Source organism: Celerinatantimonas diazotrophica, from assembly GCF_004339545.1.
GTDB classification, from domain to species: Bacteria; Pseudomonadota; Gammaproteobacteria; order Enterobacterales; family Celerinatantimonadaceae; genus Celerinatantimonas; species Celerinatantimonas diazotrophica.
The window spans coordinates 293,548-351,218 of sequence record NZ_SMGD01000014.1 but is presented as its reverse complement, the minus strand read 5'-3'; the positions used below and the strand labels follow the sequence as shown (position 1 = coordinate 351,218).

Sequence of the window (57,671 nt, the reverse complement as noted above, 5' to 3'; positions counted from 1 at the left end):
CCCATCATTGCAAATTGAACAAGCAGGTTGGCATTGCAATTAATATTGGCACCTAAATCTAGTAAAAGTGTTTTAGTACCTTTTTTATTGGGAAGTGCTGTGACTAATGCTGGTCGAACGACTCCGGGTAAAACTTTTAAGATCGAATGTGATAAAGCAACCAGTGCACCAGTGCTACCAGCACTTACACACGCATTAGCCTGATGATCCGCAACAAGCTGCAAGGCTTTAGCCATGGATGATGAGCGACGCGAACGTAAAATAGTTAGTGGCTTGTCGTCAGGTAATATGACTTCACTAGTACATACCAGATGAACTCGGGGATTTTCCTGCAGTTGATAATGCTCAATAAGCGGGGTAAGTATCACCGGATCACCAACTAGGTGAACAGCAATATTAGTATAGTTTTCAAGAATGCGTTTGACGGCAGGTATAACGACAGGGGGGCCAGAATCTCCCCCCATAGCATCTAACGCAATCGTTAGACGTTGCAATTGCGTTGCCTTACTTGTTAATAACTTTCCGGCCACGATAGAAGCCATCAGCAGTTACATGATGGCGACGGTGAGTTTCACCAGTTTCTTTGTCAACGCTCAGTGCAGCATTGTTAGTGATTGCATCATGAGAACGACGCATGCCACGCTTAGAACGGGTTTTACGGTTTTGTTGAACGGCCATTGACCCTTTCTCCTAATTTTCTTTTTTTAAACTTTGTAAAATAGCAAATGGATTCGGCTGCATATTCCCTTCTTGAGTCGGTATTTCACCAAACGTCCTAACCTGTTCCTGGACTTTACAGTCGGCCAAAGAATGCATTGCAATCAAAGGCAGAGCTAATAAAAATTCGTCCTCTAGAACTTGCCGGAGGTAAAATTCCCCGTTTTCATTTAACTCAAGCGGTTCATATGCTTGCGGTAACTCATCCATCAACTGATGATCATTTACTGGAGCATATTGAAATTCAACGTGTAGTGCCAAATTAAATGGCTCGCCACATCGTTGGCATTCAAGTACGACTTCAGTTGTTGCCTCACCTGTCATCACTGTTAGCCCTTGCGGGTCAATGTCAAAGTGAATCGAAGCTTCAGCATCTTTACTTACAGCTAAGGTTGCTTGTGCAAGTCTTGGCATTTGCCCTGCGGGTACTATGCCTTGATAATCCAGCCGGCGTTTCGCCGCTCGGAACGGTTCAACCTCAACCGGTAATTTAACCTTTTGCATAAGGCGCGCATCATATAGATTGAAAGCCTGATAGTCAAAGGATTTTAATCAAAACCAATCACTTTACAAGCCCTCGCTTGTTCGACGCACAGAGTTTACAATCAGTCCGTTAAAATAGCGAGATGATTTTATGCAACAATCTATAATTCTTGCCTCTAGCTCACCTTTTCGCCAAGAGCTGTTGGCAAAACTCAAAATTAAGTTTCATTCCCATTCTCCAGATATTGATGAGACTCGTCTCCAGGGCGAAACGGCCCGAGCATTAGTTGAGCGTTTAGCGATGCAAAAAGCTAAAGCACTAGCGGATATTTATCCCAACCATCTTATTATTGGGAGTGATCAAGTTTGCTGCATTGATGATCAAATATTGGGTAAGCCACTTTCTAAAGAGCGAGCCATTGAGCAACTTAAACTAGCCAGTAATAAAAAAGCCCGTTTTTTGACGGGGCTTGCAGTATTGAACTCCAGCACCAATCAGTGGCAAATAAGCGTCGAACACTTTGACGTGTTGTTTCGAGAACTATCTGAACACTTAATTCGTCGTTATGTCGAAGTAGAAGAGCCTATATACTGTGCAGGTAGTTTTAAAGCCGAAGGCAGTGGTATTGTTTTATTTAAGTCCCTTACGGGAGAGGATCCAAATACACTGATTGGTTTGCCGCTCATTCGGTTAGTTGAATTTCTCGAGTCGTTTGGGGTAGAGATGTTAAACATGTAGTGGCGATTATTTCCTCAGCCAATGACGTTGGATGAGGAAATAAGCTTTCATTTAATAGCAATCCACTTCCGATGCTAAATGATCGACAACTTTCTGCAGTGATACATCTAAAGGTGCCATCAGTTTTATTGTTTCACCTGATTTGGGATGAATAAATTCAATTTTCCAGGCATGCAGAAACAGTCTGCCTAATCCAAAGGCTTTAGCTGTACTCTGTTGCTCGTGGGTTGAATATTTTGTATCTCCCGCGATGCTGTATCCAGCATTTTGACAATGAACGCGAATTTGGTGGGTTCGGCCTGTCACTGGGGATGCTTGAATTAATGTCATGTCGCCGAGTTTTCGCTCAAGTTGAAACCGTGTTAAGGAAGGTTTTCCGTCAACCTCATTGACTTGAACAATTCGTTCTCCAGAGGATAAAGCATTTTTTGCCAGTGGTGCATTTACTTTTTTTAAGGCTCGGGGCCAACACCCATGAACAAGAGCTAGATAATGTTTATGAACAATTTTTTCCCGAAGTTGACGATGTAGTTCCCGTAAAGCACTGCGTTTTTTGGCAATCATCAACACTCCCGAAGTATCACGGTCTAGTCGATGGATAAGTTCTAAAAAACGCGCATCAGGACGTAACGCTCGGAGCCCTTCGATAACCCCAAAATTTAGTCCACTCCCCCCATGAACTGCAAATCCTGAAGGTTTATTCAAAATCAACAAACAATCATCTTCAAATAGAACACAATCATTTAAATGAGAAACTTTATTTAAGTTAGCATTTGCAATGGGTTTGTCTTGCTGAGTGGTGCGAACTGGTGGGATACGAACGTCATCATGACTGACTAATTTGTAATCGGGTTTGATTCTCTTTTTATTCACTCGTACTTCACCTTTACGCAAAATACGATAAATTAAACTTTTCGGCACGCCTTTAAGCTGCCGTTTTAAGAAATTGTCTATACGCTGTCCGGCTTCATCGTCACTGACGCGAACAACACGAACCTTATTGTTTTGATCATTCATGTAACAGATATTACCACAAAGATGAAATTGATTGCTGTAAAAATGTAGCTTTGCTATATTTAACACGTTAAACGCACTCGTTTTATTATTTTAAGTGCGTTACGCTCAGTTCACTGATGTGCGCCGTATTATACAAGTCATTACGGCCTTTCAGCGAGAACGTATAAAATAAATTAAAACAACCGAGCAGGCATCATTTACGTTGCCTTAAAACGCGAAGAGCGAGTAGATTTTACACCAGGTTGCATGTTTGCCACAGAGCTATCTGCAGCAAGGTAATTACGACGCGTCATGTTATGCGCCCTTTTATTGACGAAGCCGCAGCCGTGAGGTTCCATTTCCGTTATTTTTAAAAACACAGGGCCTTGCCGTTATAAGGCAGGTTGAATGCTCTGCTTGGGGAATACACCAAGGCAGAACGAATGAAAAGAATGTTAATTAATGCCATGCAACTTGAAGAGATGCGCGTGGCACTAGTAGATGGACAAAAATTGTATGATCTGGATATTGAAAGTCCAGGCCATGAACAGAAAAAGGCAAATATTTATAAAGGTAAAATTACTAGGATTGAACCTAGCCTTGAAGCCGCATTTGTAGACTACGGCGCCGAACGACATGGTTTCTTGCCAATCAAAGAGATTTCTCGCGAATATTTCCCCGAAGGATATGTCTATAAAGGCCGGCCATCAATTAAAGATGCCGTAAAAGAAGGCCAAGAAGTCATCGTGCAGATTGATAAAGAGGAACGTGGTAATAAAGGTGCCGCGTTAACAACATTTATCAGTCTCGCGGGAAGTTATTTGGTATTGATGCCCAATAATCCCAATGCAGGTGGTATTTCCAGACGGATTGAAGGTGATGATCGAACCCAACTTAAGGAAGCTTTAAACACAATTAAAGTTCCCAAAGGTATGGGACGAATTGTTCGAACAGCCGGAACTGGGAAATCAGCTGAAGAGTTAGAGTGGGATTTAAAAGTGCTTCTTAACCGTTGGGACGCGATTAAATCTGTCGCAGAAACCCACCCTGCTCCCGTTCTTATTCATCAGGAAAGTAATGTTATTGTGCGTGCGATTCGCGACTATTTACGTCGCGATGTCGGTGAGATCTTGATCGATAATAAAGCGATTTTTGAAGAGGCAAAAGAACATATCTCACTCGTACGCCCTGATTTTGTCAATCGGGTTAAGCGTTATGAAGGTGAAGTCCCCTTATTTAACCATTATCAAATTGAATCGCAGATTGAATCTGCATTTATGCGCGAAGTCCGCCTACCGTCAGGTGGGAGTATTGTTATTGATCCAACAGAAGCGCTCACTTCTATCGATATTAACTCGGCGCGCGCCACTAAAGGTGGTGATATTGAAGAAACAGCCTTACAAACGAATCTTGAAGCTGCCGACGAAATTGCACGTCAGCTACGTTTGAGAGATTTAGGCGGTTTGGTTGTGATTGACTTTATTGATATGACGCCAGTTAAAAACCAACGGGAAGTCGAAAATCGGTTCCGCGAAGCTGTGCGACAAGATCGCGCTCGTATTCAAATTGGGCGAATCTCTCGTTTTGGATTGCTCGAAATGTCACGCCAGCGAATCCGACCTTCGTTAGGTGAATCATCAACACATATTTGCCCTCGTTGTAATGGCCAAGGTACGATTCGGGATACCGAGTCATTGGCGCTCTCAATTTTACGTTTACTTGAAGAAGAAGCACTCAAAGAGAATACTAATGAGGTGCGTGCTGAGGTTCCAGTTTCAGTGGCAGCCTATTTATTGAATGAAAAACGAACTTCGTTAAATAAAATAGAAAAGCGCCATCAGGTTCGAATCATTATCATTCCGAATCAACATATGGCAACACCTCATTACGAGGTTACTCGAGTCCGTCCAGTTGAGCAGACCGATGAACCTAGTTATAGCCTCGTGACAACACAGCCAACGCCTGTTTATGAGCCACGCACACATGCTCGAGAACAGAGCCAGGAGCAGCCTGTTTTGAAAGGTTTTGCGCCTATTGAACCAGCCCCTGTAAATAAAGCAGAATCGCCTCAAACAAGCGCACCACAGTCATGGTTTTCTCGTTTGATGAAAAAGCTTTTGTCTCCTACTCCGCAAGTTGAAGAAACGAAAGCCCAAGACACTACACCTGAGCAACAGCCAGCGCCAGATAACAAGCCAAAAACTGAACAATCGTCTAATTCAGAACAGCTACGTAAAACTCGAGAAAGTCGCAATCGTCGGCAAAATCGTTCGAAACAAACGGGTGGCGCTAACAAACCGAAAAAGCAGGATGAAACTTCGCAAGCGCAAAGCACGACGAATACTAAAAAGTCAGCAACGACTAAAGATGAAAAATCGGCTCAGCCTCAGAAGAAACAACGTTCACCTGCGGCCAAAGCCAACGATAAAAAACCAGCGGAAACGCAATCTCAGCAGAATAAGCCACAAGCGAATAAAGCGGTAGAAGATGTTGTGAAACCCCGTCGTCAGCAGCGACGAATGCATCGAAAAATCCGAATGCAGGAGGTTGTGAAAGACGTTGAGCAATCGAAAGTTGTTACAACTACTGAGACTGTTGATACAACTATGGCCGCTGAAAACGTGAAACAACCAGCAGTTAATCCTGAGCCAAGTAAAGCGATTGAATCACCAGAAGTTGAAAAAGTATCCAAACAAGCACCCGCAGTAGAACAATCGGTAGAACTTGTGACAACATCAGAAGAACAACCTGTTGAGGTCTCAAAAGAGTCGACTAAAGCGGATGATGATGCTAAAGAAACAACGTCGAGTTCATCTAACGATGAGCTTCAGGCTAAACCTAAACGTCGGCGTCGTCGTAATACTCAGTCTCCTTATGTGGGAGAGCGTAAGCGTTTTAGCGATTTACCAAAAGCGGATATTGAAAATAATGAGGATGCAGAACCGGAGCCAATGCAAAATAGGCCTGACACCGGTGAAGATAAAGTAACAACGACAGAAAATGCTAAAACAACATCCTCTGAGGTTGAAGCTGCTACAACTTCTTCTGCGCAAAACGCAAACTCAGTTGCAAAATCGGAAACAGTAGACGCTCAAGAGGCTTCGGCTGAAAAAGAATCTGCACAACCGTTAGAACAAGATAATATTGAAGAGGTAAAAGTTACATCTAATGAGTCCGTGCAGAAAAAAGATGACAGTGCTCCTGTAGCTCTGGGATTGATTGGAACAGCGAAAGGCTATGCTTTTGCACCAATGACCAAACCAGAGCCTGCGCAAGTTGTCCAAGTGACCATCGAGACTCAGCCATATGAACGGCCCCATTTTGTGCACAGTGGTCGGCAAGCAGGCATTGATGGCGCATCTAAATGGGTAAATGCACCAATGCAGAAGACGATGTGATCCTATCTGGTGCAAATTTAACCAGCATCTGATTGTAACAGGCCTATCCTAGTGATAGGCCTTTTTTAATCACGATTGATATAGATTTATTGTTTTTTAGTTTATTTTTTTATAAAAAAACTAAACAATAAGTTTCTATATAAAAAATTCGTATTTCAGATGTTTCGTATAGAAATTCTTTTAAATTTTTTTATCTATAAAAATCATATAGTTAGTTTTTTAGCATGCAAGTGCATCCCTCCTTTTAAATATTTTCATTATTTCCATTAAATACCTTAGGCATGATTAGTGCATCTATTTTATGCTCAGTCAACGTGTAAAAGACTTTGACAAAGTTAGGTGGTCAATCAAAAACTAAAATAGATAGGGGTGAAAAATTGAGTCTGGTTATTGAGTGACAGAATAAATATTAAAATTTTTCTTTTATGTTTTATTGGGTTATTCGGTTATTAGTCTAATCTTAAAGTAACTACATAACGAATTCGTTTGTGAAGTCTATCTGATTTTCGGATGGAAGCGATGTTAGGGAGAATGCTATGAGCATATTCAATCATTATCAACAGCGTTATGAAGAGGCTCGCCATGAGGAGCTATCTTTAGAACAATATTTACAGTTATGTAAGGATGACCCTTCAGTCTATGCTTCTGCAGCAGAACGTTTGTTAATGGCTATAGGTGAACCTGAATATATCGATACGGCAAAAGACCCTCGTCTGAGTCGGCTTTTTTCTAACCGGGTTATTGCCAGATATCCCGCTTTTGAAGAATTTTATGGGATGGAAGATAGTATTGAGCAGATTGTTTCCTATCTCAAACATGCCTCTCAAGGACTGGAAGAACAAAAACAAATTCTATATTTGCTTGGTCCTGTGGGCGGTGGTAAATCATCACTAGCCGAAAAACTAAAAAGCTTGATGCAAAAATTGCCAATTTATGTACTGAAAGGCTCACCTGTTAACGACCACCCTTTTGCTTTATTTGATGCTGAAGAAGATGGTGAGATCTTGCAAAAAGAATATGGCATTACCCGACGTTATTTGCGGCCGATTATGTCACCTTGGGCGGCAAAACGATTGCATGAATTTGGCGGGGATATCACTCAATTTAAAGTAGAAAAAATCTACCCGTCTATATTGGATCAGGTTGCGATCGCTAAAACTGAACCCGGTGATGAGAATAACCAAGATATTTCTTCGCTTGTTGGTAAGGTGGATATTCGTCAGCTTGAGCATTATGCCCAAAACGATGCTGATGCTTATAGCTATTCAGGAGCTTTATGCCGCGCAAACCAAGGGTTAATGGAATTTGTGGAAATGTTCAAAGCCCCCATAAAAGTGCTGCATCCGCTTTTAACTGCAACCCAGGAAGGAAACTATAATGGGACAGAAGGTTTGTCTGCATTGCCTTTTTCCGGGATTATATTGGCTCACTCGAATGAGTCTGAATGGCAGGCATTTCGTAATAACAAAAATAACGAAGCCTTCCTCGATCGTGTGTATATTGTCAAAGTACCATACTGCCTGAGAGTTTCAGAAGAGGTAAAAATTTATCAGAAACTTCTGGATAACAGCGAACTTAACCATGCTAACTGTGCACCGAGCACATTGAAATTGTTGGCTGAATTTTCAGTTTTATCTCGATTAAGAAATCCTGAAAACTCATCACTCTTTTCAAAAATGCGGGTTTATGACGGTGAGAGTTTAAAAGATACGGATCCAAAAGCAAAATCCTATCAAGAATATCGGGACTTTGCGGGTGTAGATGAAGGGATGAATGGCCTATCCACTCGATTTGCCTTTAAGATCCTATCGCGTGTCTTTAACTTCGATCCAACCGAAGTTGCAGCTAATCCAGTTCATTTGTTTTATGTACTTGAAAAACAGATTGAACGTGAACAGTTCCCACAGGAAGTTTCCGATCAATACATGGAATATCTTAAAGGCTATTTAGTTCCGACCTATATTGATTTTATTGGCAAAGAAATTCAGACCGCATATCTGGAATCCTATTCGGAATATGGCCAGAATATCTTTGACCGTTATGTAACTTATGCTGATTTCTGGATCCAAGATCAGGAATTTCGTGACCCAGATACCGGTCAGTTATTTGACCGAGGGGCGTTAAACGATGAGCTGGAGAAAATTGAAAAGCCAGCAGGAATTAGTAATCCAAAAGATTTCCGAAATGAAATTGTAAACTTTGTTTTACGCGCCAGAGCAAATCATGAAGGTAAGAATCCGAGTTGGACTAGTTATGAGAAACTTCGCACTGTCATTGAGAAAAAAATGTTCTCAAACACCGAAGACCTTCTCCCTGTCATTTCGTTTAATACGAAAACTTCGGCTGAAGACCAACGTAAACATGACGACTTTGTCGACCGTATGATGGAAAAAGGTTATACCCGCAAACAGGTTAGACTTCTTTCTGAGTGGTATTTGCGTGTTCGTAAGTCGTCTTAGCCATCGGAGGTTCTTGTATGGCTCATTTTATTGACCGACGTTTAAACGGTAAAAACAAAAGTGCTGTGAATCGACAGCGCTTTATGCGCCGTTATAAACAGCAGATCAAAAAAGCTGTAACTGATGCCGTCAATCAGCGCAGTATTCAAGACCTTGATTCTGGAGAAAGCATCTCTATTCCTTCACGAGATATAACTGAACCATTTTTTCATCAAGGTGAAGGGGGGGATCGCACTCGTGTATTGCCTGGTAATGATCAATTTTCACCCGGAGATCGGATAGAACGCCCCCAAGGTGGGGGCGGCAGTGGTTCTGGTAAAGGTGATGCGAGTAACAGTGGGGAAGGAACTGATAACTTTCAGTTTGAAATATCAAAAGATGAGTATCTAGATATTCTATTCGATGATCTGGAGTTACCTAATCTGCAAGAAAATAGTACTGACCGAATGATTGATTTTAAAACGATTCGAGCCGGCTTTACCAATGATGGTGTTCCTTCAAACATTAACATAGTTCGGTCGTTGCAAAACTCTCTATTGCGTCGTACTGCAATGTCTGCAAGTAAAAAACGGCTTTTACATGAACTTGAACAGCAAATTGCAAAATTAAATGAATCGCCTCAAGAGAATGAAGCTGAAATTTTAATTTTAGAAAAAGAAGCTGATGAACTCAGAGAACGCATTCGCAAAGTGCCATTTATTGATACGTTTGATTTAAAATTCAATGCGTATGTTAAACAGCCAGTGCCGAATTCACAGGCCGTGATGTTTTGCTTGATGGATGTATCAGGTTCAATGGATCAGGCCACTAAAGATATGGCTAAGCGCTTTTATCTTTTACTGTATTTATTCCTAACACGGAATTATGAACGAATCGATATAGTGTTCATTCGCCACCATACACAGGCCAAAGAAGTCGATGAACAAGAGTTCTTTTATTCACAGGAAACTGGAGGGACAATCGTATCAAGTGCACTGAAATTAATGAAACAAATCATCGCTGAGCGTTACCCTGAAGATCAATGGAACATTTATGCAGCGCAGGCATCGGATGGTGATAATTGGGCTGATGACTCCCCCGTATGCCGAACATTGCTTGATCGAGATATCTTACCAGTTATCCGCAATTTCTTTTATATAGAGATTACGGCCAGAGCACATCAGACACTATGGCGGGAGTACGAATCACTCGCCCAACAACATACAAATTTTGACTTGCAGCATATTCGTAAACCCGAAGATATCTTCCCGGTATTCAGAGAGTTTTTCCGAAAAGAAGTTGCATGAGGAGGAGAGCATGGTCAAAAATAAACGTCTAGATGACGGGCCAGACTGGACTTTCCCGCTCATCGAGCAGTATCACGAAGTGATTGCTGCAACAGCTGAAAAGTTCAAATTAGAAACTTACCCGAATCAGATTGAAATTATTACTGCTGAACAAATGATGGATGCCTATTCCAGTGTCGGTATGCCAATTGGGTACAATCACTGGTCGTTTGGTAAAAAATTTATTCAGACAGAACAAAATTATAAGCGAGGCCAAATGGGGCTCGCCTATGAAATTGTGATTAATTCAAATCCATGTATTGCTTATTTAATGGAAGAAAACACGATGGTTATGCAAGCGTTGGTTATGGCGCATGCTAGCTATGGGCACAACTCTTTCTTTAAAAACAACTATTTATTTAAGGCTTGGACCGATCCCGGGTCAATTATTGACTATCTATTATTTGCCAAAAACTATATTGCAGAATGTGAAAAGCGCTATGGCATCGAAGCGGTGGAAGATATCCTTGACTCTTGTCATGCCTTAATGAATCACGGCGTCGATCGTTATAAACGCCCCTCTCCTATTTCTCTTGCAGAGGAAAAAGCTAGACAGAAATCTAGGCAGGAATATCTACAAGCTCAGGTGAATGAGTTATGGCGAACAATTCCAAAAAATGAAAGTGAACAACAATTCAAACCGAAAAATTTTCCAGAGGAACCACAAGAAAATATTTTGTATTTTCTTGAAAAAAAAGCACCACTTTTGGAAACCTGGCAAAGAGAACTCATTCGGATTGTGCGTAAAATTAGTCAGTATTTTTATCCACAACGTCAGACACAGGTCATGAATGAAGGTTGGGCAACCTTCTGGCATTACACAATTTTGAATGATATGTATAGTCAGGGGTATGTGACAGATCGTTTTATTCTAGAATTTTTACACAATCATACGAATGTTGTCGCACAACCGGCGTATAACAGCCCCTATTTTAATGGGATAAATCCATACGCTTTAGGTTTTGCAATGATGTGCGACATTCGACGAATTTGTGAAAATCCGACGGAAGAAGACAAGTATTGGTTTCCAGATATTGCCGGTGGTGATTGGCTTGAAACGCTGCATTTTGCGATGCAAAATTTTAAAGATGAAAGCTTTATAAGTCAGTTTTTATCTCCCAATCTTATTCGGGATTTTAAATTGTTTAACCTCACAGATCTCCATAACATGCCATATTTGGAGATCAGCTCAATCCATAATGAAGCGGGCTATCTAGCGGTTCGTCAGGCGTTGTCTAACCAATATAACTTATCGACGATCGATCCAAATATTCAAGTATATAATGTCGATGTTCGAGGGGACCGTTCCATGACATTGCGATATACCCCACATAATCATATCCCATTAGCCAAAAATTTGGATGAAGTTTTAAAACATTTACATCGGCTTTGGGGGTTTACTGTTCGGTTAGAACAGGTGACAGAGTCTGGAAATGTCGAACTTTTAGCCACTTGCCCATCTAAAACAGTTGATTAACAACATGAGCTACTGTATGGCAGTACAGTAGCTTTTTGGCCTCTCATCGCTGTTTGTACTGAAAGGCCATTTTTATATAGAAAACTACGTGTAAAATGCCTCATTTGACACATTAAAATTTTTTATAATTAAGCAACGTATTACACCTATTTACGTAACAAGCATAAACATCATAAAAATAGATTGTTTACTAAAAAACGCTCAAAGGTTAATTTGAGTCAAGGCTACCAACTTATTCGAGTTCTTCTTAAATCAATGAGTTTTTTTAATGCAATATTTTAATTTAGAATAATTCTTAAATGCATTTTGTTATGTGTTTTGGACAGGTATTCTATTTACTATAAAATGGATCACTCTTTTAACAGGATATTAGCGCAATTATGACCAATGACTCGTTACTAACGGCTTTTACTTCTAACTTTCTTGGGAAGTCCCCCAAATGGTACAAATTTGCCATAATCGCCTTTTTAGTTGTCAACCCAATAATCTTTTCGCTCGATCCGTTTGTCGCTGGATGGGTTTTAGTCGTTGAATTTATTTTTACGCTTTCGATGGCATTAAAATGCTATCCATTGCAACCTGGTGGTTTATTGGCAATCGAGGCGGTTGCCATTGGCATGACATCACCAGAAACAGTCAAACATGAACTTTTAGCTAACTTTGAAGTTATCCTCTTGTTGATCTTCATGGTTGCAGGCATTTTCTTCATGAAGCAGTTATTGCTTTATGTCTTCACCAAAATGCTCACCAAAATTCGCAGCAAAGTGATTTTATCCTTAGCGTTTTGTATCGCGGCAGCTTTTTTATCAGCTTTTCTAGATGCATTGACTGTGATCGCTGTTGTTATCAGTGTCGCAGTTGGATTTTATGCTATTTATCATAAAGTTGCCTCCGGTAAAGACTTTAATATTGAACATGATCATACTCAAGATGAGCAGCTGAAAGATGAATTGACACGCCAAGATTTGGATGGTTTTCGAGCATTTTTGCGTAGTTTATTAATGCATGCTGGGGTTGGTACCGCTCTTGGTGGTGTATGCACGATGGTAGGAGAACCACAGAATCTTATTATTGCCGATCAGGCCGGATGGCATTTCAGTGAGTTTTTCTTGCGCATGGCCCCCGTTTCTGTACCTGTATTTGTGCTAGGCCTTGTCACATGTGTTGTGTTGGAAAAAACGAGCTGGTTTGGTTACGGTGGAAAACTTCCTGACCGTGTTCGTACCATTATGCAGCGTTTTGATGCATATGAGGATAGTCGCCGTACCCGCCGTGATAATGTCAAACTTATTGTTCAAGGTGTTATTGCTATATGGCTTATTACTGGCTTAGCACTTCACTTAGCCGCTGTGGGATTAATTGGTCTGTCTGTCATTATTCTAGCAACGACTTTTGCTGGCATTACCGAGGAACATCAGTTAGGTGAAGCCTTTACTGAAGCATTACCATTTACTGCTTTATTGGCTGTGTTTTTCTCAGTAGTGGCCGTGATTATCGATCTTCATTTATTTAAACCTGTTATTCATTGGGTTTTACAGCAGGAAGGACATGCTCAGCTCATTGCCTTTTATCTTGCTAATGGTGTGTTATCTATGGTCTCGGATAATGTGTTTGTTGGCACGGTATACATCAACGAAGTTCGCTCAGCCCTGATGGATGGCCAAATCACCCGTGATCAGTTTGATATGCTAGCGGTAGCAATTAATACTGGGACGAACCTCCCGTCAGTTGCAACCCCTAATGGGCAAGCCGCATTTTTATTTTTGCTGACTTCATCACTAGCCCCACTACTGAGATTATCCTATGGACGGATGGTAATCATGGCGCTTCCGTACACAATTGTATTAGTTGTCGTCGGCTTGCTTTGTGTTAATTATCTTCTAATGCCTGCCACAGATCTATTTTACCAGCATGGATGGTTAATTCATCACAGTGCTAAAGTTGCAGCGGCTGCAATTGGTCATTAAATTTGGTACAAGAAGGGGCTATTTGCCCTTTCTTAGTCGACTTAATAAGGAATTGATGTGGCAAAAATTTTTCGAATTTGGTCAATGCAGCGCAGACCATGGCTTATTCTTGCTCTGAGTGCGATCGTTTTTGAGCTAGTAGCGTTATATTTTCAATATGGCAAAAACTTACAACCCTGTGTGATGTGTATCTATGAACGCACCGCAATGCTTGGTATTGTTCTTAGTGCCTTATTGGCCTTTATTGCACCGCGATGGTTGTTGTTGCGCTTCATCGCCACTGTAGGATTTATTGCTTCTAGTAGCTGGGGATTATTGCTTGCTTGGCAGCATATGCAACTGCAATTGCACCCTTCGCCTTTTACCACTTGTAGCCCATATCCCCATTTTCCTAACTGGCTCAAACTTAATGACTGGTTTCCATGGATGTTCCAACCTCATGGCGACTGCTCTTTGGTCGTGTGGAAACTGATGAATTGGAGTATGCCGCAATGGTTGATGGTTGCCTTTGGTGTTTATTTGATCATGGCGTTGTTGATTTTGGCTGGACAATTTCGACGTTAATCCATTGCCGCTTATTTTAAATAAATGACTTCGGCTATAATAGTTTCTTATATTAACCTCTCTTTTGCTTTGTTAGATAGGAGAGGTTCTTAGAAAATTCTCGGCTTAACAAGTTGCTCGGCGAACACCAGCGCAGCAGTCAGATTTTTAATATTTTAGTTATCGCCTGTTCAAGATCACTGATAGCTGTTGTCCTCGTGAGCGTTAATCTTCGCACTCATCTAATGGCCAATAGGCAATAAAGTCCTGAAATTCACCGCTAACTGCTGTTTCACTAATCGTTTTACCTCGGATGGATGCGCCAATGCTATGCATGAAAGTCTTATCTCCATTGTGGCGAAGTGGGTGCCAAAACGGTAGTGCCCTGCCTTCATCTAAACGACGATAAGCACAACTTGGTGGTAACCACTGAAAAGACTCCCGGTCATTGAGTGTGATTTTGACACAATCACTGACCTTGGTGAATCGATTGGCATAATCACTACACTGGCAACTTTGCTGATCTAATAGCTGACAATTAATATCGGTAAAATAAAGCTCATCAGTATCGTCATCAATAACTTTGGCTAAGCAGCATTTCCCGCAACCATCACAAAGAGCTTCCCATTCACTATCATTCATTTGTTCAAGTGTTTTATGTTGCCAAAATGTTGGATCGCTAATCACCAAATATACCTTTCAAATCGTGTCATAATTGTCTTTCACAAACATAGTGAAAATCGCGTTTATCTTCGCAAAGTAGCGGCCGTTTTATCGCTTATATGAGATAAAAAAGACTGAAATTAATTTGAGTCAATGCCCTACTGTCACAGAATATCCATATCATCCCAGTTGTCTGATATGGATAAAATTACTGTCATGATATCAAAAAAGCATTGGTCAGGTCAGCGTAAATCAATTGGTGGGTAAGCGATACGATCGGCCAAGGTTCCAACGGTAATCGCAAAATAGTTAGACCGATTCCATTTAAGCAGTGTCTCATAGTTATGATATACCAAATAAATACGCCCATTACGGTCGTCTGGAACGACTAATCGAGCCTTGATCTGCCGAACGGGCAAGTCTTTTCCGCTATAGCGCCGAACGCCTAATTTTTCCCAGACAGAGAGTAATTTTGCTGATTTGATGTTGGGCTTTTCTAAATCGAAATTTTTAGGTAAATGAACTTGTCGTCCCCAGGTCATATCATCTCTCCAACCGATTTTGTGGAGATAATTGGCTGCTGAAGCTAACGCATCGGGCACACTATGGGTCAGATCAATTTTACCGTCGTCATTGCCATCGACCGCATAAGCCAGATATGTTCCTGGCATAAACTGAACCTGCCCCATTGCGCCGGCCCATGAGCCTTTAAGTTGACTACGCGTCATTCCATCTCTTTTCATGATGGCTAGTGTTGCTATAATCTGACGTTCAAAAAAAGCCCGTCGACGCCCTTCGTAGGCAAGCGATACTAATGCTGACATCACATCATAATGCCCCGTAAACTTTCCAAAATTAGATTCGATTCCCCACAATGCAACAATAAATCGAGGCTGGACATGATACTGAGCTGAAATTTTAGTCAAAAGAGGATAATACTGTTTATATAATTTGCGCGCTTTGGCTACTTTCCATTTAGGTAAAGCTTTAGGGATATAAGTATCCAGAGTTAAACGAAATTCTGGTTGGTTTTTATCGCTATAAATCACCTTTTTGCGTAATTTAATCTGTGCAAAAGCCTTATTTACTAATGACTGAGAATAGCCCTGTTCAAGCGCCTGATGTTTAAGAGAAAGCACATAATCATCAAAGGTTTGTGCTTGAGCATTCAAAGCATAGCCACACAATAAAATCAGACACCCAATAGCTACTTTAATTCGGATCATGTATCCCCTTAGAAGCTTTAAATGCTTCAAGTTCATTCGTCACAGGAGGAGGTAGTTGCAGATAAAATCCATCCTTTCGGATTGCCTCACGAACTTTATCAATATCCGCTATTGCTAGTTTTATCTGTTTTGCCAAATTAATAGTCATCAACAATTCAGGCTTTCCAAACATCGCTAATAACTGCTCAGGAACGTTTTCAAACTTATCCCTTTTGGCTATATAAAGGTATGTTTGTTCTTTTTTTAAGCTTTTATAAATATAGCACAGCATGTTTTGACTCTTTTTATTGTTTCATTACACATAAATGGGCAAACTATAGCAAAATAGATTGTATACACAACAATGTGCCACTAAAGAGACTAAAGTAATAGGAATAGTTAATCACATGGCCGAACCAGAAGTTGAAATAAAAGGAACTACGTTTACGATATCTGTCATTCATTTGATTGATAATGACTTGGAACATATCAAGCAGGTGCTTGAGAAGAAGATGGCACAAGCTCCCAAGTTTTTTGCAACAGCACCCGTCATTGTCAATGTGAGTTTAGTGGATGAACCGATCGATTTTTCAGCACTACGAACAGCGATAAATGCCACAGGCTTTGTTATGATTGGTGTAACAGGGACGCGAGATAGTGAACAAAAACAGCTTTGTCACTCAGCCAGTATTCCAGTTTTAATCGCTGGGCGTGATGTCGAGCCTAAACCGATTGAAACTTCGCAGGAAGCGAATATTGGCCAGCCACCTAAAGTGGTTCGAGGACAGGTTCGTTCAGGGCAACAGGTTTATGCAAAAAATTGTGATCTAGTCGTTTTAGGTAGTGTCAGTAATGGCGCAGAGATCATTGCTGACGGAAGTATCCATGTTTATGGTGCGTTACGAGGCAGAGCAATTGCTGGAGCGAATGGACAGACTGACTGTATTATCTGTTGTCAGAATCTTCAGGCAGAACTGGTCTCGGTGGCTGGACATTATCAGTTATCTGAAAACCTGCAGCCCATGTGGCAGCAAGCATGTTGTATTGAACTACGGGAGAGGCAATTAACATTCGTCCCTCTAAACTAAGTGTTGAAGGAATTATATGACCAAAGTTATCGTTGTGACTTCAGGTAAAGGTGGCGTAGGTAAGACTACATCTAGCGCTGCTATCGGTACAGGTCTAGCTGTTAAAGGCCATAAAACCATTATTATTGATTTTGATATCGGCTTGCGTAACCTCGATCTTATCATGGGGTGTGAGCGTCGCGTCGTCTATGATTTTGTGAATGTTATTAACGGCGAAGCAACCCTTAACCAAGCGATGATCAAAGACAAACGCCTTGAAGAACTTTATGTTCTGCCCGCTTCGCAAACTCGAGATAAAGATGCACTCACTAAAGAAGGTGTCGAGAAAGTAATTAATGAACTGGGTGAAAAAGGCTTTGAATATATTATTTGCGACTCTCCTGCAGGAATTGAGGCTGGTGCGATATTAGCGTTATATTTTGCAGATGAAGCAATCGTCACCACAAACCCAGAAGTTTCATCGGTGCGTGACTCAGACCGCATATTAGGCATGTTAGCAAGTAAGTCTCGCCGAGCAGAGCAAGGATTAGAGCCAGTTAAAGAACATTTACTGCTCACCCGATATTGCCCTGCGCGTGTTCATCGAGGCGATATGCTCAGTGTTGAAGATGTATGTGAAATTCTAGCTGTACCATTGTTAGGTGTGATACCCGAATCACAGTCGGTCTTGAAAGCATCTAACTCGGGCGAGCCTGTTATTTTTGATACAGAAAGTGATGCAGGTCAGGCCTATCAGGATGCAGTTGAACGTTTATTAGGAAATTCGCTTGAACTTCGCTTTGTAAATGAGCAGAAGAAAGGATTTTTCAGCCGGATTTTCGGAGGTTAGTAACACATGGCTCTAATTGATTACTTTCGTAGCAGCAATAAAAAGGGCTCTGCGAAGTTAGCCAAAGAACGTCTACAGATTATTGTGGCTCACGAACGCAGTGAACGTTCAGGGCCTGATTATTTACCTGCACTGAAGCAGGATATTCTTCAGGTAATTCAGCGTTATGTTCAAATCGATCCCGATCAGATCCAAGTGTCACTGGACAATAAAGAAGCTGATTTATCGGTGCTTGAGCTTAACATTACCTTACCTGAAGATAATAAAAGCAAAGGTAAATAGATTTATTGACTGGATATTCACGATATGAGCCCGCAGTTGCGGGCATAGCAGAATAAGAAGGTTTATAAAGTAGGTAAATATGGCTTGAGAACCTCTTCTCGCCAACCGTTAATCAGCGCTGGTTTATGGCTGTTTTGTCGTTCTTGTTCAGACAACTTCCAATGCCAGGTAAAAAACTCATGGATCAATCGCTTCGGAGCTAAAACATCAGCTGGAATACCAGTCTGGTGTTCTGCTTGTGTAGCTACTTCCCGAAATTTGCTAAGGGTTGGCTTATATTCGGGATAATCGATCATTCGTTTAATCTTCTCAGGCCATTGTTGTTCCGGTATTTGTTGAGCTTGTTTAACAATATGCAGCAAGTTCTGGGCATGGATACGAAAAGCCTGTGGAGATATGCCGGTATTTTTTAAGTCATTTTTAGTCTGTGGTTGATGCTTGGCAATTGCCCAAAGCGTGTCAGCATGAACAACCTTATTGACGGGCATATCTCTTTCGATAGCGGTGCGCAGTCGCCATGCAGCTAATTGCTGTAATATAGCGAGCTCTTGACGGTTTAACTTCCAAGCATTCTTCACATCAAGATAAGCATTTTGTTCTTTTGGTTTTAAACAACGAATCGCAGCAATACGAGCACTTTCACTAAGTACATAGTCATATAAACCTTTGGCTTTAAGCTCTTCACACTGTTGCTCATATGCCGCTTTAAGATAAATAACATCTTTAGCTGCATAATCTAACTGGCGTTCGCTCAAAGGACGCGCGAGCCAATCGGTTCGTGATTCCCCTTTATCAAGTAATACTCCCGTCGTCTGTTGGATTAGCCCTTGGTAACCTAAGCTAATACCGTGTCCCAAAAAAGAAGCCGCAATCTGAGTATCGAAAACAGATAAACCAAACTGACGAACATGCGGGTTGATAATTTCTAAATCTTCACCAAACGCATGTAAAACCCAATGATGTCGTTCTAAACGCTGCCAAAATTCACATTTATCTAGATCATTTAAAACCGGATCAACTAATAAACACTGATGCCCATCGAATATTTGGATGAGCCCTAATTTAGCATAATAGGTTCGGGTCCGAACGAATTCAGTATCCAACATTAAAGTAGTCGTAGGTTGATCTAGAAACTCACAAAGAGCCGTGAGTTGAGAAGGTGTTTGAATAATCTGATAAATCATAATTAACAATAAACAACGAACAGGTCGTCGACATCACTTAGGGAAATAGCTTTTTAGTCTAACAAAATTGCCAGACAAAGACTTGTCTGGCTTAACTTAATTGCTTATTTAAGCATCAATATCGTTTAATTTTCTATGGGAACCAAGGATCACAATAAAAAGGATAAAAACGCGGAGGCAACGGCTCTGGATTAGGTTGTACTTTGGGCCAAAGATAAAATGTCTTTGCATTGATAGTCGGAACTTTTTGTTGAAACTTATCAATAACAACTGTAGTCGGTGTAGTGATCAACCCTTTAATTGAGATGGTCCGTCCTGGGGCATAGATCATTGGGTCTAAAAACTGTTTAACATGAGCGACAAAACGACCCGGACTATTATCACCAACAACTTTACCTTGGTAATCCAACTGTTGCATCACGACCTGGATCTGAGTGCCTTTATCATTATTATTCACTTTGGCTATACTCCCCTGCCAAAGTGCCCACTGCCCCTGATGGCCCCCTTTAAGTGCTTGCAGATATGAAGTATTCGTTTGGTTATCAGATAGCTGAACAGACTTTGGAAGGCTACTGCACCCAATAAGAAATAAACAGCTAAGCAAAGAAGCTAAACCAACTATTTTACGCATAAATATCAACACCAAAGATTAAATTAATATGATTGCGCTTCGCCAACATATGGATTTCTTGGTATGCACGTAAAGCACCCTGAGTATGAGCGGATGGTAAATCATAGCTAATCGTATCAAAGATAGAATCATCATCAATGACCTGCAATTTGTCATGACCTGATTCAGAGCGTTTCTTGGCTCGTTTCTTATCTTTTCGAGCCCCCTTATTGGGGCTCTTTATGGGATAAGGCGCTTGATTAATACCACCAACTCTCACAATTTATTCTCTCCCGGGAAGTTTTTTCCAGGTTACTTTATCCCGTAAATAAACGGGCTGAGCACTAGCTGCAGTTGTGGTCTGACCGTTGGCATAAAACTGCTTAGCTAGTTTAAGCATATCGTAAGCTCGCGGAAGTGCAATATCTGTTTGGCTCACTAACGGATATTTTTCGCACAAAATATCACCATAGGTTTCCCAGCCAGTTCCGACCGCAACGCCTGGCATAGCCGCCATGCTTTCAACAGCTTCTGGCGAGATAACCTGTTCAGTGTGTGTCATGACGGCTTGCCCATGATGATTGGCAAAAATCGCATGATAAATTTCCCCCATTCGAGCATCAATGGCTGCAACGACCGTATTAGCCCCCGCGCTATCAATCGCTTGTTGAGCCATCGCTGCAAGCGTTGAAACCCCTATCATTGGTAAATTTGCACCAAAAGCTAGCCCTTGAGCTGCTGCAACCCCAATGCGCACTCCTGTAAAACTACCTGGGCCTTGGCCAAATGCAATTGCATCTAACTGACTGAGCTTCACCTCGGCTTGCATTAAAACTTGCTCGACCATGGGAAGAATTTTCTGCGTATGTTCTCGGGGACATCTCTCAAAATGAGAATAGATTTTCCCCTGCCAACTCAGTGCAACAGAACATGCTTCTGTTGCTGTATCTATGGCTAATAAATTAACGTTTAACTTTTGATTCATGAATTTATATCACTTATTGCGGTGTCTTCCGCATGATTCATCTGACTAACAAATTGTGTTACTTGCTCTAAATCGCGACAACGGCGCATCGGCGGCAAGCTTTGCAAAAAGAGTTGACCGTAATGACGGTTCACCATGCGATTGTCGCAGATGACAATAACACCTTTATCCCGAGTATCTCGAATAAGTCGGCCAACCCCCTGCTTTAACGTAATAGCAGCCTGCGGTAGATAGACCTGCTGAAATGGATCGCCTCCGCGGAGACGACAATCTTCGCTTTTGGCTCGCATTAACGGGTCATCAGGAGAAGCAAAAGGAATCTTATCAATGACGATAAATGATAATGCTTGGCCTCGAACATCAACCCCTTCCCAAAAAGATCCCGTGGCAACCAAAATAGCGTTACCGGCTTGAATAAATTGATTTAATAAAACACCTTTAGCGGCTTCGCCTTGGGTAAGCACTGGAAGCGTTGTTTGCTCATGCAAAAGCTTAGATAAGCGTTGGATCATTGCATGGCTGGTACATAAAAAGAAGCAACGTCCGCCATTTTTCTCAATAATAGGCAGCAATTTCTGCACAATGACCTTTTCAACCCCTTGGGAACCGGGCTCTGGAAAATAACGAGGCACACACAAGAGGGCTTGATTAGAAAAATCGAATGGACTTTCGAGCATGAGCTGCTCAGCGCCATCCATACCTAACTGGCTAACAAAATGATCAAACCCTTGGTTAACTGCCAACGTTGCACTGGTAAAAATCCATGAAGCATCGCGCTCATCGAGCTCTTTACGAAATCGTTCGGCGATATTAAGCGGTGTAATGTTAAGTGAAAAATGCAACCTTGAAGTATCATACCAATAGCTAAAGCCGGTAACCTGCGTCTGCTGCATTTTCTCTAACAGCACTTGCAGCTGAGTGACTCGCTCAAAAAGATGATCACCGAGCTCACTGCGCGATAAAGCCAATTTTAAAAGTTCATAGACAAACTGTAAATCATCACTCAAGCGCTTGAGCTGCTGAGTAAATTTAGGTTTCTTTAACAATGGCCGCCAATCACCGCGTTCTTTTTCACCTTCAAAAGCTAGCCGTGTATCTTGCGCACTCACTCGCAATTTAGAGCCCGCTTTAGCGAGCTGGGCCATGTCTTTCAACTCTGTTCGATATAGCAGCTCGATATCTTTACATAGATCGCTAACCACCCGACTCGAAAATGTCTGGCCAAAATATTGAGTAGCAATATCTGGTAGTTGGTGAGCTTCATCAAAAATATAAGCATCGGCTTCAGGCAATAACTCTCCAAAGCCGGTTTCCTTCACCGCCATATCAGCAAAGAAAAGGTGATGATTGATCACAATGATCTGTGCTTGCATGGCTCGATTCCGAGCCTTAACTAACGCGCACTCACTGTAACTTGGGCAGTCTCTGCCAAGGCAATTATCATTTGTACTGGTGATCAACGGTAATAATTCTGATTTTTCAGCTAATGGCCCTAGTTCAGAAATGTCACCATCAGCACTCGTTATCGACCATTGGCGGACTCGCGCTAAGTCTGCTAACAATTGCTTATCCATATCACGTGATTGCTGCATAAAATGACTAAGCCGTTCAATGCACAAATAATTGTTGCGGCCTTTTAGTAAAGCGACAGAGTGAGAATACCCGAGAGCCTTGACCATAGTCGGCAGATCTTTATGGAAGAGTTGATCTTGAAGCGCTTTCGAACCGGTACTGATAACAATTTGCTGGGCACTATGTAATGCAGGAACCAAGTAAGCGAAAGTCTTACCGGTTCCTGTTCCAGCTTCAACTAACAAGATTTTTTTACGCTTGAGGACGTCTGATACAGCTGCGGCCATTTTCTGTTGTGCTTTGCGCGGTGAAAACCCAACAATGCTTTTTGCCAGCAATCCCTCAGGCGCAAAATAATCTTCTTTCAAGTTCCCAAGCCTAATTTGTTGTAAAGGCTTATTATGACAAAAACAAACCCTGCTCGCATCTATACAAACAGATCAATTTCATGATCAGTTAGCTGCTGTATCTTGGTATTTTCTTTTTGCTCTTTCTCGTTTGCTTCTGCCTTGTCTTGCGTATTTTTATGATTCGTATTTTTATCGCCTTTAGTGCCCTGACGATTGCCATCCGAATCTTTAACCTGTCTTAAAGGCGGCCCTGTCGGGCGCTGAATGACAGGCGGAATGAGATCATTTGACGGCATATCAATTCCCCTAATCGGTAATGACATTACCTATATCGGCTAAAAAATGATCTCTCTTAATTTATTTCATTGGAATTGCAAAAAATAGTTGCTTTTTTGGCTTGGGTTGTTAATGTAATTACACATTAATCAATTTACCAGAAAGACTAAAATGTTAAACATCACTGTTAAACATCATCACCATCATCACCATCCCGAATAAGTCTTTCAGGAAAATTGGTGCTGGAAGACTCATAGAGGCTTCCAGCGGTTGACAGAAATTTTTAAACCCTTGGAAGTCCATCTTCCAAGGGTTTTTTAATTTTATATGTCAAGGGATCAACCAAATGTCAGAACAACAACGTTTACGTATCGCAATTCAAAAATCTGGTCGACTGAGTAAAGACTCGCAGCTCATGTTTAAAAACTGTGGGATGAAAGTTAACTTACGTGAACAGCGCCTTATTGCCCACTGTGAGAATATGCCAATTGATATCTTACGAGTACGTGATGATGACATTCCGGGCTTAATTATGGATGGCGTCGTCGATGTAGGGATTGTCGGTGAAAACGTTCTTGAAGAAGAAACACTGCTCCGGCAGAGTCAGCAAGAGAATACTGAATTTAAAATGCTTACTCGTCTTGATTTTGGGGGATGCCGATTATCGCTAGCCGTGCCGGAGGATTTTGAGTTTAAAGGCCCTCGTTCATTAGCTAATTTGCGAATCGCAACAACTTATCCAGGGTTACTTAAGCGGTACATGGACACTCAAGGAATAGATTACACCAATATCATGTTGACTGGCTCAGTTGAAGTGGCTCCAAGAGCCGGATTGGCCGACGCTATTTGTGATCTGGTATCGACAGGCGCAACCCTTGAAGCCAATGGTTTAAAAGAAGTCGAAGTCATCTACCGCTCCAAAGCAACTCTCATTCAATCATCAAATCCACTCTCCGCTTCAAATCAAGCCCTTCTTGATAAACTGCTACTTAGAATTCAAGGCATCATTCAAGCCAAAGAAAGCAAATACATTATGCTGCATGCCCCTAAAGCCAAACTAGAAGAGGTAATTGAATTAATGCCTGGTAGTGAACGCCCAACTTTACTGCCATTAGCGGGTCGAGATGATCTAGTTGCAGTGCACATGGTTAGTACCGAAAACTTGTTCTGGGAAACCATGGAAGCCCTTAAAGCGCTAGGTGCAAGTTCAATTCTTGTGATGCCAATTGAAAAAATGATGGAGTAGTGACATGCAAACGCTGATTTGGAATCAACTCAACCTAACACAGCAGCAAGATGCACTACAGCGTCCGGCAGTCAGTAGTGCCCAAAAAATTAGTCAAATCGTTAAAGAAATTATTACTCAAGTTAGAACTGAAGATGATGATGCGCTCAGAGAATTAACAAAGAAATTTGATAAAGTCGCTGTAGAGCAACTACGAGTTAGTCAGCAACAGATTCGCAGTGCAGGGAATAATTTAAGTGGTGAATTTAAGCAAGCAATAAAACTAGCCAGTAGTAATATTGCTAAGTTCCATCAGGCCCAAAAGCCAACACCGACGATGATTGAGACTCAGCCCGGCATTCGTTGTGAGCTGCGCTATAGTGCGGTAGAAAAAGTCGGGCTATACGTTCCCGGTGGCAGCGCCCCACTCCCTTCAACAGTCATGATGTTGGCTATTCCAGCTAAAATTGCTGGATGTTCAAAAATCATTCTCTGTTCTCCCGCTCCGATTAGTGATGCCATTCTGTATACCGCTGATATGTGCGGTGTTGATGAGATCTATTCAATTGGTGGTGCCCAGGCTATTGCAGCAATGGCTTATGGAACGCAGTCGGTACCTAAGGTTGATAAAATTTTTGGTCCTGGTAACGCGTTTGTAACCGAAGCCAAACGGCAAGTTGCAGAAGATTATCAAGGGGCGGCAATGGATTTACCTGCTGGTCCATCAGAAGTGTTAGTGGTGGCCGATGCGCAGGCAAATCCAGCCTTTGTTGCTGCAGACTTGCTCTCGCAGGCCGAACATGGTCCTGACTCACAAGTACTTCTCGTAAGCGATAGCAACGAGCTTACTAACCAAGTCAATGATGAGATTAATCGTCAAACCACGCTTCTTGAACGCCGTGAAATTGCCGAACAAGCATTAGCTAATAGCCGTGCTATTATTGTCGAATCTCTTGAACAAGCCATGGAGGTTTCAAACCGCTATGGCCCAGAACATTTAATTATTCAAACTGAGCAACCACGACAGTTGCTGCCTTGGGTTAAAAATGCGGGAAGCGTATTTTTAGGTGCTTGGACGCCTGAATCAGTCGGGGATTATGCCAGTGGCACTAACCATACGCTGCCTACCTACGGTTATACTCGAACCTATTCAAGTTTAGGTACTGCTGATTTTATGAAGCGTTACACCGTTCAGGAGCTTAGCGAGCAAAGCTTACGCAACTTAGCCCCCACCGTCATTGAAATTGCTAATGCAGAGGGGTTAAGTGCACATCGCCGTGCAGTGACGCTTCGAATAGGACAGGAGAAATAGCAATGCCAACACAACAACTTGCCCGCGCTTGTGTCCAAGTGTTAACACCTTATCAGTCTGCTCGAAGAATTGGCGGCCATGGTAATATCTGGTTAAACGCTAACGAAAGTCCAGACAGTGACGATTACTCACTGGCACACTTGCGCCTGAATCGCTACCCTGAATTTCAGCCGCCAGAGCTCATAAGTGCTTATGCTGAATATGCTGGTGTCGAAGAAGAGCAGGTTTTAGCCACTCGTGGGGCTGATGAAGCTATTGATCTGTTAATCCGAACCTACTGTGAGCCAGGACAAGATCAGATTGTTATCAACCCTCCAACTTACGGTATGTATGCAATCAGCGCTCAAACATTTGGGGTTGATGTGATCAAACAACCTTTAGATGATGATTTTAACCCCGATTATCAGGCGCTCAATCAAGTCAACGCTAAAATTATATTTATCTGCTCTCCCAATAATCCAACTGGCAATTTAGTCTCCATAGCTGCGCTTCGCACCTTAGCTCAAGCGCAGCAAAACAAAGCGATTATCGCTATTGATGAAGCTTATATTGAATTTAGTCCTCAAGCCTCTGCCAGTGCACTGATTAATGAATTTGATAATATTGTCATTTTTAGAACGCTCTCTAAAGCATTTGCGTTAGCGGGGGGCCGCTGTGGTTTTATTCTCGCCCCTAATGAAATCATTCGAATGTTGGCAAAAGTGATAGCTCCCTATCCTGTTCCGTCTCTTGTTGCATCAGTCGCAACAAAAGTACTCACGCAAGAGATGTCGGCTATGCAACAGCGAGTGACTGAATCGAATCGTCTGCGCACTGAATTTATCAAACAGATCGACTCATTAAAGATTGCTGACACTATTTTTTCGGCAACAGGTAACTTTATATTGGTTCAGTTTAAAGCAGATTTGTTTGATTGCATTGCTCAACGCGGCATTGTGCTTAGAAACTTTGCAGATAAACCGCGGCTGGAACGCGCTATTCGCATTACTATCGGCAGCCCGCAGGAAATGGAACAAACTATAGCGGCAATCAAAGAGTTGTCGCAAACACGGATCGGAGAAGCATGCCAATGAGTGTCAAAAAAATTCTTTTTATTGACCGAGACGGAACACTGATTGAAGAGCCACAAAGTGATAAACAAGTGGACTCTCTGGAAAAGCTCACATTCGAGCCATTTGTTGTCCCCGCGCTATTAAAGTTAATTGATGCAGGGTTTCAGCTAGTCATGGTCAGTAATCAAGATGGCTTAGGAACCCCAAGCTTTCCAACTGAAGATTTTCAAAAGCCGCATGATAAAATGATGGATCTGTTTAATTCTCAAGGAGTTCAGTTCCATGAGGTGCTTATTTGTCCTCATCTACCCCATGAGAATTGCAGTTGCCGTAAACCGAATTTAGGGCTGGTTCAGCCATATTTGACCCAAGGTAAAGTCGATTTCACAAAAAGTGTTGTCATTGGTGACCGGCCGACTGATATGCAACTAGCTGAAAATATGGGGATTCGTGGCATATTGTATGATCGTAATCGCAATAACTGGCAAGCGATTGTGGAACAACTTACATTGACAGGCAGAAAAGCGAAAGTACAGCGAAATACCAACGAAACACAAATTGATGTTGCGGTTGATTTGGACTCCCGAAGTAAAAGCACAATTAGTACTGGGATTGGCTTTTTTGATCATATGCTCGATCAAATCGCAACGCATGGTGGATTTCATCTCGACTGTCAGGTCAAAGGTGACTTATATATTGATGACCACCATACAATCGAAGATACCGCGCTGGCAATGGGTCAAGCTCTTGAACAAGCGTTGGGTGATAAACGCGGCATTAATCGGTTCGGTTTTACCTTACCCATGGACGAAGTCTTAGCTCAATGTGCCATCGATCTTTCCGGGCGGGCATTTTTAAAATTTGATGCTTCTTTCAATGAATCTAAAGTCGGCCAAATGAGTACAGAAATGGTGCCACATTTTTTCCGTTCGCTTGCCGATTCGCTGCATTGTACTTTGCATCTGAGTGCCAGCGAAGGGAATACCCACCATGTTGTCGAATCGTTATTTAAGTGTTTTGGCCGAGCGTTAGGACAAGCCATTACTCAAACCAGCGATGTTCTGCCGAGTAGCAAAGGAGTGTTGTAATGAACATTATCGTTGATACCGGGTGTGCGAATCTTTCATCCGTGCGCTTTGCGGTTGAACGCTTGGGCTATGATGTCGCCATCAGTGCCGAGCCTGATCTGATTTTAAATGCTGATAAAGTATTTCTCCCTGGTGTTGGCACCGTTGCGGCAGCGATGCAGCAATTGCATGAGAAACAGTTGGTAGAAGTTGTACAATCAGTAACAGCTCCCCTGCTAGGGATTTGCTTAGGGATGCAGATTTTAGTTGAGTCTTCTTTTGAAGGAGGAGCGAGTGTTGCCGAAACTGCTCAGGATTGCTTAGGGCTGATTCCTGGAACAATAACTAAGCTGGAACCTAAGCAAAACTTGCCGCTCCCACACATGGGATGGAACCAAGTCAAGCCGAATAATCATCCCCTCTTTGCCAATATCGACCCTCAGAGTTTTTTCTATTTTGTGCACAGCTATGCACTTGGTGTTAGTGATGTCACGATTGCTGAATGTGATTACGGGGCTTCCTTTTCAGCAGCGATCGGTAAAGATAATTTTATGGGGGTGCAGTTTCACCCAGAGCGCAGCGGTAAAGCTGGCGCACAACTATTAAAAAACTTTCTGGAGATGTAGATGATTATTCCAGCTCTCGATTTAATTAATGGGCAAGTTGTTCGTCTCTATCAGGGCGACTATCAACAGCAAACCACCTACAGCGATGATCCGTTGAGTCAGTTTTTAAGTTATCAAAATCAAGGCGCACAAGTTTTGCATTTGGTCGATCTGGATGGTGCCAAAGATACCACAACTCGCCAACTGAGTGTGATCCGCCGTCTTATCAGCAAAACTCAGGTTAAAATTCAGGTGGGAGGTGGCATTCGGGATGAAGATGCTCTTAGTGATCTTCTCGAATCTGGTGCAGCCCGAGTGGTCATTGGCTCTATGGCTGTTAAACAGCCCGAGGTGGTCTCTCAATGGATAGAACGCTATGGCAGCGAGCAAATTGTCTTAGCGCTCGATGTGAATGTGAATGCAGCGGGAGAGAAGCGAGTAGCAGTTTCAGGCTGGCAAGATGACAGCGGTATGCAAATTGAAGCACTGCTTGATCATTATTTAACATACGGGCTTAAACATGTTTTATGTACCGATATCTCGCGGGATGGAACGCTGCAAGGCTCAAACACCACAATGTACAAAGAACTTTGCCAGCGTTATCCAACCATACAATTTCAGTCCTCTGGCGGCATTGGTTCGCTTAAAGACATTGCAGAGCTACGCTCAACTGGCGTGGCTGGGGTGATCGTTGGCAAAGCATTACTAGAGGGCAAATTTACCGTTGAGGAGGCGATCAAATGCTGGCGAAACGAATAATTCCTTGTCTGGACGTTCGCGATGGTCAAGTTGTCAAAGGTGTACAGTTCAGAAACCACGAAATTATTGGCGACATTGTGCCACTGGCGAAACGCTATGCGCAAGAAGGTGCCGATGAGTTAGTTTTTTATGATATTACCGCTAGTAGTGATCGCCGAGTTGTTGATAAAAGTTGGGTGAGTCGAGTCGCTGAAGTTATTGATATTCCATTTTGTGTGGCTGGCGGACTTAAAACAGAAGAGGATGTCGCGCGAACGCTAATGCATGGCGCAGATAAAGTCTCCATTAATTCTCCTGCTATAGCAGACCCAAGCCTTATTACCCGGCTCGCTGATCGTTTTGGTGTACAGTGCGTGGTAGTTGGAATTGATAGTTATTTTGATGATGAAAGTGGGCAGTATCAAGTTAAACAGTTTACTGGATCTGAAAAATCGACGGTGACAACACACTGGAATACCCTCGACTGGGTCAAAGAAGTACAGGCTCGAGGAGCCGGTGAAATCGTTTTAAACATGATGAATCAAGACGGTGTCCGTCAAGGCTATGACCTTAAACAGCTGAAGATGATCCGTCAGGTCTGTAAAGTGCCTCTGATTGCTTCAGGCGGTGCGGGTGAAATGGTTCATTTTGCTCAGGCGTTTAAAGAGGCCGATGTCGATGGCGCGCTAGCGGCAAGTGTATTTCACAAACAAATTATCCATATTGGTGAGCTAAAAGCTTACCTTAATCGTCAACACGTGGTTATCCGATTATGAAAAAAGAGTTGTTAGAACAAATTAATTGGCAAAAAGTCGATGGCTTAATTCCTGCGATTATTCAAGATGAACATAGTGCTCAGGTCTTAATGCTGGGGTATATGAACCCTGAGGCCTTAATGAAAACGTTAAGCGAAGGAAAAGTTACCTTTTTTTCTCGTAGCAAAAAACGTCTTTGGACCAAAGGGGAAACTTCAGGGCATTTCTTAAATCTTAAATCGATACAACTCGATTGCGATAACGATACTCTATTAGTGGTTGTTGAACCAATTGGACCCACTTGTCATACCGGAACAACCAGTTGCTTCGGGAATGAAAGTGTCACTGATTTGGGCTTTATTGCAGAATTAGAAGCAGTGATCGCGAGCCGTCACAACAGCTCGCCGGAAGAGAGCTACACAGCCCGCCTATTTGCTGCTGGGACCAAACGCATGGCACAAAAAGTAGGAGAAGAAGGTGTTGAAACAGCCTTGGCTGCAACCGTTAAAGATCGTTATGAATTAACGAATGAAAGCGCCGACTTGTTATTTCATCTACTAGTATTACTTGAAGATGCCAATTTACCGCTTTCAGAAGTGATCAGTTGTTTAAAAGCACGCCATAAATAACCTCTTCCCCCATGAATAATCGTAATGAGCTTCATGGGGGACCTCCGTGACGGTGGTACCTTTGCTTGCTCCAAGGTAATATACCAATTCTGTTATATTATTAGAGACCTCATGCAGTTATTCCGACATCTGAACTGGTTTTTTCGCCGCTACTGGTATACCTACTCACTCGCTCTTGTAATGCTATTTAGTGTAGGTTTAATTAATATGGCCATTCCTTGGATGATTGGTCGAGCAATTGATCAGCTGTTAGCGACTCATCAACTATCAAATACAATTCATTATCTGTATTTACTGGCTCTTGCTGGAGTGATTGTTTATTGGCTGCGTTTTGCTTGGCGACGGCTGCTGTTTGGCACGTCGTATAAACTCGGTAATATCTTGCGTGAGCGCTTTTATCAACGACTCACCAAGCAGGGACAAGCTTTTTATAGTGAACATTCCACCGGGGATTTGATGGCTCGCGCAACGAATGATATTGATGCCATTGAAACTGCTGCCGGGGAAGGAATTTTATCCGGATTTGATGGCATGTTGACCTTTGTTTTGGTCATGATCATGATGTTTGTCTTTATTGACTGGCGATTAGCGATGCTAGCCCTATTGCCCTTCCCCTTTATGGGCGCTAGTTTTTATCGGTTATCGAATTTGATCCATCATCAATTCAAGGACACTCTCGATAAGTTTTCGAAACTAAATGAACAAACCCAACAATCAATGGTTGGGATCCGCATGATCAAATCGATGGGCCGAGAAGCAATCGAAAAAAACGACTTTGATCAAATTGCTGAAAACGCTGCGTTGAGTAACTACAAAGTTGAGCAATCTGATGCTAAATTTGACCCTATTATCAAACTGTGTCTGGGAGCCGCATTACTCATTACCCTACTCGCTGGGGGATGGCAAATTCATGAAGGAAAACTCACCATAGGTCAATTAACCAGCTTTACTCTATATCTTGCGGAACTAATTTGGCCTATGTTTGCCTTTGGCTGGCTAATGAACATTCTTCAACGTGGTAATGCAGCCATGGGACGTTTACATGAACTACTTTCGATCCCTGATACTATTCGCGATAGTGGCAGTGAATGTCCGGATAATTATCATATTGAACTAGTTGATCTGAGATTCAGTTATCCAGACGATGAACAACTTTCGTTAAATCATATCAACCTTGATATCTACGAAAATAAAGTCCTTGCAATTGCAGGTCCTACCGGCTCTGGAAAATCTACACTACTCAAATTACTCATGCGTTATTGGGAAGCCCCAAAAGGGCAATTGCTTATCGCGGGACAACCCATTACTCGCTATCAATTAAGTGCGCTTCGTAGTTTATTTGCGTATGTGCCACAGGATTCATTTTTGTTCAGCACTACAATTGCCGAGAATATTCGTATGGGACGACCCAATGCCAGTGATGAGCAGATTTATGAAGCAGCTCGCGTTGCTGCCATTCATGATGATATTTTAGGTTTTGAGAAGGGCTATCTGACTCAAGTGGGTGAGCGAGGTGTCACGCTTTCAGGAGGACAACGTCAACGGTTGGCGATCGCCAGAGCATTGATTAGTGATGCTCCTGTGTTAATGCTGGATGATGCCCTTTCAGCGGTTGATGTTCACACTGAGAAAAAGATTATTCAGCATCTACGAAAACGAGAAAATCAAACCGTAATTATCGTGAGTCACCGTCTCTCAGCCTTAGAGCATGCTGATGAAGTTATTGTTCTTCATCACGGTCAAATCAGCGAGCGAGGTTCACATTTATCATTGCTAAATCAAGATGGTTGGTATGCACAGATGGCGACTTATCAGCAGATGGAACAAGCTATAGGGAGTTCTCAACATGACTGAGTTAAACAGTAACGAATCAGTCGACTCATCTGGTTCGTTTCGACTGTTAATGAGTTATGTATTTGCCGATCGTCCCTTATTTATTAAGGCACTATTACTGGTAGTGATTGCAACTGGATTGGATGTTTTAGGGCCTATATTAGGTAAAGTATTTATTGATCGCTTTATCATGCCCGACGACTATCCGCTATGGCCAATTGTCGGAATCATCAGTGCCTTTATTATCACCACTGTATTAGGAACATTTTTACAATATCAGCAGACATTGAAATTCATCAATATTGCACTCAAGGCAGTGCTTGATATTCGCAAACGTGTTTTTTCTCATGTTTTAAAACTGCCGATGGCGTTTTTTGACAAGGCTCGGACAGGCCAATTAGTCAGTCGAATCACCAATGATACCGAATCCATTAAAGATATCTATGTTCAGTTTTTGGCCAATGTACTGTCAAATGTTATATTGCTCATCGGCATTTTAACGGCGATGGCAATTCTCAATATTCAGTTGATGTTAATTGCCCTTCTCCTGTTGCCAATCGTTGGTGGATTGATTTTTATCTACCAACATTTTAGCGGTAAAATTGTCGCCAAAAGCCGCCAATTACGCTCAGATATTAATGCCACTATCAGTGAGTCAATTGCCGGCATGTCGGTCATTCAGGCAACCAATCAACAGCAGCCCAAATTGGCTCAGTTTAACGAAATAAATCAAGGATATTATCAGACCCGTTTACAGACCATTAAAATTGCATCATTCCTGTTACGACCCGCTATTAATCTACTCAGTATTATAATATTAGTTGGTGTGGTTTGGGTTTTTGGTCGACAGGTGGTCGAAGGTGTGGCCCAAATTGGTGTGTTGTACGCCTATCTTAATTACCTAGGGCGTTTTACCGAGCCGCTCGCAGAAATAACCCAACGTTTTAGTCTTTATCAACAGGCCATGGTTGCGGGTGACCGTGTTTATAAACTGCTTCAAGAACCGGCTTTAGTGCAATTCCCTAACCATGGGGCCGCCATTGAACATGGAAAATTAACCGTTCGTGACTTATCGTTTGGCTATCACCAAGACCAGTATGTACTCAAAAAGATCAATATTAACATCCAAAGTGGCGATTTTTATGCCATCGTTGGCCATACCGGAAGTGGTAAAAGTACTCTATTAAGTCTTCTACTTAATTTTTATCAGCCGCAACACGGTAAAATCTTTATTGATGATCATCTTCTTCCAAGTTTTGACCACGATACTTTGCGCAATGGCATTGGCTTTATTGCTCAAGAACCATTTATTCTTTCTTCTACCATATACGAAAATATCGATATGGGGCGCTCATTAGGACAACAAGCTGTTGAACAAGCAGCCCGTGAAGCTCACTTAGATGAGGTTATTCAGCAAATGCCCGATGGTTATCAGACTCAGCTAGGAGAAGGTGGGCTGCGCTTGTCAACCGGACAACGTCAGCAATTGATCATCGCAAGGGCCCTCGCCGGTTCGCCCAAAATATTATTGCTGGATGAGGCCACTGCCAATGTTGACTCAGAAACGGAACAAGTTGTTCAAAAAGCTCTAAATCGACTTAGAGGTAAGGTCACAATGATTGTCGTTGCGCATCGGTTATCAACGATTAGTCACGCCGATAACATTTTAGTCTTAGACAAAGGCGAACTCGTTGAACAAGGTAATCACCGTGAGTTGATGAGACTTAAAAGCGGGGTTTATCGCTCAATGTACGAACTACAACGGCAAGAGCGAAAGCTAGCTCAATTGCAGGCGTAACTGCGCGAAAAAATAGTATATTAACTCATGACCAGTTCACCTTAACACGTTTGAGCATTCACATTGATGCAAAAACGAATTGCAATAATAAACATGCAAAAGTAGTTAGCTACCTGACTCGCTTTATTTATCGTTCCCATTAAAAAACCACCTCATATGAGGTGGTTTTTCAGCCTAGCAACAAAATGTCTTAATTAGAAGCGATAACCAACACCAACACCTAATAGCCATGGATTGATATGACCTGATGCAGTGACATGGGTGCTACCAACAGTAGTATGGACATCAGTACGCAAGAATATTTTCTTAACATCAACGTTAAATGACCAATTACCAGCAATCGCATAGTCAAAACCAGCTTGCAGTGCATAGCCAAATTTATCTTTATAATCGATTGATGAGTTTGCACTACCCGTGTCTTCAGCATAGAAATGAGTATAGTTAATACCGGCACCAACATAAGGACTAAAGCGCTGTTTTGGCATAAAGTGATATTGCAAAGTTAACGTTGGTGGTAATAAGCGCACTGAACCTAAATCAGTGTTACCAGTCCATTTGAGGTCATGTTTAGAAGTACCCGCGATCAATTCAGCTGCGATGTGATCGGTAAAGAAGTACGAAAAGTCAAGTTCAGGAATAACGTCATTATTAAGATCAGCACTCCCTGGGATAGAACCAGTAATATTTTCTTCCGGAACCACATCTACAACACGGGCACGGATTAAAATATCCCCTGCCGATTTCGGTTTGAAAGTAGCAGCATTAGCAGTTGAAACAGCAAGAAGTGACGCAGAAATCACAGTCAGAGCCATCCATGAAGGACACACATTGAATTTCATAAAGATATCTCCAGAATCTATTTATTATGTAGGTGTAAAAATGCCTTTTTAACGCATTATTTATATTGATCAATATCAAGTTGATCTTGGTTATTTTTCATAACCCCTCAACTTGTTTAAAGAATATGCAACGAGTCACATTTATAACTAACATTTAATTCAAAAAGTGTTAAATAAATGTGTGAATTTACTTTAGATGTATTTGAGATGGATTATAAAAAACAGTGATTCAGTGAAACCGGAGGTGAAAATAATAATTTTGTTATCATAGAAAAAAGACCAAAGTAAATTACTAGTGCAACTATATTAAATAATTGTTAATAATTTAACTTGGTCTTATCATATATTTTAACAAATAGCTAAGCAGTGATCAGTTCAATCGGCTGTTTCTTTAAGAATTCTATATCATCAACAGGAGCATCTTGACTCGTTACCAACATATCGAATGCCCCTATTGATCCACCTAATGTCGATGGAAATATCAACCCAAATTTACTCGCATCTGTTAATACTATATTGCGTCGTTGCTTGGCTAAAATCGCATCAACGACATCGGCTCGCATCATATCACGACTGGTGAACCCGGTATCCTGATGGAAGCCATCGATACCAATAAATGCTGTACTAAAATGAACTTTTTCGATGCAATAACGAGTCAGCGGTCCAACTAAGCTTTCGCCCTGATGCTGGTATACACCACCCAGTAAAATGATATTTGAATTGGTACTACGTAATAGATGGGCAATATAAGCGCTGGATGTGATCAGAGTGACATCCTCGCGTTCGGCCAATTCACGAGCCAATAACGCATTTGCGCTGCCTCCTTCAATCATCACTGTTTCGCCAGATTCAACTAAAGCAGCGGCTCTTTGAGCCAGTTTTTGCTTGGTCCCAAAGCGTACTTCCATCTGTTGAGCAATATCATCGTTATCAATGGCAACTGCCGCGCCATGGATGCGCTTGACATATCCAAGTTGTTCGAGATAGTTGAGATCTTGTCGGATAGTGACCTCAGAAACACCGGTGTGCTCAGAAAGCTCTGAGACCGTAATTCTGTATCGTTGATTCACAATTTGAATGATTTCACTGCGTCTGGCGTTCATTTTGGTCTCATCGCTAATGGATTTTTCGATTTTCTTGCGCATGTAAGATAATCGAAATAGATTCTATCCCTAACGAAGGACAATAATCAACCACTATCTATGATTCTTTTAGTCTAATTCACATTGAGTTTTGGGAACAAAGCTATCAAAGAGAGCTGTAACTAATATTGTTTGATGTGTATAAAAACCATTTAATAAAAGTGGTTTTATTAAATTAATATTATTAATTCAGCTAATAAAAACTATAATGATAGCATTAAATATAGATCACGATATCGCTAAAACAATTAAAGATTAATTATTATTTTAAACCACCCAATCACTGTACTGATAGTTATTCAGAATAGGTAAATACACCAATGCATTATATCTTTTTTGATTATTTATTAGCTTCTGTTCACATAGGTGGTAATTTAAATTACTAGCTATTATCCGCCCATTAATTGCCTAATAAAATAATATTAGGAAACTATTATCAATAGTTAATCCATAAGACTGTTGATAAATCTATTCCTTCTCTCTATTTATAGGCGGGAAAAACAAGATCTTCAGAAGGGCCCATAACATGGGCTTTATCAATACATAGAGTTATATCACTAATGAGTCGAAAAGCCTTTACCATCCCATCGATAATTCTCTTCAATTTGTAGTGATGTAACATTTGCAGCGGGCGATGCATGGTTTAGGAACTGAATAAATTGACTAACTTGTTCTTCCGCGCCTTTTGCAACGACTTCAACGCGGCCGTCATTAAGATTTCGGGCAAATCCTACGAGTCCTAAACGCTTCGCTTCAAGCATGGTGTAAAAACGATATCCAACACCCTGAACCCGACCAGAGACTAAAATACGCTTACAAACCACCATCCCTTATCCCCAAGTTCTCAATAAATTTTTACCATTGCCTAATCGACTACCTAGTTCAACGGGCTGAACATAATATCGATTCAATTCCCCTTGCTCATCTTGGCTATTAATTTCGTTAAAACCAAAACGTTGCCATAGTTGACGTAATTTATTGTGATAACAATTGCACAATAGAATAAGCTGGTTATAGCCTTCAGAGACACTTTGCTGATAAGCCCAATCAAGCATTTTTTCTGAATAACCTTGACCAGCGACTTCCCTAATCACTGCTAATTTATGGACAAACAAACTGGCACGGCGTTCAGATTCGCTAATCTGAGACCAATGACAACGATTATTAAAAATCATAGCTGCGACAGGTCGTTTATCCACATACCCTAAAAATAATTCGTCGATCCGATAGCGTGCTAAAATAGTATGAGGAACAATCTGCTGGCGATCCCAAAAAGCTTCGCCATCATTTTCAAACCAGCGAGTAGCATCCATTAAAATTTCGCAAAATTTATAAAGATCAATCGCTCGTACAGCACGAACTTCAAATGATTGCACAACGTTATCCATATCTTTTTATTACCTTATTGGTTTATACAAACATCAACCAATATTTATACCTACATTTTTAGAGGCTTTAGCATATCAAACTTTCAGCTGATGCAAAAACTCTTGGCGTGTTGCAAGATTGGATTTGAATTCACCGCCGAGGGCTGTTGTCGTCGTATCGCTGGAGTGATCAGCCACACCACGAGATTTCACGCAATAATGCACCGCATTAATTCGAACCGCAACATCCTGAGTTTGTAAAATGGTTTGAAGGGCGACTAAAATCTGTCGAGTCAGTCGTTCCTGTACTTGGGGACGTTGCGCAAAAAAACGAACAACTCGATTAATCTTAGACAGACCAATCACCTTTGTGCGTGGGATATAAGCGACATGAGCAAATCCGTCAATCGCAGCAAAATGATGCTCACAAGTGCTGATCATACCAATGTCTTTGACTGTCACCATTTCATCGACATCCATTTTGTTGTCGATCAAGGTAATTTTAGGGAAATTTCGATAATCTAGTCCTTGGAATATTTCCTTAACATACATTTTCGCAATGCGATGGGGCGTTTCGGTTAAGCTATCATCGGTTAAATCCATTCCCAATACTTTTAATATCTCTTGGAAATGGTTCTCTATATGGGTAATTTTTTCACTCTGCTGCAGAGTGGTTTCTATGCTCGGTGTTTCAATACCGGCAGCAACTAATGCTGTTTGAACCTTTAAAGCATCGTTGGAAAATTCGCTCATGTAAAACGTTCCTTAATATGGAAATATTATGGTCAATGTCCCTAACCGTTTAATCATACCAAGTCCAATTACTGATATGATGACGTCTTCTCATTCATTCTATAATTACGAGGATCATATGGACCCGTGTTCTAACCCTGAACTATTGCTCTTAGAAGAAGCACGCTCTTTTTTAATTAATAAGCTTCCTATTATAGCTACTTCGGCGCCATGTTCCTATCATTCTGCTCATGGTCACTATTTAGCCAAACGTGCACAAGCATCCACAGCAATTCCAAGTTTTCCCAATTCAGCCATGGATGGTTACGCCTTTGCTTATGAAGACTTAGCAAAATATCAAAACTTAGCTATTACACAAAAAATATTAGCGGGTGACACCCACCAGTATAAAATCAATGCAGGTGAATGTGCCCGTATTATGACGGGTGCTCCCATGCCACAAGGGGCCGATACAGTTGTGATGCAAGAGCATACACAAACCCAAGGCACTAAACTAACAGTGACTAAAAGGCCTAAACAACACGCCAATGTGAGACTCGCAGGCGATAGTATTGCTAAGGATGCAATCGTTGCTGAGCAAGGCGAGCGACTCAATGCCGCCCACATTGGTTTACTCGCGAGTATTGGTACTCAGCAGGTCGAGTGCTATCAACCGATTACTGTTGGAATTTTTTCAACTGGAGACGAGCTTAAAGCGCCAGGTGAAATACTTGAGTTTGGTCAGATTTACGACTCAAATCGTGCCATGTTAATTGCGATGCTGGCGCACCTACCTGTTAAAGTCATCGATTTTGGCGCAATTGATGACTCATTGGAAAATATTAGCAATGTTTTATTAAAAGCCAACAGCCAATGTGATGTGATTCTCTCCAGTGCCGGCGTCTCAGTGGGAACCGCTGATTTTACGAAAGATGCACTCGAAAAACTAGGTAAAATCGAATTTTGGAAAGTAGCGATGAAACCTGGCAAGCCAGTTGCCTTTGGCCAGTTGAGCGACAGCTATTTCTTTGGATTACCGGGCAACCCTGTTTCTGCGGCAGTAACCTTTTTGCAATTGGTTAAGCCAGCGCTTGAGAAGTTGGGAGGGGGAAACGTGCAAATCCAACCTCAGTGGCAAGCAAAGGCGAGTGCTAAATTCAAGAAAAAACCGGGCCGGACTGACTTTCAACGAGCCATTGCAAATATTAACGCTCAAGGGCAATGGGAAGTGAAACCCGTGGGTAGCCAAAGCAGCGCTTCATTACTCAGCTTTACTCAAGCGAACTGCTTTGCAGTGATAGAGCTCGAACGTGGTGATGTTGAACCAGGAGAAAATATCACGATTGAAATGTTCCCTGCTCTTCTCGTAATGTGATTTAAGATTAACAGCCTGGCATTGACTCAGGCTGTTAATTTAAGATATTGACAACCTAGACATCCCATTTATTAGCTGCTTGAACATCACTTTGTCGTTGTTCCAACCAATAACTTTTGCCTTGCCGGTTTTCTTTTTTCCAAAATGGTGCGGCAGTTTTCAATTTATCCATGATAAATTCAGCCCCAGCAAATGCATCATTTCGATGAGCGGCACTAACTCCAACAAACACTATCTGTTCGTTGACTTCAAGTTGCCCTACTCGGTGCACAACATTCACATCACTTAGATGCCAACGTTCTTGTGCTTGACTGACAATCTGTTCAATAACTTTCTCTGTCATATCGGGATAGTGCTCTAAAAATAATCCGGAGACTGACTCATCTTGATTCATATCCCGTACACAACCGACGAAAAAAACAATAGCACCCGCTTCTGGATTATTTGCTAGCCGGGTATATTGCTGACCCACATTGAAATCTTCCTGCTGGATTTTAATCATGACTAGCCTCCAGTTACAGGTGGGAAAAAGGCTACTTCATCACCACTTTTTAGTACTTGCTCAAATGTGACTTGTTGGTGATTTACGGCACAGAGCACCTCAGTTTCAGTAAGTGTTTGCCAGCGAAAATCATCCGTAATCAGCGCATCGAGCAACGCCCGAATAGTCATCGGTTCAGATAATTCCCACTGTAGTAATGGCTGGCCAATCTGTTCGCGCAACCGCGCAAACAATCTAATGGTAATCATTGGGCCTCCTGATTAAGGTAATGACCACTTTGCCCACCTTGTTTCTCTAGCAGACAAACACCTTCAATACGCATATCTCGCTGCAATGCTTTACACATGTCATAAATAGTTAGTGCAGCAACACTAGCAGCAGTGAGCGCTTCCATTTCAACACCTGTTTTACCGGTTAATTTAGCCATAGTTTCAATTCGAACTCGATGCTGTTCAATTTCAGCAGTCAGCTCTACACTGACTTTGGTTAACATCAAAGGATGACATAATGGGATCAGGGTACTAGTTTGTTTTGCGGCTTGAATCCCAGCGATTCGAGCAGTCGCAAAAACATCCCCTTTATGATGATGACCTTGAATAATCGCATTCAAAGTTTGCTCATTCATCACGACAAATGCTTGAGCCTTAGCAATACGGACAGTTGACTGTTTGTCTGAAACATCAACCATATTAGCTTTGCCCTGTTGATCGATATGACTAAAACTATTCATCAAACCTCCAGATTCATAACAAAATTACAAGGTTTATGGCGGCTATCCAGCTGTTCGGCGAGAAGCTTATTCCAACCTGTACGACATGCGCCTGTCGAACCTGGTAAACAGAAAACAACGGTATGATTAGCCATACCACCGAGTGCTCGACTTTGAATAGTTGAAGTCCCAATTTCTTCCATAGAGATAGCTCGGAAAGCTTCACCAAAACCTTCGACTTGTTTATCTAATAAAACCGCTATCGCTTCTGGCGTATTATCTCTGTCACTAAAACCTGTTCCCCCTGTGGTAATAACCACGTGGATCTCTTTATTGGCAATCCATTGGCTGACAATCGAGCGAATCTGATACTTGTCATCGATAACAATTTTGCGATCTGCTAATTTATGCCCTGCCTGAGTTAAAGATTCAGCAAGAAATTGTCCTGAGGTGTCATTTTCTTCACTGCGTGTATCAGAAACAGTTAACACTGCGATGTTTAATGATTTAAATTCTTTAGCGCTATGACTCATGCCGCGTCTCTCCGTCTAAATAGGCAATAGCTTGTTGCCATTGCTCAGGGGTATTTGTATTCGTTAATTCTTGTTGGTTCGAACAGGTTACTGCTTGTGCGCTTAACCCCAAAAGCCAAGGTTTTAAAGCAAAATTACCACTTTGTTCACATGTTTGGGTGTATTGTAAAGTTCGTGAATTAATTGGCAGCCAAATTGGAAAACGGGATTTGTCGCTAAACCAGCACCTTTCAGGCTCAGTAATTAGAGCCAAGAAATCAGACAGCCCATTTTTAGTTAAAAGGGGCATATCAACTGCGATGATGAACAAGGTATCCGTTTGCGATTGCAATGCCCGCATCGCTGAACCTATTCCAGCTAAAGGTCCTTTAGCATCACTGTCATCTTTAATACAATTAAACTGTGGATAATCACCGCTGACCCAAACTGGCATTTTGAATGATTTAAGTAACTGAACTTGCCGACTAAGAAGTGGTTGATGAGCTATGTTTAGTGTGGCTTTATCTTGGCCCATCCGCCGCGATTGACCGCCACTTAAAATAAGGCTAATAAAGGGGTATCGATTCACATCAACCCCCAACAGATGCTAGATGAATCGTCTGCCCTGGATTTCGATCATGTAGATGATGCCCTGCAAGTTTGTCATCGAGCGCTCTATGAATGGCATCTTTTAAGGCTTTGGAGTCATTGTCGCCTAGGTGCGGACGTAAATCGTAACCATGCTCTCCAAACAAGCAAAGATGTAACTTACCTGTGGCTGAGATCCTAAGTCGATTACAACTATCACAAAAGTTTCGCTCGTAGGGGAGGATTAATCCTACCCGACCTTGATAATCAGGATGAGAAAAAACTTGAGCAGGACCAGCCGCATTTTCACGAGTTTGTGCTCGCCACCCTTTTCGTATTAAAAATTGCTTAAGCCTTTCGCCACTGATATGTTCTTGTTCAAAAAATTGGCGTTGTTCCAACGTTTCCATCAGCTCGATATAACGTAGCTCAACTGGCCACTGTTTAAGCCGCTCTAAATTGTGCTCAAATTGATGAAAATTATAACTATTCATTAAAACAGTATTCAGTTTAACTTGTAATCCGCAGTCAATGGCACTTTCGATCCCCTCAATGACTTTAGAATAACGGTTAGTCCCTGTAATTTGATTAAATAGCCGCTCATCGAAGCTATCAATACTGATATTCACTCGGGATAATCCGGCATCCTTCCAACACTTGGCATTATTGCTAAGGCGATAGCCATTGGTTGTCATCGCTACCGTGTGGATTTGCGAAGGTGCAGAACAACATTCAATAATTTGTTCAATATCACGTCGTAATGTGGGTTCTCCACCAGTAATTCGAATCTTACTCGTTCCGGATTGGGCGAAGGTTGTGACAAGCTTATCAATTTCATCTAGAGATAAAAATTGCTGCATTTGAGATGGCCGCTGATAACCATCGGGCAAACAATACTGACACTTAAAATTACATACATCGGTAACCGACAAGCGTAAATAGCTAAATCGGCGATTGAAGTTATCTATAAACATGAAACCTTTCCAAATATGGGAGGCATAGTCATTTCTTTCTATACCCTGTCTGCAAGCTACTTATAAGCAGAGGTACTTTGTCCATATCACCATGGAGACAGGCGCAAAGTACTCGGTTCGACAGCCATTATATTCAACATGTGCTATTTTTTCATTATTGGATCGTTTTAAAAATCACTTAACGACTCATTGTTTGATACAAAGCAAGCAAAATGGAATCAAATTTATTGCCTGTAGGATGGACTAATAGATTGAAAACACAGCAACTGCTTCCAATATTCCCGTTTCCGGCGCAACTCATGCCTGATGGCAAGCTCGCCTTGCGGATTTTTGAACCGCGTTATTTAAGGATGGTAAAGGAGTGTGCTCAAAATCGATCTGCATTCGGTATTGTAATGATGGACTGCTGTGAAGTTTACTCCAGAACAATGGCGGTTCAGCCAATTGGTACGAGTGCTAAAATTATCGATTTTGACCAGCTTGAGCATAATGTCCTAGAAATCACGGTGTATGGAGGTCCATGTTTTAAAATCAATGAGATAAAGGTCGAACGCGACGGATTAAATATTGCGAATATAGAATATATCCCGTTATGGCCAGCTCAGGCCCTGACCAAGCGAGAGCATTATATTGCACAACAATTATGTACTATTTACGAACAGTATCCAAAGCTGGGAGATCTTTATACCAGCAGAAAACTAAATAATTTGACTTGGCTTTGTCAGCGCTGGCTGGAAATCTTGCCTCTGAGAGTTGGGCAAAAACAGGAACTGATGGCAACTGACACCTGTGAGCGAACTCATCAATTACTAACTAAATTACTTCAGTTGTAGCGCAGATAGATAAAAAACCCGACCATGAGAATTAGGTCGGGTTGCCAAATAGCAAGTATACAGGAGTCAATGTCAAGGTAATGATGACATACATTATAAGGTTTAGCACAACTCCCCCTCTTTTGTGTATTCTTCTTTCAGCATTTTTATGGATTCTGTTTAACGCTCATTCATACAGAATCCGGTTAAAGAGCACTACCCCAAATTGTAAGAAAATTTTATAGCATGAGTCATAATTTCCCACAGCAATTTAGCATTTATAAAACAACGGTTTAATTTTTATGGTATGGTATATTTTCATTCAAATTGCTATTAAATGAGTTTTTATCATTCTGATTTATATGGATATAAAATAAATAATTGGGAGAGAAACAATCATGTTTGTCTTTAATCACGATATTGAATTTGAGGATTTAGGTGGCGGTGTGAAACGCAAAGTTCTCGCACACAATGGTAAAATGATGGGAGTAGAAGTCCACTTTAATAAAGATTCAATTGGAGCAATGCACCATCACCCTCATGAACAACTCACTTATGTACTAAGTGGCCAATTCCGTTTCACAATTGATGGCGAAACCCATGATGTCAGTGCAGGTGATACATTATATAAAGCACCCAATGTAGAACATGGTTGTATCTGCTTAGAAGAAGGTGTGCTTTTGGATACTTTCACGCCAATACGTGATGATTTTTTAAAGTAGTCATCATAAGTAATTAAGCCAATCATGTGGCTTAATTACTTCGTAAGTTAATTTTAAAGCACAGCAACAATCGCTTTACATAGTTGGTCAATATTTTTAAGTGTCATACATGCGACACAAATACGCCCAGAACCAACGATATATACAGCATGATCTTTTTTAAGCTTTTCAATCTGAGTTTTATTTAACCCAGAGAAAGAGAACATGCCATTCTGATGACTAATGAAGTCAAAATTCTCTGTTGCCCCATATTCTTCCAACTTAGCAACAAATAAATCACGCATCTGTTGTATACGGGCACGCATTTCACTAACTTCTTCTCTCCATTTTGCCGCCAGTTGAGGATCTTCTAAAATAGTTGCAACTACGGCAGCACCATGTGCTGGCGGATTCGAATAGTTAGCCCGAATACCTGTTTTCATTTGGCTAAATGATGCCTGAGCATTCGTTGCTGTTGAAGCAACAATGGTGGCTGCGCCTACCCGTTCATTATAAAGACCAAAATTCTTAGAAAATGAACTGGCAATCAATAACTCATCATGGGTATCAGCAAACAGTCGCAATCCCGCTGCATCTTCATCTATACCTTTCCCAAAGCCTTGGTAGGCAAAATCGAAAAACGGTAACCAACCTTTTGCGAGAGATATCTGATTAATTTTTTGCCACTGTGCAAAAGTTGGGTCAATTCCAGTTGGATTGTGACAACAACCGTGCAGCAACACCATATCATCACTTGGAATAGTTTCGAGCGCTTCACACATGCCCGCAAAATCCATTGAATGGGTTAATGGGTCATAATAACGGTACGTTTTAACTTCTAGCCCTGCTGCTCGAAAAACACTAGCATGGTTTGCCCAGGTTGGATCGCTAATCCAAACAGTACGAACTCCAACATGTTTAAATGCAAATTCGGCTAAAACTCGCAAACCTCCTGTCCCTCCCGGAGTCTGTGCAGTCACTGCCCGCTGATTTGCGATAATGTTATGCTCTGGCTTAAATAGCAGTTTTTGAACTTCTAATGCATAATCCGCTCGCCCATCAATTCCCAGATAGGCTTTACTGGTTTCGGTATCGACAAGCCTCTGTTCAGCTATTTTAACGGTCTCAAGAATAGGCGTTTGACCTTTTTCATCTTTATAAATCCCTGCGCCTAAGTTAATTTTATGATCTCGAGGGTCTTGTTTAAATGCCTCGGTAAGACCAAAAATAGGATCGGCTGGGGCCGCATTCACTCGCTCGAACATAAAATAACTCCCTCTAAATTTTCAGTCTAAAATCACCTATCAGACTACCTCAATTCAATCATTGAGTCTCTATAAGCCAAGTGTTTTTTTGATAAATCTTCCACATTGAAACTAAAGAGATAAAGCCGACAAATAGATCTATGTTTTTATTAGGCCATGGTATGATAATCGATCACGCCATAAGTGATTAAACAGATTGTTTTTTAAACAATAATGAGGATTGATTATGCATGTGGGCTGGGCTTTTGTATTAAAAAAATGGCTAGCTAGCTTGTTAATGCCACTTAACGTAAGCATTATTTTGCTGTTATTGGCTTTTTATTTATGCTTAAAAAAACGTGCTTATTTAGCATGTCTGCCATTGGTTGGCGCTTTAACGATTATGATTTTAACCAGCAATTATAGCTGGGTTTTCAATCGGCTCTATTCTTTGGAACGCCAATACCCACAACCCACAAAGATAGCGAATCGTTTTGATTTTATTATTGTATTAGGCGGTGGCCATGTTTCCGATCCCTCTCTCTCTCCTATCGAGCAACTAAGTGAAGCTTCCCTTTTGAGAATCCTTAAAGGAATTAAACTGGCGAAAGCGAACCCTGGCGCACGCTTAATTGTTTCCGGTTATGGGGGAAGCGATCCAAAAACCAATGCTGAATTAATGAAATTGGTAGCAACGCAAGCCGATATTTTACCGGCTAGTATTATTACCATTCCTAAAGCCCAAGACACCGCTCAAGAAGCTCGACTTATTTCAATTTATATTGGCCAACGTCCGTGTGCACTGGTCACCAGTGCTATTCATATGAAACGAGCTATGAAATATTTTCAACAATTTAGTAACCATATTACACCCGTCCCCACTGACTATTTAGGGAAGCAACTCCAGGCCCCGCTATCGAGTTATCAATACCTACCAGACCCAATTGTCATGAGCCGCTTTGATGCTTATTGGCACGAGAAACTAGGAATCGCGTGGGAAGAGCTCCAGCAAAAATTACCTCAATGGTCCCAATAAAGGGAATTATTTCTATTCGACAAACTGAATATCTCGAGTCAGGAACTCTAGCCGTGAATTCATGACTTAGAACAAATTATCTCGGGCTAACGATAGCTACAGTTACATTTCTTATGTAATTAAATTTCAATTTGAGCTAGGATCGAGCCACTATTTGTAAAAATTGTAATTCGTCTAAAGGAGATGAGAATGAGAACACCACTGGTAATGGGAAACTGGAAACTAAATGGTGATAAAGCTTCTGTTGAAGCGTTGGTGAAAGGTTTAATCAAACCAGCAAATGATGCAACCGGTGTTGAAGTTGCTGTTTGTGCCCCAACTGTTTTCTTAGGAATGGTTGAACAATTGGCTGCAGGTAGCAAATTGGCATATGGTTCTCAAGATGCTGATGTCAACACTCAGGGAGCATTCACTGGTGAAAACTCTCCGGTTATGCTCAAAGAATTTGGATGTAAATACAGCCTAGTTGGTCATAGTGAACGCCGCGAATACCATAATGAAACAGACGAAGTTGTTGCTAGCAAATTCAAAGCAATTCAAGAGAATGGTTTGCTTCCTGTACTTTGTATCGGTGAAAGTTTAGAGCAAAATGAAGCCGGTGAAACTCAGGCAGTTGTTGAGCGCCAGCTAAAAGCAGTTATTGATTTATGCGGTATTGAAGCATTTAACAATGCTGTGATTGCTTATGAACCTATCTGGGCAATCGGTACTGGTAAATCAGCTACAGCAGAACAAGCTCAAGCTGTTCACGCGGGGATTCGTCAGTGGCTTGCCGCACAAAATGCAAATGTTGCTGAAAAAGTACAAATTCTCTATGGTGGTAGTGTTAAAGCTGCAACCGCTAAAGAGCTGTTCGGTCAATCAGATATCGACGGTGGTTTGGTTGGTGGGGCTTCATTAAAAGTTGATGAATTCTCAGGCATTATTGCTGCCGCAAAATAATTATTTTTAAATATTCCCGACTATGTCGGGAATATTCCCCCTATAGATTTCTCAAATCGACTCATAAAACTTTTTAAAATCGGTCACTTATAAACCAATTGTGCTACATTAAAACGCTATCATATATTGACTCATAAAAAGAGAAAGGCATGCCTGACCCACATCTTTTAGCTCTTGCAATTGGCGTTGTCGTTTTGGGAGCTATTGTTCAGAGTCTTATTGGTTTTGGTTTAGCTGTCGTTGCCGCACCACTACTATACTTTATTGATCCTCAACTCGTCCCAGTCCCACTGCTGATTCTTGGATTTACGATCTCAGTGATCAATTGGTATCACAATCGTCATTATGTCAATTTAAAAACGATGAGTTATGCGTTAGTCGCTAGGTTTCCCGGGGCTTTAATTGGCCTAGCATTATTGATCTATTTTGATCAAAAAGGGCTGCAAATATTAATTGCAATAGCCGTCTTGATGGGAGTTGCTACAACATTGACAGATAAGACGATTCACTTTAACCATCGGAATTTGGCGATTGCCGGGCTTTTATCTGGTATTTTTGCAACTGTTGCGGCTATCGGCGGCCCTCCGATAGCCATGTTACTTCGTCACCAGCAAGCGGGCTCAATTCGCGGTAATCTTTCAGCTTTTTTCACAATTAGTACATTAATTTCTGCGGTAGTACTCATTGCAGGGGGCAAGTTCCACCTCCATCACTTGGTCAGTGGAATGATTTTGTTACCTGGAGTGTTTATTGGATTTTTCATTAGTAAAAAATTTATCGAGCAATTTAATAGCTATTATATAAAGCTGACAACCCAAGTTGTATGTAGCTTGTCAGCTTGTGTTCTGTTATATCAGGCATTATGTTATTAACTAGCTTATATCGACCAGCTGAGCCTGTAACTTTTTCACTTCGTCACGAATAGCTGCTGCTTTTTCAAATTCCAGGTCTTGCGCATGTTGGTACATCTGTTTTTCAAGTCCGTTAATTTGCGACAACAGCTGCTCTGGTGTCAAAACTGAGTGCTCTGCTTTGGCTTTAAGCACACGCTCAACCCGGCCTTGTCCCAGCGACATAATATCACTCACTTTCTTATTCAACGCTTTGGGCACAATACCATGTTCTTTATTAAATCGATCTTGAATTTCCCGTCGCCGGTTCGTTTCTTGAATCGCTTTCTCCATAGACCCCGTTATTTTATCAGCATATAAAATAGCCATCCCTTCGAGGTTTCGAGCTGCACGACCAATTGTCTGAATGATTGATCGCTCTGAACGTAAGAACCCTTCTTTATCAGCATCTAAAATAGCAACCAACGAGACTTCTGGCATGTCCAGACCTTCTCGTAATAAGTTAATACCGACTAAAACATCAAACTGCCCAAGGCGCAGATCTCGAATAATCTCCATACGTTCAACAGTATCAATGTCAGAGTGTAAATAGCGAACTTTTACACCATGTTCTGATAAATAGTCTGTCAAGTCCTCGGCCATACGCTTAGTCAAGGTGGTAACCAATACTCGCTCGCCTTTAGTCGAACGTTTGCGTGCTTCAGAAAGCAAGTCATCAACCTGAGTATTCACAGGACGCACTTCAATACGAGGGTCTAGTAATCCAGTGGGACGTACAACTTGCTCTACAAAACGCCCATCCGCTTTATCTTTCTCATACGGACCTGGTGTTGCTGAGACAAAAATAGTCTGAGGGGCAATTGCTTCAAACTCTTCAAATTTAAGTGGCCGATTATCTAATGCCGAAGGCAAACGAAAGCCATATTCAACTAATGTTTCTTTACGAGATCGGTCGCCTTTATACATAGCCCCTAATTGCGGGACGGTGACATGCGATTCATCGATGACCAACAACCCATCAGCCGGCAGATAATCAAGCAACGTCGGTGGTGGCTCACCAGCAGAACGACCTGAAAGAAACCGAGAATAGTTTTCAATACCGGAGCAATAACCAAGCTCATTAATCATTTCGATATCAAATTGTGTGCGTTGCGTTAATCGTTGTTCTTCAAGCAATCGATTATCACTTAGCAGCTGAGCACGACGTTCTTTAAGTTCAATTTTGATGTATTCAATGGCATCGAGTAACGTTTCTCTAGGTGTTACATAGTGTGTTTTGGGATAGACAGTGGCCCGCGATAGCGTCTGTTCAACGGTTCCGGTTAATGGATCAAAATAGCTGAGACGTTCGACCTCATCATCAAATAATTCAACTCTCAATGCGTTGCGATCAGACTCCGCGGGGAAAATATCAATGACTTCACCACGAACCCGGAATGTCCCACGTTCAAAAACAGCGTCATTTCTTTTGTACTGAAGTTCTGCCAATCGTTTTAAAATCTGCCGCTGATCAATAATGTCCCCAACCGTCAGGTGCAGCATCATCTTCATATAGGATTGGGGATCCCCCAAACCATAAATGGCTGAAACTGAGGCAACTAATACAACATCTCTACGCTCCATTAACGCCTTGGTGGCGGATAAGCGCATTTGTTCAATATGCGAGTTAATCGAGGCATCTTTCTCAATAAAAGTATCGGTCGTTGGGACATAAGCTTCGGGCTGATAATAATCATAATACGAAACGAAAAACTCCACCGAATTATGCGGAAAAAACTCTTTCATCTCCCCGTAAAGTTGGGCCGCTAACGTTTTATTCGGCGCTAACACAAGAGTTGGTCGCCCCTCTTGGGCTATCAGATTGGCAACTGTGAACGTTTTACCTGAACCGGTAACCCCTAATAGCGTTTGATGCGCTAATCCGTCATGCAATCCTTCTTGCAGTTGGGCAATCGCTTTGGGTTGATCGCCCGATGGTTTGTATGATGATACTAACTGAAAAGGTTTCATGTCGACCTATCAAAATTTGAAGAAATCTGAAAGAAAATCACAATGTGATCTTAATCAACTTGTTGCAAAAGTATAGCATGCAATCATCTTCATAATCGCTTGCGTTATCCGCCAAATGTCAAGCCATTTATATTGAAAATAGCCGTAAATGTAAAATTTAATGCACAGCTATTAACATTTATTAAAGTGAACTGCAATTGGATCATTTAAATAATAAAAAAATTCATTGCACCTTTTTAACTTATTGAAATATATATAATTTTATAAATGATGGATTTTTGCGTAGTTCATTCAAACCCCAGTATCCAAGCGGCCTACAGCAAGATTTATTCTAACCATTCACATGGTTATCCACAGATTTAGTGGATAACCACTGACACCCCGCATCCGACCTTGGCTAGACAAAATGTGAATAACCATGCCCTGCAATGGAGCCCTTAAGTAGTGCATATTTTTTGAGCAAATGAAAGCCGCTATTTTCCTTTTACCCCATTAACAAGGTGGTATAAAAAGAGCTAGGAACACTGCAAATTTCCCACAAATTTATGCCAGAAAATTTGCCAAATTTAGCCTGAATAGACGTTGACAGACGGAATCGTCATGACTATGATTCGTCTCATTAAACGTTCAGTTCAATGAATTCCCCAGTAGCTCAGTTGGTTAGAGCGGTGGACTGTTAATCCATGTGTCGTTGGTTCGAATCCAACCTGGGGAGCCAGTCATATTATCCCACTCATTTTATTGAATAACGATATTGCCCATTGATGTTATACAGCATCTGGCCAATTGACGATTGCTGTTAAACCCACTAAAGATGAATTTGAATATCGGGATGCTGTGCATCGCCAGAACCTGCTCAAAGCAGATACTGGCGCTTAAGCATTAATGTTCAGTCGATTTAAGTTGGTCTTTATCACGTTGTTCTTGCAATGCTAACTGAATCAACCGCGTCGTCAGCTCTCTCGGCGATACACCACTGGCGGCCCATAATTTAGGATACATGCTAATGGCTGTAAAACCTGGCAATGTATTAATTTCATTGACTAGCACTTCGCCATCCGCTGTTAAAAACATATCGACCCGTCCCATTCCTCGAGTTTCTAGACACCGATAAGCTTGCAATGCGGTCTGGCGGAGTTTGGTAAGCGTGGACGCATCAACTTGCGCAGGGATCTGTAGTTGGGCCCCAGTTTCATCAACATATTTTCGATCATAGCTGTAAAATTGATCGTTGGTAATGATTTCACCCGCTACGTTAGCTACTTCAGCATCATTATTGCCAAGCACTGCACATTCAATTTCGCGACCAACAATTGCCGCTTCAATCATCACTTTAGTATCATAATCAAACGCATGGGTTAACGCAGCGATAAGTTCCTGAGGGTGGTTGACTTTACTAACCCCCACTGATGAGCCCATATTAGCGGGTTTGACGTAGACTGGATAACCCAATCGCTGTGCAACATGTTCAGGTAACTGTTCATTGAGTTGATAAGCCCGCAATGCTATATAATCAGCAACAGGGATACCACTATCACGCAGTAGCCGCTTCGCCACATCTTTATCCATCCCAACGGCGGAACCTAAAATATCACTCCCCACACAAGCAACATTTGCTAATTTAGCAAGCCCTTGGATCGAACCATCTTCACCAAATGGACCGTGCAGAACTGGAAATAAGACATCCACTGAATCGATGATCTGGCCGTTGCTGATCAGCTGCCCGGTTTGATCACTCGCGATAAGAGAAACATCGGTATTGCACTGATTAAGTGCCACCAGTTTGGGATCATCATTCGTAAGTAACGGTTGGCTCGCATCATTAAGATACCATTTCCCTTGTCGATCAATACCAATCAAACAGACATCAAACAACTCTGGGTCAATTGCTGCGATCACATTTTTAGCGGACTGCAAAGAAACTTCATGTTCGGCGGAACGTCCTCCAAAGAGGACCGCAACGCGAATTTTTTTTTGTTGCATAATATATCCAGAAACTCATTAAATACCGCACAAGAAGCGCGATTAAATTGCTTCATCTTGTCAGAAACACCTTTTTCCCATACCAGTTGGTTATACATTAACTTTGTTATGTTGCCAAATGCCTTCACATGTTCACTTTATCAACCGCGCAATTTTAAGGCAGTTTAACCCGCGTCACTGAGATAAAACACCATATCAGTCGCTAAGCGGTGAGGCTAACATATGGCTTTTTCAACGAACATCTAGTCGGGAAATCCTTTCGTACTGTCAAGCGTAATAACTTGGCTAGTGTGCCCCCGAACTTAAAGTATTATAAAAATTCACGTCTCTACGTTGGGCACAAAAATCCCGTGCAATTGTTAAAATGCAATGCTTTAATTGGCTGTTAAGACGGCATTGAGTAATCCGGGGAAACGCTGCTGAAGTTCTTGCTCTCGAAGAATATTATAACGCGAGGTTCCCTGATGACATGAAGCAACAATTCCGGACAGATACAATATCTTGATATGGTGGCTCAACGTTGACTTACTCAATCCAAGTTTAAAATCACAACAACGACAAGCGCCATGTTGCTTTAATTGTTTAATAATCAAAAGACGTGTCGGATCGGCAAGCGCGCTAAGGACATCTGTTAATGATATATCATGAAGCGGCATACACTGCCAACGACATATTGCCTTGTTTTCGCTTAATGGCTCGGTCATGATGTCCTCACTGCTGAAACTGCTTTGTTCGATATTGATCGAACTTTTAATTTTGGTGCGTTAAAATGCCACCGTCTCTTAAATAATTCAAACTAATCTACGGACAATATAATGGTCAGATCAAAACTATCGCTCAATTCAACACTGGCGATGGCTGTATTATCTTTTGCCTTATTTTTGGTATACGTGACGGCCAATGCCCCTACCCCTCTTTATACATTATGGCAACAACATATCTCATATAATACCACTGGAATTGGTATCATATTTGTGGCCTACCATATTGGCATTGCAATTTCCTTGCTTTCTTTAACTCGAGTGCAAAACGCAACAACAATCAAGCGGCTGTTATTGTTAGCGCTAGTTGGCACAATTTTCGCTGGAGCACTATTTAGCTCTGCTGAGCACTTCTGGCAGTTAGTGACGGCTCGGTTAATTATTGGTCTATGTTGTGGAACATTTGTTTCATGCGGTATTTCATTGATCGTTAAAATCGGACTCCAGCAGCAAGTGCATAATACACCGTTAATTGTCACCTTAGCATGCGTTCTCGGTTTTGGTATTGGTCCTTTTTACGCAGGCGTTTTAGCCGATCTAATTCATCCTCCGTATAGCAGTATTTTTACACCATTAATGATTTTGCTAACGATATGTGTCGTTATCCTCGCTAGAATGCAACCCGAAAAAGAACTGGTCGAATTGGGACATCACGAAGCCAATGGCCCTGTTGAAGAAGGTAAAAAAAGCTATGGACTGACATTTGTGACAGTGGGTCTATTTGCGAGCCCATTTGCCATAGCCGGCTTATTTATATCGATAGGACCTAAGATCATTACCACGCTCATGCATACTGACAGTCACACAATTGTTGGTGGCATTGCCTTGTTAATGTTCGGTGCAGGAATTATCAGTCAGCTTTGTCTTAAAAATCTTTCTATAGGGAAACAAGTTTTAGTCGGCACTGTTTGTGCCTCTATTGGTGGTGTTAGTATTCTCATTGCCGAAGTATGGCATTCAGCGGCTATTATGGCTATCGCATCGATATTTGCTGGTGTTGGACAAAGTATGACGCAATTGAGTGGAACCCGAGTGTTAAAACAACATCTTCCGATGGGAACATTTCAACGTTCAACGGCAACTTTTTTCTTGGGTGGGTATCTATTTGCAGCTATAAGTATCTTTTTCTTGGGCTTCTTAGCCAGCCACTTAGGTTTACAAACGGCAACACAGGTCTTTTTATATTTTTGCTTTATGCTGTTAGGGGCATCCTTTGGCGGCTATGTTATTTTGCATCAAGAGCCGGCTAAGGCATAAAAATATCCCCTAACTTACCGATTCAGTTAGGGGATAGAGATCATTCAATTAAGCTTCAAATGCCTGGCGAAAAGCAGCATAGGCTTTTTTAGCTTTAGCCGAGTCTGCTTTCGGTAATAAAATTTGTAACTCCACGTAAAAATCACCGGGTTGTTTTGATGGTAGCCCACGTCCACGCAAGCGCATTTTTCGTCCCCCCGATGAATTAGACGGAATTTTTACATCGACATGTTTACCGTCAGGCAATGGAACACTGACTTTTTCACCCAAAGCAGCTTCCCAAGGCGCAACCTGCAGAATATAGTAAACATCAGATCCATCGACCCGATAGTAACCATCTTTACGAAAATGGACTTGCAACAGCAAGTCGCCATTTTGGCCACTGCCCATTCCCGGTTTACCTTGACCCGCCAGACGAATTTTCTGACCATCTTTAATTCCGGCTGGAATTTTAACATTCAACGTACGTTGCTGACCGGCTATATTCAGAGTCATCGGTCGACTGGCGCCTAAATAACTATCAGCAATATCAATCGTTATTTGGGCTTCCACATTATCGCCTGTCTGGCTAAATCCGCGGTTACCTTCAAAGCCACCGAAACCACCACGACTTTGGCCGGAAAAACCACCTTGACCAAATATGTTTTCAAAAAAATCACTAAATCCGCCATTCGCACCGTTGCCAAATGGATTACCTCCACCCCGTGCATTTTGCCAATGGCCCCCTCCGGCACCAGCACCACTAGCAGCTTTCCACTGACTGCCGAACTGATCATAAGCGGCTCGTTTTTGCTTACTACTAAGCACTTCATAAGCCTCGCCTATTTCTTTAAAGCGCTGTTCAGCATCCGGTTCTTTACTAACATCCGGATGATACTTACGGGCTAATCGCCGATAAGCTTTTTTTATCTCTTGTTCACTGGCGCTCCGCGAGACACCTAAAATACTATAAAAATCTTTTGTACTCATGCTGCCTCATACACCCTTTTGTGAAACAACACCTAAAAATTCGTATCATCACAATACGATCCATGGCACTAATATGGGGACAAATCTTTAAAAAAAAACCCTTTTATTTCCACAAATGTTGTTTCATGATGATTTACGACACTTTTGTCGCGCATCATACAAACATTCCCCTAGGGTAGATAACTTAATAAAGGATAATCATGTCAAATGCAGAATTGTCATTATTAAATGGCATTAGTCAAAGAGCTCAGCGATTAGATGAGTCCCCTATTCGTTCAATTGCCAACTATGGGATGGGAAAAAATGATGTGACGCCACTATGGTTTGGCGAGGCTTCATCGGCAACGCCAGATTTTATTTGCCAGGCAGCCAGTGAATCATTATCACGTTATGAAACCAAATATACGCCAAACACTGGACTCCCGGAATTATGTCAAGCCATTGCGCATTACCAAAATAACCTGTTTGGGTCACATTTTGCTCCCGAGAACGTTTCTATTACCGTCTCTGGGACTAACGCCGTTATGATTGCTGCACAAAGTTGTCTTAATCCAGCCGATAAAGTTGTTGTCATCGAGCCATTATTCCCAACTTTAGCGGCTATTCCTGAAATCCTTGGTTGCCAAGTGATTCGGGTGGCCTTAAAAACTAAGGGTAAAACTTTTTATTTAGACACAGAGGAACTCTTTTCTTCGCTTCATGGGGCACAGGCTCTTATTATCAATAGTCCCTCGAATCCAACCGGATGGGTTGCTAGCAAAGAGTTATTAACAGAAATCCTTAAATTTTGTCGTCAACGTGGTATTTGGATTATTAGTGACGAAGTGTATTCACGCCATATCTTTGATAGCGAGGCGGCCCCCTCATTTTGTGAGCTTGTGAGTGAATATGACCGGGTTATCATCTGTAATAGCTTTTCGAAAGCCTGGGCAATGACCGGATGGCGTTTAGGTTGGCTGAATATTCCGAAAGCATTGATACCCACGGTGAGAAAGTTAACTGAATTTAATGTTTCCTGTGCCAGTGCCTTCTCTCAAGCCGGAGGGTTAGCCGCGATTGAACAAGGCGAAGATTTTGTGCAAAGTAGTGTGGCTGCTCTGAAAAAAAGCCGTGATTGTATGCTGCAGTTCCTCGGTGATCTCCCTAATACGACTTTGTATGAAATGAAAGCTACTTTTTATGGCTTCTTAAAAATCGACGGCCTTGGTTATGATAGTCAACCTTACTTACGTGAAATGATCGATAAGGCCAAAGTCGGTGTTGCACCAGGAGAAGCATTCGGTGTCTCTGGCGCTGGACATATTCGCATTTGCCATGCAACCCAATTGCCGCTGTTAAAACCTGCTTTAGAGCGAGTACGCGAATTTATTTTAAATGTAAAACCATTCTAACAAGCAATTAGTCTTGATACTTTATACAGCCAGTATCAAGGCTAATTGGAATTAATTCGCGCAATACTATAGAGCTTGCGATAACGAGAAGGAGACATTCCGACATGTTTTACAAAAACACGCCGAAAATACCCCGTATCGTGATAGCTTAGCTCATCTGCAATTTCTGCGATGGTTAGACCTTGTTCAACTAGCTGGTGCTTAGCCGCTGAGATTTTTTGCAGTTGTATTGCTTCCCCTAGAGAACAGGCAAACGTCTGTTTGTAAATTCGACCTAAGTAATCGACATTGCACTTTAAAGTTTGCGCGATTTGGCTGGGAGTCAGTGGCTCATTATAAAATCGACGAATGACTGAGCGGGCACGGTATGCGAGCTCTTTGGGTTTACTTAGCTGGTTTGCATCCATTTTCAGGCTAATTTCTCGCAAAATAACCAACAGCAATAAATTAAGTGTCATTTTATCTACACCAAGCTCTTGCTCCCTAAGCATTAGATTAAAGAGCTCGGTAATTTTTGTCACATCGTTGACCTGCCCAATTTTGTTTAAATCTATCGTTGTGTCGACGTTTCGCTGATGACGTAATGAGTGCAAACGAAAATGAACCCAGTAAAATTTTAAATCGGATGGAAAATTCACAATTCCCTGATGCTCAATTTTTGGATGCAATATCAACGCATCGCCACTTCTTAAGAGATAATCGTGAGTGCCTTCACGTATCGCTAACGTGCCATGTAATACAAAAATAAGCTCATAGGATTTGATCACCCGTTTAGGGTGAATCCCTCGACCGTTAGAAATAAAAAGCCCACC

58 protein-coding genes, 1 tRNA gene, 1 riboswitch and 1 other annotated feature (2 of these 61 only partly in view) are annotated in these 57,671 nt (G+C 41.7%); of the genes, 29 read left to right on the top strand and 30 right to left on the bottom strand.

Annotated elements, in window-relative coordinates; all coding sequences use genetic code 11:
- The 3 genes in view from plsX to yceD are tightly spaced (at most 12 nt apart) and all read right to left on the bottom strand, a layout consistent with a single transcriptional unit that may run on beyond the window.
- Positions 1-542, bottom strand: partial view of a phosphate acyltransferase PlsX gene (gene plsX / locus EV690_RS13035; RefSeq protein ID WP_131913436.1) — the 5' portion only. Its footprint begins 538 nt before the window's first position; the window shows 542 of its 1,080 coding nt (coding positions 1-542); it begins with the start codon at positions 540-542; its stop codon lies beyond the left edge, outside the window.
- Positions 505-678 carry a 50S ribosomal protein L32 gene (rpmF, locus tag EV690_RS13030; protein ID WP_131913435.1) on the bottom strand — a complete coding sequence of 58 codons (174 nt, stop codon included), beginning with the start codon at positions 676-678 and terminating at the stop codon, positions 505-507. The genes plsX and rpmF overlap by 38 nt, the downstream gene beginning before the upstream one ends.
- Positions 679-690: 12 nt before the next feature.
- On the bottom strand, positions 691-1,221 hold the full coding sequence (yceD, locus tag EV690_RS13025; protein ID WP_131913434.1) for a 23S rRNA accumulation protein YceD: 531 nt from the start codon (positions 1,219-1,221) through the stop codon (positions 691-693).
- A 130-nt stretch (positions 1,222-1,351) separates the two neighbouring features.
- Between yceD and EV690_RS13020 the strand changes: the two genes are divergently transcribed.
- On the top strand, positions 1,352-1,939 hold the full coding sequence (locus tag EV690_RS13020) for a Maf family protein (protein ID WP_131913433.1): 588 nt from the start codon (positions 1,352-1,354) through the stop codon (positions 1,937-1,939).
- Positions 1,940-1,990: 51 nt separating this feature from the next.
- Here the strand turns inward: EV690_RS13020 and rluC are convergent, their stop codons facing one another.
- The gene (gene rluC, locus EV690_RS13015; protein ID WP_131913432.1) at positions 1,991-2,956 is read right to left on the bottom strand and encodes a 23S rRNA pseudouridine(955/2504/2580) synthase RluC; all 966 of its coding nucleotides are present in this window, start codon (positions 2,954-2,956) and stop codon (positions 1,991-1,993) included.
- A 422-nt stretch (positions 2,957-3,378) separates the two neighbouring features.
- On the opposite strand from rluC, the gene rne reads away from it, so the two are divergent.
- The 6 genes from rne (at position 3,379) to dsbB (ending at position 14,125) form a co-directional block, all read left to right on the top strand.
- Positions 3,379-6,333 carry a ribonuclease E gene (rne, locus tag EV690_RS13010; RefSeq protein ID WP_131913431.1) on the top strand — a complete coding sequence of 985 codons (2,955 nt, stop codon included), beginning with the start codon at positions 3,379-3,381 and terminating at the stop codon, positions 6,331-6,333.
- 536 nt (positions 6,334-6,869) lie between these two features.
- Entirely contained in the window at positions 6,870-8,792 is a 1,923-nt protein-coding gene (locus EV690_RS13005) for a PrkA family serine protein kinase (protein ID WP_131913430.1), read from the top strand.
- A 17-nt stretch (positions 8,793-8,809) separates the two neighbouring features.
- A complete protein-coding gene (locus EV690_RS13000; RefSeq protein WP_131913429.1) occupies positions 8,810-10,078 on the top strand; it encodes a YeaH/YhbH family protein in 1,269 nt (422 codons plus the stop codon).
- 10 nt (positions 10,079-10,088) lie between these two features.
- A complete protein-coding gene (locus EV690_RS12995) occupies positions 10,089-11,594 on the top strand; it encodes a SpoVR family protein (RefSeq protein ID WP_131913428.1) in 1,506 nt (501 codons plus the stop codon).
- A gap of 380 nt (positions 11,595-11,974) precedes the next feature.
- Entirely contained in the window at positions 11,975-13,561 is a 1,587-nt protein-coding gene (nhaB, locus tag EV690_RS12990) for a sodium/proton antiporter NhaB (RefSeq protein ID WP_131913427.1), read from the top strand.
- 57 nt (positions 13,562-13,618) lie between these two features.
- Positions 13,619-14,125 carry a disulfide bond formation protein DsbB gene (dsbB, locus tag EV690_RS12985; protein WP_131913426.1) on the top strand — a complete coding sequence of 169 codons (507 nt, stop codon included), beginning with the start codon at positions 13,619-13,621 and terminating at the stop codon, positions 14,123-14,125.
- Positions 14,126-14,329: 204 nt separating this feature from the next.
- On the opposite strand, the gene EV690_RS12980 is transcribed toward dsbB, so the two are convergent.
- The 3 genes from EV690_RS12980 to EV690_RS12970 all read right to left on the bottom strand — a co-directional run bounded on the left by EV690_RS12980 (position 14,330) and on the right by EV690_RS12970 (position 16,264).
- Positions 14,330-14,788, bottom strand: a complete 459-nt coding sequence (locus EV690_RS12980) for a YcgN family cysteine cluster protein (RefSeq protein WP_131913522.1) — start codon at positions 14,786-14,788, stop codon at positions 14,330-14,332.
- 221 nt (positions 14,789-15,009) lie between these two features.
- Complete coding sequence (locus tag EV690_RS12975; RefSeq protein ID WP_131913425.1) at positions 15,010-15,993, bottom strand: lytic murein transglycosylase; 984 nt, start codon at positions 15,991-15,993, stop codon at positions 15,010-15,012.
- Positions 15,980-16,264 carry a YcgL domain-containing protein gene (locus tag EV690_RS12970; protein ID WP_131913424.1) on the bottom strand — a complete coding sequence of 95 codons (285 nt, stop codon included), beginning with the start codon at positions 16,262-16,264 and terminating at the stop codon, positions 15,980-15,982. The genes EV690_RS12975 and EV690_RS12970 overlap by 14 nt, the downstream gene beginning before the upstream one ends.
- Before the next feature lie 115 nt (positions 16,265-16,379).
- Between EV690_RS12970 and minC the strand changes: the two genes are divergently transcribed.
- The 3 genes from minC to minE are packed head-to-tail and all read left to right on the top strand — an operon-like array spanning position 16,380 to position 18,171.
- A complete protein-coding gene (minC, locus tag EV690_RS12965) occupies positions 16,380-17,060 on the top strand; it encodes a septum site-determining protein MinC (RefSeq protein ID WP_131913423.1) in 681 nt (226 codons plus the stop codon).
- Between the two features lie 16 nt (positions 17,061-17,076).
- Positions 17,077-17,889, top strand: a complete 813-nt coding sequence (minD, locus tag EV690_RS12960; RefSeq protein WP_131913422.1) for a septum site-determining protein MinD — start codon at positions 17,077-17,079, stop codon at positions 17,887-17,889.
- Between the two features lie 6 nt (positions 17,890-17,895).
- On the top strand, positions 17,896-18,171 hold the full coding sequence (gene minE / locus EV690_RS12955; protein WP_131913421.1) for a cell division topological specificity factor MinE: 276 nt from the start codon (positions 17,896-17,898) through the stop codon (positions 18,169-18,171).
- A 62-nt stretch (positions 18,172-18,233) separates the two neighbouring features.
- On the opposite strand, the gene rnd is transcribed toward minE, so the two are convergent.
- From rnd to EV690_RS12925, 6 genes are all read right to left on the bottom strand, one after another.
- Complete coding sequence (gene rnd, locus EV690_RS12950) at positions 18,234-19,355, bottom strand: ribonuclease D (RefSeq protein WP_131913420.1); 1,122 nt, start codon at positions 19,353-19,355, stop codon at positions 18,234-18,236.
- A 133-nt stretch (positions 19,356-19,488) separates the two neighbouring features.
- A complete protein-coding gene (locus EV690_RS12945; RefSeq protein ID WP_131913419.1) occupies positions 19,489-19,986 on the bottom strand; it encodes a Slp family lipoprotein in 498 nt (165 codons plus the stop codon).
- Complete coding sequence (locus tag EV690_RS12940; RefSeq protein ID WP_131913418.1) at positions 19,979-20,245, bottom strand: hypothetical protein; 267 nt, start codon at positions 20,243-20,245, stop codon at positions 19,979-19,981. Before EV690_RS12940 ends, EV690_RS12945 begins: the two co-directional genes overlap by 8 nt.
- 3 nt (positions 20,246-20,248) lie before the next feature.
- Entirely contained in the window at positions 20,249-20,950 is a 702-nt protein-coding gene (tsaB, locus tag EV690_RS12935) for a tRNA (adenosine(37)-N6)-threonylcarbamoyltransferase complex dimerization subunit type 1 TsaB (protein ID WP_131913417.1), read from the bottom strand.
- Positions 20,947-22,890, bottom strand: a complete 1,944-nt coding sequence (locus tag EV690_RS12930) for an ATP-dependent DNA helicase (RefSeq protein WP_207907526.1) — start codon at positions 22,888-22,890, stop codon at positions 20,947-20,949. The genes tsaB and EV690_RS12930 overlap by 4 nt, the downstream gene beginning before the upstream one ends.
- A gap of 59 nt (positions 22,891-22,949) precedes the next feature.
- On the bottom strand, positions 22,950-23,168 hold the full coding sequence (locus tag EV690_RS12925; RefSeq protein ID WP_131913416.1) for a hypothetical protein: 219 nt from the start codon (positions 23,166-23,168) through the stop codon (positions 22,950-22,952).
- A 180-nt stretch (positions 23,169-23,348) separates the two neighbouring features.
- Positions 23,349-23,467, top strand: a sequence feature (His leader region).
- Positions 23,468-23,494: 27 nt separating this feature from the next.
- Between EV690_RS12925 and hisG the strand changes: the two genes are divergently transcribed.
- From hisG to EV690_RS12875, 10 genes are all read left to right on the top strand, one after another.
- Positions 23,495-24,394: an ATP phosphoribosyltransferase gene (gene hisG / locus EV690_RS12920; RefSeq protein ID WP_131913415.1), complete on the top strand. Its 900-nt coding sequence runs from the start codon at positions 23,495-23,497 to the stop codon at positions 24,392-24,394.
- A gap of 4 nt (positions 24,395-24,398) precedes the next feature.
- Positions 24,399-25,685, top strand: a complete 1,287-nt coding sequence (hisD, locus tag EV690_RS12915) for a histidinol dehydrogenase (RefSeq protein WP_131913414.1) — start codon at positions 24,399-24,401, stop codon at positions 25,683-25,685.
- Between the two features lie 2 nt (positions 25,686-25,687).
- Positions 25,688-26,758: a histidinol-phosphate transaminase gene (gene hisC, locus EV690_RS12910; protein ID WP_131913413.1), complete on the top strand. Its 1,071-nt coding sequence runs from the start codon at positions 25,688-25,690 to the stop codon at positions 26,756-26,758.
- Positions 26,755-27,825, top strand: a complete 1,071-nt coding sequence (gene hisB / locus EV690_RS12905; protein ID WP_131913412.1) for a bifunctional histidinol-phosphatase/imidazoleglycerol-phosphate dehydratase HisB — start codon at positions 26,755-26,757, stop codon at positions 27,823-27,825. Before hisC ends, hisB begins: the two co-directional genes overlap by 4 nt.
- Positions 27,825-28,430 (top strand): imidazole glycerol phosphate synthase subunit HisH, encoded by a 606-nt coding sequence (gene hisH / locus EV690_RS12900; protein ID WP_131913411.1) that lies wholly within the window; start codon positions 27,825-27,827, stop codon positions 28,428-28,430. Before hisB ends, hisH begins: the two co-directional genes overlap by 1 nt.
- Positions 28,431-29,168 carry a 1-(5-phosphoribosyl)-5-[(5-phosphoribosylamino)methylideneamino]imidazole-4-carboxamide isomerase gene (gene hisA, locus EV690_RS12895; RefSeq protein ID WP_131913410.1) on the top strand — a complete coding sequence of 246 codons (738 nt, stop codon included), beginning with the start codon at positions 28,431-28,433 and terminating at the stop codon, positions 29,166-29,168. It begins immediately after the preceding gene.
- Positions 29,150-29,923 carry an imidazole glycerol phosphate synthase subunit HisF gene (hisF, locus tag EV690_RS12890; protein WP_131913409.1) on the top strand — a complete coding sequence of 258 codons (774 nt, stop codon included), beginning with the start codon at positions 29,150-29,152 and terminating at the stop codon, positions 29,921-29,923. Before hisA ends, hisF begins: the two co-directional genes overlap by 19 nt.
- The gene (gene hisIE / locus EV690_RS12885) at positions 29,917-30,531 is read left to right on the top strand and encodes a bifunctional phosphoribosyl-AMP cyclohydrolase/phosphoribosyl-ATP diphosphatase HisIE (protein ID WP_396022826.1); all 615 of its coding nucleotides are present in this window, start codon (positions 29,917-29,919) and stop codon (positions 30,529-30,531) included. The genes hisF and hisIE overlap by 7 nt, the downstream gene beginning before the upstream one ends.
- Before the next feature lie 111 nt (positions 30,532-30,642).
- Positions 30,643-32,385 carry an ABC transporter ATP-binding protein gene (locus EV690_RS12880; protein ID WP_131913407.1) on the top strand — a complete coding sequence of 581 codons (1,743 nt, stop codon included), beginning with the start codon at positions 30,643-30,645 and terminating at the stop codon, positions 32,383-32,385.
- Complete coding sequence (locus EV690_RS12875; protein ID WP_131913406.1) at positions 32,378-34,162, top strand: ABC transporter ATP-binding protein; 1,785 nt, start codon at positions 32,378-32,380, stop codon at positions 34,160-34,162. The genes EV690_RS12880 and EV690_RS12875 overlap by 8 nt, the downstream gene beginning before the upstream one ends.
- A 194-nt stretch (positions 34,163-34,356) precedes the next feature.
- On the opposite strand, the gene EV690_RS12870 is transcribed toward EV690_RS12875, so the two are convergent.
- The 5 genes from EV690_RS12870 to folE all read right to left on the bottom strand — a co-directional run bounded on the left by EV690_RS12870 (position 34,357) and on the right by folE (position 38,263).
- The gene (locus tag EV690_RS12870) at positions 34,357-35,001 is read right to left on the bottom strand and encodes an OmpW/AlkL family protein (protein WP_131913405.1); all 645 of its coding nucleotides are present in this window, start codon (positions 34,999-35,001) and stop codon (positions 34,357-34,359) included.
- A gap of 359 nt (positions 35,002-35,360) precedes the next feature.
- Complete coding sequence (locus tag EV690_RS12865) at positions 35,361-36,104, bottom strand: DeoR/GlpR family DNA-binding transcription regulator (protein WP_131913520.1); 744 nt, start codon at positions 36,102-36,104, stop codon at positions 35,361-35,363.
- Positions 36,105-36,700: 596 nt separating this feature from the next.
- Positions 36,701-36,970, bottom strand: coding sequence for an acylphosphatase (locus EV690_RS12860; protein ID WP_131913404.1), 270 nt, complete (start codon positions 36,968-36,970; stop codon positions 36,701-36,703).
- Positions 36,971-36,973: 3 nt separating this feature from the next.
- Positions 36,974-37,531, bottom strand: coding sequence for a GNAT family N-acetyltransferase (locus tag EV690_RS12855; RefSeq protein WP_131913403.1), 558 nt, complete (start codon positions 37,529-37,531; stop codon positions 36,974-36,976).
- A gap of 75 nt (positions 37,532-37,606) precedes the next feature.
- The gene (folE, locus tag EV690_RS12850; protein ID WP_131913402.1) at positions 37,607-38,263 is read right to left on the bottom strand and encodes a GTP cyclohydrolase I FolE; all 657 of its coding nucleotides are present in this window, start codon (positions 38,261-38,263) and stop codon (positions 37,607-37,609) included.
- Positions 38,264-38,291: 28 nt separating this feature from the next.
- Here folE and moeA point away from each other — a divergent pair, with 28 nt between their 5' ends.
- Positions 38,292-39,617, top strand: a complete 1,326-nt coding sequence (moeA, locus tag EV690_RS12845; RefSeq protein ID WP_131913401.1) for a molybdopterin molybdotransferase MoeA — start codon at positions 38,292-38,294, stop codon at positions 39,615-39,617.
- Between the two features lie 55 nt (positions 39,618-39,672).
- Here the strand turns inward: moeA and moaE are convergent, their stop codons facing one another.
- From moaE to moaA, 6 genes are all read right to left on the bottom strand, one after another.
- On the bottom strand, positions 39,673-40,119 hold the full coding sequence (gene moaE, locus EV690_RS12840) for a molybdopterin synthase catalytic subunit MoaE (protein ID WP_131913400.1): 447 nt from the start codon (positions 40,117-40,119) through the stop codon (positions 39,673-39,675).
- Positions 40,120-40,121: 2 nt separating this feature from the next.
- Complete coding sequence (locus EV690_RS12835) at positions 40,122-40,367, bottom strand: MoaD/ThiS family protein (RefSeq protein ID WP_131913399.1); 246 nt, start codon at positions 40,365-40,367, stop codon at positions 40,122-40,124.
- The gene (gene moaC, locus EV690_RS12830; RefSeq protein WP_131913398.1) at positions 40,364-40,849 is read right to left on the bottom strand and encodes a cyclic pyranopterin monophosphate synthase MoaC; all 486 of its coding nucleotides are present in this window, start codon (positions 40,847-40,849) and stop codon (positions 40,364-40,366) included. The genes EV690_RS12835 and moaC overlap by 4 nt, the downstream gene beginning before the upstream one ends.
- Complete coding sequence (moaB, locus tag EV690_RS12825; RefSeq protein WP_131913397.1) at positions 40,849-41,361, bottom strand: molybdenum cofactor biosynthesis protein B; 513 nt, start codon at positions 41,359-41,361, stop codon at positions 40,849-40,851. Before moaB ends, moaC begins: the two co-directional genes overlap by 1 nt.
- Complete coding sequence (mobA, locus tag EV690_RS12820; RefSeq protein ID WP_131913396.1) at positions 41,351-41,929, bottom strand: molybdenum cofactor guanylyltransferase; 579 nt, start codon at positions 41,927-41,929, stop codon at positions 41,351-41,353. The genes moaB and mobA overlap by 11 nt, the downstream gene beginning before the upstream one ends.
- A 1-nt stretch (position 41,930) precedes the next feature.
- Positions 41,931-42,902, bottom strand: coding sequence for a GTP 3',8-cyclase MoaA (gene moaA / locus EV690_RS12815; RefSeq protein ID WP_131913395.1), 972 nt, complete (start codon positions 42,900-42,902; stop codon positions 41,931-41,933).
- Positions 42,889-43,032: riboswitch (molybdenum cofactor riboswitch) on the bottom strand. It overlaps the preceding gene by 14 nt.
- 82 nt (positions 43,033-43,114) lie before the next feature.
- Between moaA and EV690_RS12810 the strand changes: the two genes are divergently transcribed.
- Both EV690_RS12810 and EV690_RS12805 read left to right on the top strand, forming a co-directional pair.
- A complete protein-coding gene (locus EV690_RS12810; protein ID WP_131913394.1) occupies positions 43,115-43,735 on the top strand; it encodes an LON peptidase substrate-binding domain-containing protein in 621 nt (206 codons plus the stop codon).
- A 377-nt stretch (positions 43,736-44,112) separates the two neighbouring features.
- On the top strand, positions 44,113-44,436 hold the full coding sequence (locus EV690_RS12805) for a cupin domain-containing protein (protein ID WP_131913393.1): 324 nt from the start codon (positions 44,113-44,115) through the stop codon (positions 44,434-44,436).
- A gap of 53 nt (positions 44,437-44,489) precedes the next feature.
- Here the strand turns inward: EV690_RS12805 and EV690_RS12800 are convergent, their stop codons facing one another.
- The gene (locus EV690_RS12800; protein WP_131913392.1) at positions 44,490-45,680 is read right to left on the bottom strand and encodes an amino acid aminotransferase; all 1,191 of its coding nucleotides are present in this window, start codon (positions 45,678-45,680) and stop codon (positions 44,490-44,492) included.
- A gap of 226 nt (positions 45,681-45,906) precedes the next feature.
- Between EV690_RS12800 and EV690_RS12795 the strand changes: the two genes are divergently transcribed.
- The 3 genes from EV690_RS12795 (at position 45,907) to EV690_RS12785 (ending at position 48,509) form a co-directional block, all read left to right on the top strand.
- A complete protein-coding gene (locus EV690_RS12795) occupies positions 45,907-46,695 on the top strand; it encodes a YdcF family protein (protein ID WP_131913391.1) in 789 nt (262 codons plus the stop codon).
- Positions 46,696-46,884: 189 nt separating this feature from the next.
- Positions 46,885-47,637 carry a triose-phosphate isomerase gene (gene tpiA, locus EV690_RS12790; RefSeq protein ID WP_131913390.1) on the top strand — a complete coding sequence of 251 codons (753 nt, stop codon included), beginning with the start codon at positions 46,885-46,887 and terminating at the stop codon, positions 47,635-47,637.
- A 149-nt stretch (positions 47,638-47,786) separates the two neighbouring features.
- Positions 47,787-48,509, top strand: coding sequence for a sulfite exporter TauE/SafE family protein (locus EV690_RS12785; protein WP_131913389.1), 723 nt, complete (start codon positions 47,787-47,789; stop codon positions 48,507-48,509).
- On the opposite strand, the gene uvrB is transcribed toward EV690_RS12785, so the two are convergent.
- Positions 48,510-50,498 carry an excinuclease ABC subunit UvrB gene (gene uvrB / locus EV690_RS12780; protein WP_131913388.1) on the bottom strand — a complete coding sequence of 663 codons (1,989 nt, stop codon included), beginning with the start codon at positions 50,496-50,498 and terminating at the stop codon, positions 48,510-48,512.
- A gap of 641 nt (positions 50,499-51,139) precedes the next feature.
- Between uvrB and EV690_RS12775 the strand changes: the two genes are divergently transcribed.
- A tRNA-Asn gene (locus EV690_RS12775) sits at positions 51,140-51,216 on the top strand.
- A gap of 164 nt (positions 51,217-51,380) precedes the next feature.
- Here the strand turns inward: EV690_RS12775 and ddlA are convergent.
- Positions 51,381-52,481 (bottom strand): D-alanine--D-alanine ligase, encoded by a 1,101-nt coding sequence (gene ddlA / locus EV690_RS12770; RefSeq protein WP_131913387.1) that lies wholly within the window; start codon positions 52,479-52,481, stop codon positions 51,381-51,383.
- A gap of 374 nt (positions 52,482-52,855) precedes the next feature.
- Positions 52,856-53,185, bottom strand: a complete 330-nt coding sequence (locus tag EV690_RS12765) for an ArsR/SmtB family transcription factor (protein ID WP_224054869.1) — start codon at positions 53,183-53,185, stop codon at positions 52,856-52,858.
- A gap of 111 nt (positions 53,186-53,296) precedes the next feature.
- Here EV690_RS12765 and EV690_RS12760 point away from each other — a divergent pair, with 111 nt between their 5' ends.
- Positions 53,297-54,499 (top strand): MFS transporter, encoded by a 1,203-nt coding sequence (locus tag EV690_RS12760; protein ID WP_131913386.1) that lies wholly within the window; start codon positions 53,297-53,299, stop codon positions 54,497-54,499.
- 48 nt (positions 54,500-54,547) lie between these two features.
- Here the strand turns inward: EV690_RS12760 and EV690_RS12755 are convergent, their stop codons facing one another.
- Positions 54,548-55,468, bottom strand: a complete 921-nt coding sequence (locus EV690_RS12755; protein ID WP_131913385.1) for a DnaJ C-terminal domain-containing protein — start codon at positions 55,466-55,468, stop codon at positions 54,548-54,550.
- 200 nt (positions 55,469-55,668) lie between these two features.
- Between EV690_RS12755 and EV690_RS12750 the strand changes: the two genes are divergently transcribed.
- Positions 55,669-56,859 carry a pyridoxal phosphate-dependent aminotransferase gene (locus EV690_RS12750; protein ID WP_131913384.1) on the top strand — a complete coding sequence of 397 codons (1,191 nt, stop codon included), beginning with the start codon at positions 55,669-55,671 and terminating at the stop codon, positions 56,857-56,859.
- 41 nt (positions 56,860-56,900) lie between these two features.
- Here the strand turns inward: EV690_RS12750 and EV690_RS12745 are convergent, their stop codons facing one another.
- A protein-coding gene (locus EV690_RS12745) for a helix-turn-helix domain-containing protein (RefSeq protein ID WP_131913383.1) crosses the window boundary here: on the bottom strand, positions 56,901-57,671 show its 3' portion. 42 nt of this gene lie beyond the right edge of the window; the window shows 771 of its 813 coding nt (coding positions 43-813); the start codon falls outside the window, past its right edge; it ends in the stop codon at positions 56,901-56,903.

Coding starts and splice junctions, on each gene's coding strand:
- EV690_RS12785 (WP_131913389.1), top strand. CDS start 47,787: ATGCCTGACCCACATCTTTTAGCTCTTGCAATTGGCGTTGTCGTTTTG.
- rpmF (WP_131913435.1), bottom strand. CDS start 678: ATGGCCGTTCAACAAAACCGTAAAACCCGTTCTAAGCGTGGCATGCGT.
- hisH (WP_131913411.1), top strand. CDS start 27,825: ATGAACATTATCGTTGATACCGGGTGTGCGAATCTTTCATCCGTGCGC.
- EV690_RS12870 (WP_131913405.1), bottom strand. CDS start 35,001: ATGAAATTCAATGTGTGTCCTTCATGGATGGCTCTGACTGTGATTTCT.
- EV690_RS12995 (WP_131913428.1), top strand. CDS start 10,089: ATGGTCAAAAATAAACGTCTAGATGACGGGCCAGACTGGACTTTCCCG.
- hisB (WP_131913412.1), top strand. CDS start 26,755: ATGAGTGTCAAAAAAATTCTTTTTATTGACCGAGACGGAACACTGATT.
- EV690_RS12880 (WP_131913407.1), top strand. CDS start 30,643: ATGCAGTTATTCCGACATCTGAACTGGTTTTTTCGCCGCTACTGGTAT.
- moaB (WP_131913397.1), bottom strand. CDS start 41,361: ATGAGTCATAGCGCTAAAGAATTTAAATCATTAAACATCGCAGTGTTA.
- hisF (WP_131913409.1), top strand. CDS start 29,150: ATGCTGGCGAAACGAATAATTCCTTGTCTGGACGTTCGCGATGGTCAA.
- rnd (WP_131913420.1), bottom strand. CDS start 19,355: ATGATTTATCAGATTATTCAAACACCTTCTCAACTCACGGCTCTTTGT.
- EV690_RS12925 (WP_131913416.1), bottom strand. CDS start 23,168: ATGCCGTCAAATGATCTCATTCCGCCTGTCATTCAGCGCCCGACAGGG.
- EV690_RS12835 (WP_131913399.1), bottom strand. CDS start 40,367: ATGATTACCATTAGATTGTTTGCGCGGTTGCGCGAACAGATTGGCCAG.
- EV690_RS12865 (WP_131913520.1), bottom strand. CDS start 36,104: ATGAACGCCAGACGCAGTGAAATCATTCAAATTGTGAATCAACGATAC.
- minC (WP_131913423.1), top strand. CDS start 16,380: ATGGCCGAACCAGAAGTTGAAATAAAAGGAACTACGTTTACGATATCT.
- hisC (WP_131913413.1), top strand. CDS start 25,688: ATGCCAACACAACAACTTGCCCGCGCTTGTGTCCAAGTGTTAACACCT.
- EV690_RS13020 (WP_131913433.1), top strand. CDS start 1,352: ATGCAACAATCTATAATTCTTGCCTCTAGCTCACCTTTTCGCCAAGAG.
- EV690_RS12945 (WP_131913419.1), bottom strand. CDS start 19,986: ATGCGTAAAATAGTTGGTTTAGCTTCTTTGCTTAGCTGTTTATTTCTT.
- folE (WP_131913402.1), bottom strand. CDS start 38,263: ATGAGCGAATTTTCCAACGATGCTTTAAAGGTTCAAACAGCATTAGTT.
- hisD (WP_131913414.1), top strand. CDS start 24,399: ATGCAAACGCTGATTTGGAATCAACTCAACCTAACACAGCAGCAAGAT.
- EV690_RS12800 (WP_131913392.1), bottom strand. CDS start 45,680: ATGTTCGAGCGAGTGAATGCGGCCCCAGCCGATCCTATTTTTGGTCTT.
- moaE (WP_131913400.1), bottom strand. CDS start 40,119: ATGATTAAAATCCAGCAGGAAGATTTCAATGTGGGTCAGCAATATACC.
- hisG (WP_131913415.1), top strand. CDS start 23,495: ATGTCAGAACAACAACGTTTACGTATCGCAATTCAAAAATCTGGTCGA.
- EV690_RS12805 (WP_131913393.1), top strand. CDS start 44,113: ATGTTTGTCTTTAATCACGATATTGAATTTGAGGATTTAGGTGGCGGT.
- minD (WP_131913422.1), top strand. CDS start 17,077: ATGACCAAAGTTATCGTTGTGACTTCAGGTAAAGGTGGCGTAGGTAAG.
- uvrB (WP_131913388.1), bottom strand. CDS start 50,498: ATGAAACCTTTTCAGTTAGTATCATCATACAAACCATCGGGCGATCAA.
- minE (WP_131913421.1), top strand. CDS start 17,896: ATGGCTCTAATTGATTACTTTCGTAGCAGCAATAAAAAGGGCTCTGCG.
- moaC (WP_131913398.1), bottom strand. CDS start 40,849: ATGAATAGTTTTAGTCATATCGATCAACAGGGCAAAGCTAATATGGTT.
- hisA (WP_131913410.1), top strand. CDS start 28,431: ATGATTATTCCAGCTCTCGATTTAATTAATGGGCAAGTTGTTCGTCTC.
- EV690_RS12975 (WP_131913425.1), bottom strand. CDS start 15,993: ATGATCCGAATTAAAGTAGCTATTGGGTGTCTGATTTTATTGTGTGGC.
- EV690_RS13000 (WP_131913429.1), top strand. CDS start 8,810: ATGGCTCATTTTATTGACCGACGTTTAAACGGTAAAAACAAAAGTGCT.
- EV690_RS12875 (WP_131913406.1), top strand. CDS start 32,378: ATGACTGAGTTAAACAGTAACGAATCAGTCGACTCATCTGGTTCGTTT.
- moeA (WP_131913401.1), top strand. CDS start 38,292: ATGGTCAATGTCCCTAACCGTTTAATCATACCAAGTCCAATTACTGAT.
- tsaB (WP_131913417.1), bottom strand. CDS start 20,950: ATGAATCAAAAGTTAAACGTTAATTTATTAGCCATAGATACAGCAACA.
- EV690_RS12765 (WP_224054869.1), bottom strand. CDS start 53,185: ATGACCGAGCCATTAAGCGAAAACAAGGCAATATGTCGTTGGCAGTGT.
- EV690_RS12760 (WP_131913386.1), top strand. CDS start 53,297: ATGGTCAGATCAAAACTATCGCTCAATTCAACACTGGCGATGGCTGTA.
- EV690_RS13005 (WP_131913430.1), top strand. CDS start 6,870: ATGAGCATATTCAATCATTATCAACAGCGTTATGAAGAGGCTCGCCAT.
- rne (WP_131913431.1), top strand. CDS start 3,379: ATGAAAAGAATGTTAATTAATGCCATGCAACTTGAAGAGATGCGCGTG.
- yceD (WP_131913434.1), bottom strand. CDS start 1,221: ATGCAAAAGGTTAAATTACCGGTTGAGGTTGAACCGTTCCGAGCGGCG.
- EV690_RS12755 (WP_131913385.1), bottom strand. CDS start 55,468: ATGAGTACAAAAGATTTTTATAGTATTTTAGGTGTCTCGCGGAGCGCC.
- EV690_RS12970 (WP_131913424.1), bottom strand. CDS start 16,264: ATGCTGTGCTATATTTATAAAAGCTTAAAAAAAGAACAAACATACCTT.
- moaA (WP_131913395.1), bottom strand. CDS start 42,902: ATGTTTATAGATAACTTCAATCGCCGATTTAGCTATTTACGCTTGTCG.
- ddlA (WP_131913387.1), bottom strand. CDS start 52,481: ATGCAACAAAAAAAAATTCGCGTTGCGGTCCTCTTTGGAGGACGTTCC.
- rluC (WP_131913432.1), bottom strand. CDS start 2,956: ATGAATGATCAAAACAATAAGGTTCGTGTTGTTCGCGTCAGTGACGAT.
- EV690_RS12855 (WP_131913403.1), bottom strand. CDS start 37,531: ATGGATAACGTTGTGCAATCATTTGAAGTTCGTGCTGTACGAGCGATT.
- tpiA (WP_131913390.1), top strand. CDS start 46,885: ATGAGAACACCACTGGTAATGGGAAACTGGAAACTAAATGGTGATAAA.
- nhaB (WP_131913427.1), top strand. CDS start 11,975: ATGACCAATGACTCGTTACTAACGGCTTTTACTTCTAACTTTCTTGGG.
- EV690_RS12810 (WP_131913394.1), top strand. CDS start 43,115: ATGGAATCAAATTTATTGCCTGTAGGATGGACTAATAGATTGAAAACA.
- EV690_RS12795 (WP_131913391.1), top strand. CDS start 45,907: ATGCATGTGGGCTGGGCTTTTGTATTAAAAAAATGGCTAGCTAGCTTG.
- EV690_RS12750 (WP_131913384.1), top strand. CDS start 55,669: ATGTCAAATGCAGAATTGTCATTATTAAATGGCATTAGTCAAAGAGCT.
- EV690_RS12860 (WP_131913404.1), bottom strand. CDS start 36,970: ATGGTGGTTTGTAAGCGTATTTTAGTCTCTGGTCGGGTTCAGGGTGTT.